Below are 57,059 nucleotides of genomic sequence, written 5' to 3'. Positions count from 1 at the left end.
ACGACGGTGGCCGAGGTCACGCCGCCCGCGTCCGGGACGTGCACGGTGACCGTCGCGCAGGGCGCGGCGCCCGCGGGCACGACGTTCGTCGTCACCGAGGGCTGGCGCTTCGGGACGTTCTTCGCGACGCTCGGCGGCACGATCGTGCTGTGGTTCGTCGCGATCGGCGGCGGGCTGCTGGGCGCGGGGCTGCTCGTCGGCGGGATCGTGTGGCGGGTGATCGCCCGCCGCCCGTGACCGGGACGGTGCCCTCCCGCGGCGGGCCCGAGTCCGCGAAGCGTCAGCCGTGGCCGGTACCGAGGTGCCGCGTCACGCCGTCCCACCCGCGCAGCAGCGGTGCGACGAGGTCGGGCAGCCCCTCGGGGAAGACCTCGATCTGGACGCCGCGCAGGTCGTCGAGCGTCCACCAGCGCATCTCGTCGACGACGTCGAGCTCGACGTCCGTCCACCCGGCGCGGCTCAGCCCGCCGTCGCGGTCCGCCCCGGTGACGCGCGCGAGGAACAGCACCTCGTCCTGGCGGCAGTGCTGCCGGTAGAAGTCGAAGATCGCGCTGCGCGTGTACACCGGGCCGACGAGCGCGCCCGGGTCGAGGCGCAGGCCCGTCTCCTCGTGGACCTCGCGCAGCGCGGCGTCGACGTCGCTCTCGCCCGGGTCCACTCCCCCGCCGATCGTGAACCACCACGAGCGCTCGGGCTGGTCGACGTCGTGCCCGCGCGCCAGGAGGATGCGATCGGCGTCGTCGAGGAGCAGCACGCGCGCGCCGCGCCGGAAGTACAGGCCGTCGTCCCCGAGCACCCAGTCGGGGCCCAGGGACGACGGCGCTCCGGCGGCCTCGGCCACGACGGCTCAGCCGTCCGTCGTCGGCACGACGACGGACGGCTGCGACGCGCGGCGGTCGGTCACCAGCCGCGCTCGGCCAGACGGTGCGGGACGGGGATGTCGTCGACGTTGATGCCGACCATCGCCTCGCCGAGACCGCGCGAGACCTTGGCGATCACGTCGGGGTCGTCGTAGAACGTCGTCGCCTTGACGATGGCGGCCGCGCGCTGGGCGGGGTTGCCGGACTTGAAGATGCCCGATCCCACGAACACGCCCTCGGCGCCGAGCTGCATCATCATCGCGGCGTCGGCCGGGGTCGCGATCCCGCCGGCGGTGAACATGACGACCGGGAGCTTGCCGGTCGCGGCGACCTCCTTGACGAGCTCGTACGGCGCCTGGAGCTCCTTCGCGGCGACGAACAGCTCGTCCTCGGGGAGCGACGTGAGGCGGCGGATCTCCCCGCGGATGGTGCGCATGTGCGTGGTCGCGTTGGAGACGTCGCCCGTGCCGGCCTCGCCCTTGGAGCGGATCATCGCGGCGCCCTCGGTGATGCGGCGCAGCGCCTCGCCGAGGTTGGTCGCCCCGCACACGAACGGGACGGTGAACTGCCACTTGTCGATGTGGTTGGCGTAGTCCGCGGGCGTGAGGACCTCGGACTCGTCGACGTAGTCCACGCCGAGCGACTGGAGCACCTGCGCCTCGACGAAGTGGCCGATGCGCGCCTTGGCCATCACGGGGATGGAGACGGCCTCGATGATCCCGTCGATCATGTCCGGGTCGGACATGCGCGAGACTCCGCCCTGCGCGCGGATGTCGGCGGGCACGCGCTCGAGCGCCATGACCGCCACGGCCCCGGCGTCCTCGGCGATCTTCGCCTGCTCGGGCGTGACGACGTCCATGATGACGCCGCCCTTGAGCATCTCCGCCATCCCCCGCTTGACCCTCGCGGTGCCGACCGCGCCGGCACCCTCCGCGGTCGCGGCGCCCGGGGCGCTCTCGGCAGGGACGTTCTGGTCGGCCACGTTGGTCACCGGTACCTCACACCTTCAGGTCAGGGGAACGTCGCGCGATCGCGCGCGGACGCCGTCGAACAGGCTCGACGGCACATGCTCCCACGCGCTCCCCATCCTAACGTCGGGCCGTCCACGGCCCCGGTCCCCGGACCGGCCGGGAGCGGGCCGCCGAGCCCGGTACGACCCGCGAGGGCCGACTCTCAGTCGGGCGTGGCCGCGGTGGCGACAGGGCGCACGAGCGCGTCGGGCGCGGCGTCGTCGAGCTCGACCGTGACGGGCATCGGCGCGTGGCCCGCGAGGTGGAACAGACGCACCCACCACTTGCTGCGCACGCGCAGCGCCTGGGCGACGGCCTCGTTGTGGAAGCGGCGCGCGAGCTGGGCGCGGTACCACGCGGCGGACAGCGTGGCGAGCAGCTCGTCGCCGGCGGGGACCGACCGCACCTCGGCGAGGTCGTCGGCGTCCTCCAGCGCGGAGCGCAGCGTCGCGGTGAGGTCGCTCTCCGCGAGGGCGCGCGACTCCGCCATGCCGCCCAGCAGGCGCCGGGGCCGCGGGCCGTCCGCCGGCACGAGGCCGGGCACCTGCTCGCGGAGCCGGCGCGCGTCGGCGTCGTCGTCGAGGACGGCGTGCGCCGCCTCGGCGACGAGGACGGAGCTCGCGGGGTCGAGCTCGCCGGACGCCGCGAGGTCCACGGCGGCCGACGCGCGGCGCACGAGCTGGGCGTCCAGCGCGAGCCTCGACGCCATGACCTTGCGGTGGAGGCGGTCGAGTCGCGACGCGGCGACCCACAGCAGCCACGCGGCCAGGGCCGCGACGACGAGGACGAGGACGGCGGTCTCGGACCAGGTCACGGGCGACCCACCTCCTCCTCGCGGGCGCGGCCCAGCAACCGCCCGCCGCGGCGCGAGCGCGGGTCCTCGTGCACGGGGATGACCGCCTCGGACGCCGCGAGCACCATGTCGTACACCGCGGAGACCTGGTCGGTCACCGCGGACCAGTCGAACCGCCGCACGAACTCGGCCGCACGCGCCCGGTGCGCGGCACGGGCCTCGGGGTCCGCGAGGACGTCGACCACCGCCCGGGCCAGCGCCTCGGGGTCGCCGACGGGGAACAGCACGCCCGCGGCGCCGTCGTCGAGCACGCGGCGGAACGCGCCGAGGTCGCTCGCGACGACGCACGCCCCGGCGCTCATCGCCTCCACGAGGACGATCCCGAAGCTCTCGCCCCCGGTCTGCGGGGCGATGTAGAGGTCCACCGACGCGAGCAGGCTCGCCTTGTCCTCGTCGCTCACACCACCGAGGAACTCGACGGAGGACGCGTGCGCGCCGAGCGCCTCGATCGCGGCGTCCCGACCGTCGTCGCCGCGCCCGGCGACGAGGAACCTCGCGCCGGGGAGCTGCTCGAGGATCCGCGGGATCGCGGCCGTCAGGACGGGCAGGCCCTTGCGCGGCTCGTCGAGGCGCCCGAGGAACGCGATCGTCGGCGCCTCGGGCGTGCCCTGCCAGGCCGGGCTCGGCACGGCGTCGGCGAACGTGTCGACGTACACGCCGTTGGGGATGACGACGGCGTCCCCGCCCAGGTGGTCCACCAGCGTGCGCCGCGCGTCCTCCGAGACCGCGATGCGCGCGTCGATCTTCTCCAGGCTCTGCCGCACGAGGGGGTAGGCGACCTGGAGCGCGCGCGAGCGCACGAGCGACGTGTGGAACGTCGCGACGATCGGGCCCTGCGCGATCCAGAGCGCGAGCATGCTCAGCGAGGGCGTCACGGGCTCGTGCAGGTGCAGCACGTCGAACCGTCCGGCGTCGAGCCACCGGCGCACGCGGCCCGCCGTGCGCGGGCCGAACGTGAGCCGCGCGACCGAGCCGTTGTAGCGCACCGGCACCGCACCGCCGGCGGAGGTGAGGTAGTCCGGGACGGGAGTGTCGTCGTCGGCCGGGGCGAGCACGGAGACCTCGTGGCCCCGCGCCATGAGCGCCTCGGCGAGGTCGCGCACGTGGAACTGCACGCCGCCGGGGGCGTCAAACGAGTAGGGGCACACGATGCCCACGCGCAGGCTCATGCGGCACGCTCCGCGTCCGGGGCCGGCTCGCCCGCCGCGGCGCGCGTGCGCGCGTAGCGCTCGGGGTCGAGGTCGTCGACGAACACCTTCTGGAGCATGTGCCAGTCCTGCGGGTGCTCCCGGATCGCGACGCTCAGCGCGTCGACCCAGGACTGCGTCGCCGCGGCCACCCGCTGGGCGCGCGGGAGGTCCGTCGCGATCTCGACGCGCGGGAAGAAGCGGATGACCAGGCCCCAGGGCGAGCCCGCGGCCCGCCGCCGCGCCCCGCGCAGCCGCTCGTAGAAGATGCCGGCCGGCACGAGCGGCGCGCCCGTGCTCACGGCAAGCGCCGCGGGCCCCGCCGCGACCCGCGCCCGCCGGCCGAAGAGGTCGACCTCGACGCCGCGGTGGGTGAGGTCGCGGTCGGCGAGCAACGGGATGATCTTCCCCGGCCGGCTCGCGCCGCGCACGAGGTCGCGGAAGACGTCGCCGTCGCCGAGCGCGAGGATCTCGAGCCCGAGCCCGGTGCGGAACGCGAGGAACTCCTCGAACAGCTCGTCGGGCTTCAGCCGCTCCGCGACCGTGAGCACGGGCGCGATGTGCGGGGTCGCGTACGCGCCCGCGAGGTCCCAGTTGCCCTGGTGGGACAGCGCGAGCACCGGGCTCCGGTCGCCTCCGAGGTGCTCGGCCAGGTTCTCGTACCCGACGAGCCGCACGCGCGCCTCGACCTGCTCCGGCGTCCAGGCGGGGAGCGTGAAGGCCTCCCGGTAGTACCGCATGTACGACCGCATGCCCGCGCGCGAGAGCCGGCGCAGGGCGCGCGGCGAGAGCCCGGGCCGGACGCGCGCGAGGTTGCGCTCGAGCTGGCGCACTCCCCCGCCGTGCAGGAGCCACGTCACGTCGGCGATCGCGTCGAACAGCCCGCGCAGCAGCGGGTCGGGCACCTTGCGCGCGTTGCGCCAGGCGAACGTGAACGCCTTGCCGGCGTCGAGGGCCATCAGCGACCGTCCTCCGTGTCGTCGGTCCGGGAGGCGCTCGCGGAGAGGGCGAGCGCCTGGCGGCGCACCGTCGCGACGCGCTGCACGACCGTGACCGCGCTCGCGAGCGCGAGCAGGCCGAGGACCGCGACGAGCACGACGGGTGGCAGGCCGAGGCCGACGAGCCCGGCGGCGACGAGGGCCGCGACGAGGCGGTCGGCACGCTCGGCGATCCCGACCTGCGCGGTCATGCCGACGCTCTCGGCGCGGGCCCGCGCGTACGGCACGACGGCGCCGAGCGCGAGGCACGCGAGCGCGACGACGGTCCCCCACGCGGCGAGGTCGGGCGTGAGGCGCGGGTCGTCGGCGCGGACGAACCACAGCGTGAGCCCGACGAACACGGCGGCGTCGGCGAGCCGGTCGAGCGTCGAGTCGAGGAACGCGCCCCAGGGGCCCGACCGGCCGGCGCGGCGCGCCATGACGCCGTCGAGCACGTCGGCGAAGGCGCAGACCATGACGACCATGACCCCGGCGAAGAGGTGGCCCGTGGGGAAGAGCCACAGCGCGCCGACGACGACGCCGAGCGTCCCGGTGACGGTCACCGCGTCCGGGCTCACCCCGACGCGCAGGAGGAACGCGGCGAGCGGCGTGAACAGGCGCGTGGTGAGCGCGCGCAGACGACCGAACATCAGGCGTCGTCCCCCTCGCCGGTGGTCGGCCACGCGTCCGCGAGCCGCGCCCGCGTGTCGGAGAGCAGCTCCGGCACGGCCTTCGTCTGCGCGACGATCGGCAGGAAGTTCGCGTCCCCCGCCCAGCGCGGCACGACGTGCTGGTGCAGGTGCGCGGCGATGCCCGCGCCCGCGACCGCGCCCTGGTTCATGCCGAGGTTGAAGCCGTCGGGCGCGGACACCGCGCGCACGACCCGCATGGCCGTCTGCGTGAGGTGCGCGACCTCGACCGTCTCGGCCTCCGTGAGGTCCGTGTAGTCGGAGACGTGCCGGTACGGCACGACCATGAGGTGGCCCGGGTTGTACGGGTAGAGGTTGAGCACGACGTACGCCGTCCGGCCGCGCGCGACGATCAGCCCGTCCTCGTCCGTGCGGTCCGGCACGCGGCAGAACGGGCACTCGCCGCGCGAGTCGTCAGCGGGCTTGTCCTGCCCGCCGATGTACACCATGCGGTGCGGCGTCCAGAGCCGGTCCAGGCCGTCGTCGAACCGGGGGTGCGCGTCCGGCGTCTCGACCGTCGCACCGGTCGCGGGGTCGGGTGCGGCGCCCGGCGCGGCCTCGTCGGCCGCGCCGGGCGTCCCCGTGCGCTCGTCGCTCACGCGCCGTCAGACCTGGACGCGGTCGCGCACGGCGGAGACGATCCGCTCGACGGCCTCGGCGACGGGCACGCCGTTGTCCTGGCGGCCGTCCCGGTAGCGGAACGACACGGCGCCCGCCTCGGCGTCCTCGCCGCCCGCGATGAGGACGAACGGGACCTTGCGCGTGCTGGCGTTGCGGATCTTCTTGCCGAACCGGTCGTCCGAGTAGTCGACCTCCGCGCGGATCCCCTGCGCCCTGAGCTGCGCGACGACGTCGGCCACGTAGTCGTTGAACGGCTCCGCGACGGGGACCGCCACGACCTGGACGGGCGCGAGCCACGCGGGGAACGCGCCGGCGTAGTGCTCGACGAGGATGCCGAAGAACCGCTCGATCGAGCCGAACAGCGCGCGGTGGATCATCACGGGACGCTGGCGCGTGCCGTCGGACGCCGTGTACTCGAGCTCGAACAGCTCCGGCTCGAAGAAGTCGAGCTGGATCGTCGAGAGCTGCCACGTGCGGCCGATCGCGTCCTTCGCCTGGACCGAGATCTTGGGGCCGTAGAACGCCGCGCCGCCCGGGTCGGCGACGAGCTCGAGGCCCGACTCCGTCGCGACCTGGCGCAGGACCTCGGTCGCCTCCTCCCACGTGGCGTCGTCGCCCACCGACTTCTCGGGGTCGCGCGTCGACAGCTCGAGGTAGAAGTCGTCGAGCCCGTAGTCGCGCAGGAGGTCCAGCACGAAGGAGAGCAGCGAGCCCAGCTCGTCGCGCATCTGCTCGCGCGTGGTGTAGATGTGCGCGTCGTCCTGCGTGAAGCCGCGCGCCCGCGTGAGCCCGTGCACGACGCCCGACTTCTCGTAGCGGTACACCGTGCCGAACTCGAACAGCCGCAGCGGCAGCTCGCGGTACGACCGCCCGCGCGAGCGGTACACGAGGTTGTGCATCGGGCAGTTCATCGGCTTGAGGTAGTAGTCCTGGCCCGCCCGCTTGACGTTGCCGTCGTCGTCGAGCTCCTCGTCCAGGTGCATCGGCGGGTACATGCCGTCGGCGTACCAGTCGAGGTGGCGCGACGTCTGGAACAGGTTCGCCTTGGTGATGTGCGGCGTGCTGACGAACGAGTAGCCGGCCTCGACGTGCCGCTTGCGCGAGTACTCCTCCATCTCCATGCGGATCGTCGCGCCGTTGGGGTGGAACACGGGCAGGCCCGAGCCGATCTCCTCCGGGAAGGAGAACAGGTCGAGCTCGTTGCCGAGCCGACGGTGGTCGCGCCGCTCCGCCTCCGCGAGCCGCTCGAGGTACGCCTTGAGCTCGTCCTTCGTCGGCCACGCCGTGCCGTAGATGCGCTGGAGCTGCGGGTTCTTCTCGCTGCCGCGCCAGTAGGCCGCGGCCGAGCGCATGAGCTGGTAGCCGTTGCCGATCAGGCGCGTGCTCGGCAGGTGCGGGCCACGGCACAGGTCCTTCCAGACCACCGTCTCGCTCTCGCGCCCGGCGCCGCGCACGTTGTCGTAGATCGTCAGCTCGCCGCCGCCGACCTCGACGTTCGCGCCCTCGGTGTCGTCCGCGGTGCCGGAGCCCTTGAGCCCGATGAGCTCGAGCTTGTACGGCTCGTGCGCGAGCTCGGCGCGCGCCTCGTCCTCGGTGACCACGCGGCGGCGGAAGGTCTGGCCCTCCTTGATGATGCGCGACATCGCCTTGTCGAGCGCCTTGAGGTCCTCGGGGGTGAACGGCGTCTCGACGTCGAAGTCGTAGTAGAACCCGTCCGTGATCGGCGGGCCGATGCCCAGCTTCGCGTCCGGGTTGACCTGCTGGACGGCCTGCGCGAGCACGTGCGCGGCCGAGTGCCGCAGCACCGCGAGGCCGTCGGGCGAGTCGATCGTCACGCCCTCGACCACGTCGCCGTCCGCGACGGGCGTGTCGAGGTCCTTGAGCTCCCCGTTCACGCGGATCACGACGACGTCGCGACGCGACGCGAACAGGTCCGTGCCCGTCGTGCCCGTCGTCACCGTGGTCTCCTCCGCGTCGAGGGTGATGGTGAGTGGTGACGAGACGACGTCAGACACGTCCGTGCTCCGTTCTGTGGCGGGAGGCGCGCGCAGCGCCCGGTCAGGTCCCCCGGCGCCGGGGCGTCCCCGACAGCACGAAGGGCGCCGTCGTGGACGGCGCCCCTCGATCGTACCGACCCGCAGGTCAGTCGTTGGCCTTCTTCGCCTTCTCGGCGAGGGTGTCGACGTGCCGGTCGACGGAGTCCGGGGCGACCGACTTGATCTTTCCCGCGACCTCGTCGATGCGCTCGTCGGTCATGAACTCCTTGGCCTTGTCGATGCGCTCCTCGGTCATGAACTCCTTGGCCTTGCCGAGGAGGTCGCCGAGTCCGCCCCGGTCCTTCGGTGTCTGCTCGCTCATACCGGCTCCCTCGGGGGTCGTGGTGCGCGCGTCCCGCGCCGGGCGGCGGCCGTCCCGCGCCCGCACGAAACGCTACCCGGCGGCACCACGTCGCGCGACGGGGCACAGGCAGGGGCCACGACCCGCGTGACCCGCCGACCCGGACCGGCGCACGCGCGGTCCGGGCCTGCCAGAATCGGCCCATGGACGACGACGTGGCACCCGGGGAGCGCACCGCGCGCGTCTTCCGGCACCGGCTCAACGAGCTCTTCGCGCGCGGCCGCGGCGGGCGTCCCGTGACCAACCGGGAGGCCGCCCACTGGATGACGGAGCGCGGCTACTCGATCAACGAGGCGTACCTCAGCGCCCTGCGCGGCGGGCACCGCTCGTCGCCCAGCCTGCGCGTCGTCGAGGGCATCGCCGCGTTCTTCGGGGTCAGCACCGGGAGCCTCGTCGACCCCGAGGAGAGCCCCGACGACCGCCTGCGCGCCGCGCTCGCCGACGAGGGCGTGGAGCAGTTCGCGCTGCGCGCCCAGGGGCTGTCGCCCGAGAACGTCCGCGCCATCATCGAGATCGTCGACCGCGTACGCAGCCTCGAGCACCTCCCTCCGGTGGCACCGCCCGGCACGCCGAACGGGCATCCTCCTGCATCGGGGGCCGACCGTGGATGACCTCCTGCGCGCCGCGGGCCTCGACCGCGCCCGCAGCATCGAGGAGGCGTGCCGCCTCGTCGCCGCGGCCCGCGGCAAGCCGCTCGAGGTCGTCGAGGGCGACCTCGGCCCCGGCGTCACCGGCCTCTGGCTCGCGTTCCCCGAGCGCGACCTCGTCCTCGTCGACGCCCGCCAGACGCTCCCCGGACCGCACCGCGACCACGTCGTCGCGCACGAGCTCGTGCACGTCCTCGACTCGATCCGCCCCGGCCCCGCTCCGGGCCCGGTCCCCGCCGGGTGCCGCGACGAGCACGACGACCCCGCCGAGCAGCGGGTCGAGCGCCTCGCGAGCGAGCTGATGATCTCTATCGCGTCGCACGGGAGCTCGGCCGCACGCCTCACGTCCCTCGAGCTCTACCGGTGAGCCCGGTGCTCGACCTCCTCGCCACGGCGCTGTTCGCCACCGCCGCGACGTGGACGGCGCTGCGTGCCCGCAGGGGCACCGACGCGGCTCTCCCGCTCGGCCTCGCATTCGTCGCCGTGGCGTCCGTGCTGCGGGTCCCGGCCGTGGCCGAGCTCCTCAAGACGCACGCCCCCGGCGGCACGCACGAGGTCGCCAAGCACGTCGCGCTCGTCGCCGGGTGCCTCTTCGTCGGCGTGTGGGCGTACAGCACGACGACCGGGCACGCGCCACGGACGCGGTACGTGGCCCTCGCGGCCGGTCTCGTCGGCGCAGTGATGGTCGCGCTCGCGGTCGCGAGCGGACCGTGGACGACGCTCGACCTCGACGCCCAGGCCTCCGGCCGGCCGCTCATGTGGGTGTACCGCGCGCTGTACTACGGCGCGTTCGTGGCGGCGACCGCGACGTTCGCCGTGTCGTGCGTCCGCACGCGCTCGCGCCGCCCCGTGCGGCTGCGGTGGGGCATGGACGTCGCGGCGGCCGGGGCGGTCGTCGCCATGGTGTGGGCCGTCGTCAGCTTCGTGGCCGCGCTGCTGCACGAGCCCGGCAGCGCCGAGCCGTACCTCGTCCTCGGCGTGCGCACCCGGTATCTCGTGCTCGCGGCGAGCGTCCTGCTGACGGTCGGCATCGTGGGCCAGCTCGCGTCGTCGGCGGCGTTCGCCCGCGAGCGCCGGCGCGATCTCGGGCACCTGCACGCCTTCGTGCTGGCGACCGTGGGCGGCGGGGGCATCCCCGGGTCCAGCGCGGCGGTGGACGAGTACCACCGCACCATCGAGATCTTCGACGGCCTCGCCGCGCTCGCGCTGCACTCGCGTCGGGACGACGTCGACCACGTGCGCGTCGCCGTCCCCGGCAGCCCGCGCGAGGTGATCCTCGCCTACCAGCTCCAGCTCGCGGCGACGCGGCGGGCCCGGGGTGACGCCCCGAGCGTCGACCCGGACGACTGGTCCGACCTGCTCGCGGACGACGACGCGCTGCGTCGGCTGGGCCGCGCGCTGCGCGACCGGACGAGCACGGAAGGGACGGCCCGCGTCCTCGCGGGCGTCTGAGCCCGCCGGGCCCGACGCCAAGCTCCCCCTGCGCGCTTGCCCCCGCGCCGGGCCTCGGCGGGCGGGCTCAACCTACAGACAGACGCACGGGGGCGCAACGTGCCTCACAGTTGAAATCTCAACGGTCCTGGGGTGTCCGTGGAGGACGGCTCGGGACGCCGACCGCTCGCGACGACACCGCCGAGGCGATGACGCCCGGGGCGGCGTCCACGACGACCGGCAACCCCTCCGTGCCCCCTGCGCACGGAGGAGGAGCGACGTCCGCACGACCCTCGAGGACCGGCAGGACGACCACCGGGACCGTCACGGCAACGCTGCGGCGGGTGTGCCCGGTGGCGCGGACCGCCTTCACCGGTCCTGCGAGCACTGTGCCCGGCAGCGGGGCACCGTGCAGGCTGGGCGCCCGTCCAGGATCTGTCGCGCGCCGCCCCCTCCCCCCGGGACGAGGGCGTCCGGGGGAGCACTTTGCCCCGTTTCGTCATGGACGATCCCCCCTGCACCGGGGTGCTCGCCGGTGCGGAGCGGCGTCAGATTTCACCCGCTCGACGTGCGCCGGATCCCGGGTGTCACGTGCGCCACGGTTCACTACCGTTCTTCCCATGACGGGAGCGGAACGCACCGAGCGGAAGGCGCTGCTCACCCAGGTTCTCGGGGGGCTCGCGCTCGCGGTCCTCGCCGGGTGCGCATCCGCCCAGCAGACCTGGGCGGAGACGATGGAGCAGGTCGACGGCGTCGCGTCGGTGGAGTACGAGTTCCGCGACAACCAGCTCGTCGGGCCCGACGACCACGAGGCGACCGTCCGGCTCGAGGACGACCTCGGCGCCGAGCAGGTGCGCCGCCTCGTCGAGACGAGCTGTGCGCGCGACGCGCCCCTCACGCGCCTCACGCTCACCACCGCGGCACCGGACACCGACGAGGCCGGGTCGGTGACCCTCCAGAACGCGGCGCCGTACGACAGCGCGTGCCTCGCCGAGGAGACGGTGGCCGGGTTCGCCGCCGCGAGCACCGCGATGGGTCGTCTGCTGCCGGGGTACGACGGCGACTTCTCCTCGCCGGGGTTCACCGCGGGAGCGGCGCCCTCCCCCGACGACCCCGACCGCGCGCTCGTCGTCGTGACGACGTCCGCCGAGCGCGCCCGCCTGCTCGACGCGCTCCGCGCGCTCCACGACGAGGGCACGGCGCTGCCGCTCCGTTACGTGGGGTGGTGGGACGAGGACCGCGACCCGGGCACCTCGGCGACGAGACCTCTGGTGGCAGAGCTCTCGCCCGACGCGGACATGGAGGTCCTGGCACCGTTGATCCGCGGCGCGTTCGAGCTCGGCGTGGACGACGTCGAGGTCACGGACCGCGCGATCACCGTCACCCCGCCGCCCGGCGCCGTCGCGGACGCCGCCGCGTGGCAGCACCTGGCCGACCAGGCCGCGGGAGCCGGCGTCGGGCTGGAGGTCGGGACGCCGAGCGAGCCGGACGCCACGACCGGCTGACTCCGGACGACCGCCGGCGCACCCGGGACACGAAAGAGGCCGCCTCCGCGGGTGCGGGGACGGCCTCTGCTCGGTGGGCGATACTGGGTTCGAACCAGTGACCTCTTCGGTGTGAACGAAGCGCGCTACCACTGCGCCAATCGCCCGAGTGCGTGGTCGATACTAGCCTGAAACGGACCGGATCGAAAAACCGGCCGCCGTCACGGGTCGAGACGCTCGCGACGACGCCGCTCGAACAGGTCCCGCGCCGCCACGGAGAGCTCCCCCGCGGCCACGTCCGCGCCGTCGAGCCAGGTCACCGGCTGGACGTTGCGCACGGAGCCGGTGAGCAGCAGCGCCGACTCCCCCGCGGTCACCTCGTCGAGCACGCCGAACGGGAGCTCGCCGGGACGCGCCTCGCGCGCGGGCAGACCGTCCTCGGCCGCCCACTCGAGCAGGAGCTCGCGCGTGATGCCCGCGAGGCAGCCCGAGGACAGGGGCGGGGTGACGAGCTCGCCCCCGCGCTCGACGAAGACGTTCGCCCCGGTGCCCTCGCACAGGTCGCCGGTCGTGTTCGCGAGGAGCGCCTCGTCGCCGCCCTTGCCCACGGCGTCGGCGAGCGCCACGACGTTCTCCGCGTACGACGTCGTCTTGAGCCCGGCGACGGCGGAGCGCTCGTTCCGGGTCCAGGGCGACCGCACCGCGCGGCCGGCGGGACGGATGACCGCGGGGCCGACCGCGACGACGACGGTCTGCTCGCCAGGGGTGCGCCCGGACCCGAGCGGCCCGACGCCGGCCGTCACCGTGATGCGCAGCCGGCCCACCGGCCCGGCGCCGGCACGCGTGCGCGCGTCCGCCTCGGCGAGCACCGCCTCGACGCCGTCGAGCACGCGGCGCTCGTCCGGCGCGTCGAGACCGAGCCCGGCGGCGGACCGCGCGAGCCGGCGCAGGTGGCGCGTGAGCGCGAAGGCGCGGCCGTCGAACACGGCGCACGTCTCGAACACGCCGTCCCCGACGGTCAGGCCGTGGTCGACCGCGCTGAGCGCGACCTTGCTAGGCGACACGAGGCGCCCGTCGGCCCAGATCACGAGGTTCTCGGTCGCGCTCGCGGACGTCGGTGTCGTGGCGGCAGGGGTGCTCATGGCTCCAGTGTGCCCGAGGCGAGGCCGACGAGGCGGCGCGCCTTGAGCTCGGTCTCCTCCCACTCGCGCGCGGGGTCGCTCCCCCAGGTGATCCCGGCGCCCGTGCCGAAGCGCAGGACGCCGTCGGACCACCAGAAGGTGCGGATCCCGACGGCGAGGACGGCCTCGTCGCCGTCGACCCAGCCGACGGCGCCGCAGTAGGGGCCGCGCGGCACGGGCTCCAGGGCGTCGATGATCCGCAGCGCGGACGACTTGGGCGCCCCGGACACCGATGCCGGCGGGAAGGTGGCCTCGAGCAGCGTGGGCCACAGCGCGGCCGACCCCGCGAGCCCGGCACGCAGGCGTCCTGTCACCGTGCTCACGAGATGCACGAGGCCCGGGTGCTGCTCGACCGCGAGCAGGTCCGTGACCTCGACGGTCCCCGGCTCGCACACGCGCTGGAGGTCGTTGCGCACGAGGTCGGTGATCATGACGTTCTCGGCCCGGTCCTTGGCCGTGAGCCCCGCGGGGGTGGGCGCGGTGCCCTTGATGGGTCCGGACGTCACCGTGCCCCCCGCGACCCGGAGGTACAGCTCGGGCGAGGCGCTGACGACCCACACCGGGTCGACGCCGGACCCCGCCGGCACGTGGAGCACGCCCCCGTAGGGAGCGGGGTTGCCCCGTGCGAGACGACGCGCGAGGGCCCGGGCGTCGGGCTCGCCGCCACCCGGGCCGACGAGCGGGGCCGCGAGCACGCGGCACACATTCGCCTGGTAGACCTCGCCCTCCCGGACCTCGTCGCGCACGTGCGCGACGGCGGCCTCGTAGCCGGCCCGGTCCAGGGAGCTGCGCCACGCGGACGGGTCGGGCCCGCGCCACGGGTCGGCCTCTGCTCCCGCGGGCGTGGCGCCGTCCAGGTCCGACGGGGCGAGCCGCTCGGCGAACCGCCACGCGCGCGCCCGGCCGCCGCGGGCAGGGCCGTCGAAGTCGGCGACCACGAACCACGGCCCGTCGTCGGCCAGACGCTCCGGCTCGCGCCGGAGGTCGACGCACTCGAGCACGCCGCTCGCGGCGCGCCCGGCGAAGCGAGCGAACCCCGGCGCGGGTGTTCTCCCAGGTCCTGGCACGGGACCACGCTACCCAGGGCGCACCTCCGCCCGGACCCCCGGCCCCCGAGCACCGACCGCGGGCTCGGCGGGGCCGGTTGGACGCCGGACGCGAACGTGGACTAATGTCTGGGACGCGCCGGAACGCCGGAGGGCCGGGGGAAACGCTCCCCGAAGCTCCAAGGTCCGGCCGCGCGGATGTGGCTCAGTTGGTAGAGCATCACCTTGCCAAGGTGAGGGTCGCGGGTTCGAGTCCCGTCATCCGCTCGGAGGCCCACCCTCCCGCCGCCCTCGTGGTGGCGGAGGGCAGGTCGCGGTGGAGTGGCCGAGAGGCGAGGCAGCGGCCTGCAAAGCCGTATACGTGGGTTCGAATCCCATCTCCACCTCGCAACAGCACCACCCCTCTGGGGCGATTGGCGCAGCGGTAGCGCGCTTCCCTGACACGGAAGAGGTCACTGGTTCGATCCCAGTATCGCCCACGAGCACGACGAGAGAGGCCGCCCCGGCACCGTCCGGAGCGGCCTCTCTCGCGCCGACCATCACCTGGACCGGATGCACGGGTCCGGGCGGAAGTCGGCTAGTATGTGCTTCGCGCCGATCACCACGGGGTTCGTGAGAGCCCCCGACGGACCGGCCGCGCGGATGTGGCTCAGTTGGTAGAGCATCACCTTGCCAAGGTGAGGGTCGCGGGTTCGAGTCCCGTCATCCGCTCGGAGGCCCACTCTCTGGCCCGCTCCCCCGGGAGCATGAGAGGACGCGTCTCAAGGTGGAGTGGCCGAGAGGCGAGGCAGCGGCCTGCAAAGCCGTATACGTGGGTTCGAATCCCATCTCCACCTCGTATGCAGCACCCGGGCGATTGGCGCAGCGGTAGCGCGCTTCCCTGACACGGAAGAGGTCACTGGTTCGATCCCAGTATCGCCCACCACTCGAAGGCCGTCCCGACGCCGGGGCGGCCTTCGTCGTCTACTCTCGGCGCATGCCCGACCAGCGCCCCGCCCACGACGTCCTGCCGCTCGGCGCGGCCCCGCGTCCCACGACCGCCCCCGAGCTGCTCGCACGCCTGCGGCCGGCCGCCCTCGACGCCCTGGGCCCCGAGGTCGAGGGCACGGCAGCCGTCCGGCTCGACGCCGACCTCGAGGGCGCGGACGTCTCTCGCCTCGACGTCGACCTCACGGGCGTCCGGGTCCGGGTGGGGGCGGACCGCCCCGCCTCCTCGTCCGGGCGCAGCACCTCCCCGACGGTCGACGTCGAGCACGTCCGCTCGCGCGAGGACGCGGTGGTGCGCCGGCTCCGGGTCGACGCGCACCCGCTCCTGGTCGACGACGTCCCCGTGGACGTCACGGCCGAGATCGAAGGGCTGCGCTTCCGCTGGGTCGAGGGCGCCGACGGGTCGCTCGCCGTCGAGGGCGTCGAGCCCGACGACGCCGCGCCCCTCGGCGGGCACGTCCGCGTCTCGGCCCCGCGCGAGGCGGTCCTCGCCACCGCCCGGAGGATCGTCGCCACCGAGCTGCAGAACATCGGCCTCACGCTGGCCTCGCTCGACGTCGACCTCGTCGCGACGGGGCCACGCACGGTGTCGCTCCAGGCGTTCGCCCGCGTGCGCAAGGGATTGCTCTCGGCGAGCGTGCGCGCGACCGGTACCGCCGAGGTCGACGCGCGCATGGTACTCACCGTCCGCGACCTCGAGCTGTCGAGCCGCAACCCCGTCGTCGCGGCGCTGCTCGTGGTGGCGCGCGGCGAGCTGGCGAAGGTCGAGGGGCGCCACGTCGACCTCGCAGCCGACCTGCCGCCGGGGGTGCGGGTGGCGGACGTGCGGGTGGAGGCGGGCGAGCAGCTCGCGGTGACGGCTCGCCTTTCCTGACCTCGGCCGCCCTTGTGGCGCTCCTCACACGCACGTAGCGTCGAGGCATGTGCCGGAACATCACGACCCTGCGGGGCCTCGAGCCGCCCGCGACCGACGAGGAGATCGAGGCGGCCGCGCGCCAGTTCGTCCGGAAGGTCACGGGCATCCAGCGCACGAGCGCCGCGACCGAGGAGCCGTTCGAGCGCGCGGTCGACGAGGTGACCGCGATCGTCGCGCGCCTGCTCGACGAGCTGCCCGAACGCCGCAACCCGCCGACGACGGTCCCGCCCCTGCGGCGCGAGGAGGTCCGGGCGCGCATCGCCGCCCGCGAGGCCGCAGTGCGCGAGCACGAGCGGGCGCACGAGCTCGGGATCGCGCACACCCACTGAAGGCCACGGCCAGGACGGGTGCGACGAGGTCCCGGCGGCGTCTAGGCTCGGAACCCGTGACCGACGCACCCGCCTCGCCCCCGCCCCAGGCCCACCGGCCCGAGCCTGTGAGCGCGACCATGCGCCGCGCCAAGGCGGACGCGCGGTCGGAGCACGTGACGATCGGGCAGGTCCGCGAGGACGCCGCCGGGCGCGTCACCATCGACTGCTCGTGCGGCATGCCGCTCACCAACGGTCCCGACTGGACCGTCGACGAGCACATCCGCCTGCACCGGGCCGAGGCGCGCTACCTCGCCCTCAGCGCCGTCGCCCCCGCGGGGATGCCACGGCTCATCGCGGTCGACGCCGACCGCCTGCCGCGCGTCGACTGAGGGGCCGGGCGCGAAGTTCCTAGAGCTCGTCCGGGTCGTCCCAGGACGTGCCCGACGACGCGCCGTCGATGGGCCGGCGCTCGTTCTCCGAGAGCGACTGCGGGGCCTTCGTCGCGTCTCCCCCGGTGAGCACGTCGCCGGACCCCTCTCCCTCGTCCTCGCGGCGCGGGGACAGCCGGGCGGACGCGATGTCGGACTGGTTGAGGTCGTCGCGGTGGTGTGCGTGGGTGCTCATGGCACGGGTCTACCAGGTCCGCCCGCACGATGCACGACCGTCCGCCTCCGGGCGGGTCGGTGCGCCGCACGGGCGGGGCGACCAGGAGGTCGACCGCCGCTTGGCACACTATTAATGTCCTGATCGCGGCGGGAGACCCCGGTCGAGATCGATCGCGTCACCGAGGGGTCTCCTGCGACGACAGCGAACAGGACCCCGTGACATCCTCAGGGACATGCAGACCTGGCCAGGCCACCCCTACCCCCTCGGCGCCACGTACGACGGCACGGGGACCAACTTCGCGCTGTTCTCCGAGATCGCCGAGCGCGTCGAGCTCTGCCTCTTCAACGACGACGGCACCGAGACCCGCGTCGACGTCCAGGAGATCGACGCGCACGTCTGGCACGTCTACCTCCCGGGCAAGGGACCCGGCACGCGCTACGGCTACCGCGTGCACGGCCCCTACGACCCCGCGAACGGCCACCGCTGCAACCCGGCGAAGCTCCTGCTCGACCCGTACGCGAAGGCGATCGAGGGGCAGATCGACGGCGACGAGTCGCTGTTCTCCTACCGCTTCGCCGACGCGGACGAGGTCGCGCAGGCGGACGAGCCCGCCGAGGGCGAGGAGGACGACGCGCCCCCGCCCGCTCCCCCGCTCAACGACGACGACTCGGCCGGGCACACGATGATGTCGGTCGTCATCAACCCGTTCTTCGACTGGGGCCACGACCGCCCGCCGAACCGGGACTACCACGACAGCGTCATCTACGAGGCGCACGTCAAGGGCATGACGATGCTCCACCCGGACGTGCCCGAGGAGCTGCGCGGCACCTACGCGGGGATGGCGCACCCGGCCGTCGTCGAGCACCTCGTGACGCTGGGCGTCACGGCGGTCGAGCTCATGCCCGTGCACCAGTTCGTCAACGACCCCACGCTCGTCGAGAAGGGGCTGTCGAACTACTGGGGCTACAACACCATCGGGTTCTTCGCGCCCCACAACGGCTACGCGGCCCACGGGACGCGCGGGCAGCAGGTCATGGAGTTCAAGACCATGGTCAAGGCGCTGCACGAGGCCGGCATCGAGGTCATCCTCGACGTGGTCTACAACCACACCGCGGAGGGCAACCACCTCGGCCCGACGCTGAGCTTCCGCGGCATCGACAACAAGGCCTACTACCGGCTCGTGGACGGCGACGAGGCGCACTACTTCGACACGACCGGCACGGGCAACTCGCTGCTCATGCGCTCGCCGCACGTGCTCCAGCTCATCATGGACTCGCTGCGGTACTGGGTGACCGAGATGCACGTGGACGGGTTCCGCTTCGACCTCGCGGCCACGCTCGCGCGCCAGTTCCACGAGGTCGACCGCCTCTCGGCGTTCTTCGACATCGTGCAGCAGGACCCGGTCATCTCCCAGGTCAAGCTCATCGCCGAGCCCTGGGACCTCGGCGACGGCGGCTACCAGGTGGGCGGCTTCCCGCCCCTGTGGACCGAGTGGAACGGGCGCTACCGCGACACGGTGCGCGACTTCTGGCGCGGCGAGCCCTCGACGCTGCCCGAGCTCGCGAGCCGCCTCACGGGCTCGTCCGACCTCTACGAGCACGGCGGGCGCAAGCCCATCGCCTCGATCAACTTCGTCACCGCGCACGACGGCTTCACGCTCAACGACCTCGTGTCGTACAACGAGAAGCACAACGAGGCGAACGGCGAGGACAACAACGACGGCGAGAGCCACAACCGGTCCTGGAACTGCGGGGTCGAGGGCCCGACGGACGACCCCGACGTGCGGTCGCTGCGGGCGCGCCAGCGCCGGAACTTCTTCGCCACGCTGCTGCTCTCACAGGGCGTGCCCATGCTCGCGCACGGCGACGAGATCGCGCGCACCCAGCGCGGCAACAACAACGGCTACTGCCAGGACAACGAGATCACCTGGATGGACTGGGGCGGCGAGGAGGGCCTCGACGACGAGCGGGCCGCGCTCCTCGACTTCGCGCGCCGGGTCGTGTGGCTGCGCCGCGACCACCCCGTGCTGCACCGGCGGCGCTTCTTCGTGGGCCGGCAGGACGGCGCGGAGCCGGGCATGCCCGAGGGTCCCGACGACCTCCCGGACATCGAGTGGCTCGACATCACCGGCTCGCGCATGGACCAGCAGGACTGGGACCACGCCTACGCGCGCACCGTCATGGTGTTCCTCAACGGCGACGCGATCCCCGAGCAGGACCGGCGCGGCGAGCCGATCGTCGACGACTCGTTCCTGCTGCTGCTCAACGCGCACTCCGAGGAGCTGGACTTCACCGTGCCGCCGGCGGCCTACGGGGAGAGCTGGGACGTCGTGCTGGACACCGACGGCACGGTCGACGTCGGCGAGGTGCTGCAGCCCGGGGAGACCGTGTCCGTGACGGGCCGCAGCGTCATCGTCCTGACCCGCCCGCCGCTGCGATGACCGCCGTCTCCCCCGCCGGCACGCCGGGCGCGCCGCTCCGCGTCCCGGTGTCGACGTACCGGCTCCAGCTCGGCCCCGACCTCACGTTCGACGACGCCGCGCGCCAGGTGCCGTACCTCGCGAGCCTCGGCGTCACGCACCTCTACCTCTCGCCGGTGCTCCAGGCGGCGCCCGGGTCGACCCACGGGTACGACGTCGTCGACCACACGCGGATCAGCGACGAGCTCGGCGGGCGCGAGGGCCTCGGCCGGCTCGCGGCCGCGGCCCGCGACGCGGGCCTGGGCATGGTGCTCGACGTCGTCCCGAACCACATGGCGGTCCCCACCCCCGCGTGGCACAACCGTGCGCTGTGGTCGGTCCTGGAGGAGGGCTCCGCCTCCCCGTACGCCCGGTGGTTCGACGTCGACTGGTCGGCGGGCGAGGGCGCGGTCCTCATGCCCGTCCTCGGCGCGCGCCTCGGCGACGTGCTCGCGGCGGGCGAGCTCGTGCTGGACGAGGTCGAGGTCCCGGGCACGCCCGGGCCCCGGCGCGTGCTGCGCTACTACGACCACGTGTTCCCCGTGCGCGCCGGGACGGAGGACCTGCCGCTCGCGGAGCTCGTCGAGCGCCAGCACTACCGGCTGGCCTACTGGCGCGTGGGCGACGAGGAGCTCAACTACCGCCGGTTCTTCGACGTCGGGTCGCTCGTCGCGGTCCGGGTCGAGGACGAGGAGGTGTTCGACGCGACGCACGCGCTCGTGCTCGACCTCGTCACGTCCGGGGTCGTCGACGGCCTGCGCATCGACCACCCCGACGGCCTCGCGGACCCGGCGCAGTACCTGCAGCGCCTCGCGGACCGCACCGACGGCGCGTGGGTCGTCGTCGAGAAGATCCTGGCGGGCGAGGAGCAGGTGCCGCCCGACTGGGCGACGGTCGGGACGACCGGCTACGACGTCGCGTGGCGCCTGCAGCAGCTCTTCGTCGACCCGGGCGGCCGGTCGGGCCTCGACGCGGTGATGACGCGCCTCACGGGCGCGCCGCCCGGCGGCCTCGGCGCGCTCGTCGAGGAGGCGAAGCGCGAGGTCGTCGCCGGGCCGCTCTACGCGGAGGTGCACCGGCTCACGGACCTGGCGGCCGCCGTCTGCCACGACGACCCGCGCCTGCGCGACCACACGTGGCGCGGCCTGCACCAGTGCCTGCGCGAGCTGCTCGTCGCGTTCGACCGCTACCGCGCGTACGTGGTGCCGGGCACCCCGCCGCGGCACGAGGCGGTCCGGGCCGTCGAGGAGGCGGCCGAGCGCGCCCGCGCGCACCTCGACCCGCAGCGCGCGGAGACGCTCGCCGTCGTCGTGGACCTCGTGCTCGGCCGCGAGGTCGGCAGCGCGGGGCGACGGCGCGAGGCGCGCCGCGACGAGCTCGTCGTGCGCTTCCAGCAGGTGTGCGGGGCCGTGACGGCGAAGGGCGTCGAGGACACGGCGTTCTACCGCTGGACCGAGCTCGTGAGCCTGTGCGAGGTCGGGGGCGAGCCGGACCGGTTCAGCCTCGGCGTGCACGACTGGCACGCGTTCGCGCAGCGGTTCGCCGCGCTCACCCCGCACGCCCTCACGGCCGGGTCGACGCACGACACCAAGCGCGGCGAGGACACGCGCGCGGCCCTCGGCGTGCTGTCCGAGGACGCGGGCGCGTGGTCGCGGCTCGTCGACGAGGTGCGCGCGGCGACCGCCCCCTACCGCGGGGTCCTCGTCGACGGTCTCGCCGAGAACCTGCTGTGGCAGACCGTGGCCGGGACCTGGCTCCCCGACGCGACCACGCCGGACGACGCGCCCGACGGCACGTCCGAGGCCGCGATCTCTCCCGACCGGCTCGTCGACTACCTGCGCAAGGCGCTGCGCGAGGCGAAGGTCGCGACGTCGTGGACGAGCCCGGACGAGGCGTACGAGGAGGCCGTGGCCGAGCTCGCCCGCCGCGCGCTCGCCGACCCCGCCGTGACCGGGGCGTTCGCCCGGTGGGCGCGCGAGCACCGCGAGGAGCTGCGCGCCGCGAGCCTCGGGATCACGCTCACGCGGCTCACGGCCCCGGGCGTCGCGGACGTCTACCAGGGCGCCGAATCGTACGCGCCCACGCTCGTCGACCCGGACAACCGCCGCCCCGTGGACGTCGACGACCTCACCGAGCGCCTCGCGCGGCTCGACGGTGGCGCGCCCGCGCGCACGCTCGCGGACGAGAAGCTGCTCGTCACCGCGCGCGCCCTGCGCGTGCGCCGCGCCCTCGCCGCCGCGTTCGTCGGCGACGGCGCCGGGTACGCGCCCGTCGCGTCGTCGACGCCGTGCGCGCTCGCGTTCGCGCGTACGGCCCCGGCCGGCACCCCCACCGGCGACCCCGCGACCGCCGACGCGTCCGGTGGCGACCGGCAAGACGACGCGGCCGTCGCGCACGTCGTCACGGTGGCGACCCGGCTCGCCGGGACGGTCGACCGCCTCGGCGGGTGGCGCGACCACGTCGTCGCGCTCCCCGCGGGCACGGGCACGTGGGTCGACGTGCTCACCGGGCGCGAGCACCCGGCCGGGAGCGTCCGCGTCGCGGACCTGCTCGCCGACCTGCCGGTCGCGCTGCTCGTCGCGCCGGGCTCCGCCGCGAGCGCCGCGGCGACGGGCGAGGGCGCCGCCGCGACGGGCGAGGGCGCACCGTGACGGCGGGCGCACCGGCCCCGCCCCCGCGCGTCCCCGCACCCCAGGCCACGCCCCTCCTCGCCGTGCCGGGGCCGCGGCCCGTGGTGTGGGCGCCGACGGCGCGCAGCGTCGAGCTCCTGCTGCCGGAGCAGGGCTCGGGCACGTTCGAGGGCGCCGAGCGCCTCCCGCTGCGCCTCGTGGGCGCGCACGTGCCGGGCTGGTGGGGGTACGACCACGAGCTGCCGTGGGGCACGGACTACGGGTACTCCGTCGACGGCGGTCCGGGCCGCCCGGACCCGCGCAGCCCGTGGCAGCCGTACGGGGTGCACGGGCCGAGCCGCACGTTCGACCCGGCGTTCGCCTGGACGGACGCCGCGTGGCCGGGCCGCGACGTGCGCGGCGAGGTTCTCTACGAGCTGCACGTCGGGACGTTCACGCCGCAGGGCACGCTCGACGCGGCGATCGACCGGCTCGACCACCTGGTCGCGCTGGGCGTCGGCGCGGTCGAGCTCCTGCCGGTCGCGGCGTTCGGGGGCGAGCGCGGCTGGGGCTACGACGGCGTGCACCTGTACGCGGTGCACGAGCCGTACGGCGGTCCGCGCGCGCTCCAGCGGTTCGTGGACGCCGCGCACGCCCGGGGGCTCGCGGTGGTGCTCGACGTCGTCTACAACCACCTCGGCCCGTCGGGGAACTACCTGCCGGAGTTCGGCCCGTACTTCACGGACGCGCACACGACCCCGTGGGGCTCGGCCGTGAACCTCGATCGCCCGGGCAGCCGGGAGGTGCGCGAGTGGGTGATCGACAACGCCGAGCGGTGGTTCGTCGAGTTCCACGTGGACGCGCTGCGGCTCGACGCGGTGCACGCCCTCGTCGACGACTCCCCGACGCACCTCCTCGCGGAGCTCGCGCGGCGCGTGGACCGCGTGGAGCAGGAGCTCGGGCGGCCGCTGACGCTCGTCGCCGAGTCGGACGAGAACGACCCCGCGACCGTGACGGGCGTGGAGCAGGGCGGGCGCGGGATGCGGGCCCAGTGGGCGGACGACGTCCACCACGCCGTGCACGCGCTGCTCACCGGGGAGCGCCAGGGCTACTACGTCGACTTCGGCTCGGTCGCGGTGCTGCGCAAGGCGCTCACGGGCGTGTTCGTGCACGACGGCACGTTCTCGACGTTCCGCGGGCGCGACTGGGGTCACCCGGTCCCCGCCGGGACCGACGGCCACGCGTTCGTCGTGAGCGCGCAGAACCACGACCAGGTGGGCAACCGCGCGCACGGCGACCGGCCGTCGGCGACGCTCGACGGCGGCGGTCTCGCGACGGCCGCGGCGCTCGTGCTCGTGTCGCCGTTCACGCCGATGCTGTTCATGGGCGAGGAGTGGGGCGCGTCCACGCCGTGGCAGTTCTTCACGGACCACGCGGAGCCGGAGCTCGCGGAGGCGGTCCGCGCGGGCCGGGCGGCCGAGTTCGCCGACCACGGGTGGGGCGGCGGCGACCCCGTGCCCGACCCGCAGGCCCGCTCGACGCGGGACGCGAGCGTCCTCGACTGGTCCGAGCGGGAGCGCGGCAAGCACGCGCGCCTGCTCGCCTGGTACCGGGACCTGGTGGCACTGCGGTCGCGGCCCGACGTGCGCTCGGGCGACCTCTCGCTCGTGCGCGTCCACGGCCCGGGCGGCCCGGACGACGACGCGTCGGGCGAGGAGCCGACGACGGGCGCCGCCCCGCACGGCGGGCCCGCGTTCGTCGTGGACCGGCGCACCGTCGCGGTCGCGGTGAACCTCGGGGACGCCCCGCGGCGCCTGCGGCTCGCGCTCGGCGGCACGCCGCGCGTGCTCGCCGCCTGGGACCCGGCGACCCGGGCGGGCCGGCACCACGTCGACCTGCCCGCGCGTTCGGTCGCCGTCCTGGCGCGCGGGTGACTACGCTCGCGCCCATGGCGACGACGACGAAGACGAAGGCCACGCACGGCGGCGGCGCGGAGGGCGCCTGGGAGGTCCCGCCGGAGCGGGCGCTGCGGGTGCCGGAGGGCTTCGACCTCGCGGCGTTCGACCGCGCGTCGACCCCGGGGTTCACGGGCGACAAGGCCGCCGGGAAGGCCCTCGTCGCGCAGCACGCGGACGAGCTGTCCGAGCTGCAGGAGCGCCTCTTCGCGGAGGGCCGCTCGGGCGGGTCGCGGTCGGTGCTCCTCGTGCTGCAGGGCATGGACACCGCGGGCAAGGGCGGGATCGTGCGGCACGTCGTCGGGCTCGTCGACCCGCAGGGCGTCGCGCACCGGTCGTTCGGGGTGCCCACGCCCGAGGAGCGGCGGCACGACTACCTGTGGCGGATCCGCCGCGCGCTGCCCGAGCCGGGGTACATCGGCGTCTTCGACCGGTCGCACTACGAGGACGTGCTCGTCGCGCGCGTCGACGCGCTCGTGCCGCCCGAGGTCTGGGAGTCGCGCTACGACGAGATCAACCGCTTCGAGGCCGAGGTCGCCGCGGCGGGGACGACGATCGTCAAGGTCGCCCTGCTCGTCTCCTACGAGGAGCAGCGCGCGCGGCTCATGGAGCGGCTCGAGCGCCCGGACAAGTTCTGGAAGTACAACCCGAACGACGTCGACTCGCGCCAGAAGTGGCCCGCGTACCAGGAGGCGTACCAGGCCGTCCTCGACCGGACGAGCACCGACGTCGCGCCGTGGCACGTGGTGCCGGCCGACCGGAAGTGGTTCGCGCGCCTCGCGGTGAGCGAGCTCCTGCTCGACGCGCTGCGCGGCCTCGACCTCGGGTGGCCCCCGGCCGACTTCGACGTCGCGGTCGAGAAGGCGCGCCTCGCCGCGACGTGACGCTCAGGCCGCGCCGCGCGCGACCGTGCGGCCGTCCTCCGCGAGCGCGCCGAGGCGCGAGAGCGCGCGGTAGTACTTCTTGCGGTACCCGCCGCGCAGCATCTCCTCGGTGAACAGGCTCCGCTCCCCCGTGTACGCGTCGGTCCCGGCGAGGAGCACGGGCACGTCGCGGTCGTAGAGGCGGTCGACGAGCACGACGAGGCGCAGCGCCGCGGACTGCTCGGTGACGGGATGCACGCCCGTGAGCGCGACGACCTCGACGCCGTCGAGCAGCGCCCGGTATCGGCTGGGGTGGACCTGCGACAGGTGCGCGAGCAGGTCGTCGAACACGTCGAGGGTCGCGCCGGGCCGGCCGGTGACGGCCGCCCGCACGTCGGCCTCGGGCAGCGGCGCGGAGTCCGTGACGACCGCGCGGTGCCGGTAGTCCTCGCCGTCGACGCGCAGCACCTCGAACCGGGCCGCGAGCGCCTGGATCTCGCGCAGGAAGTCCTCGGCGGCGAAGCGGCCCTCGCCGAGGGCCTCGGGGAGCGTGTTCGACGTCGCGGCCAGCGCCACGCCGCGGTCCGCGAGCTCGCGCAGGAGCCGGGACATGAGGACGGTGTCGCCCGGGTCGTCGAGCTCGAACTCGTCGATGCACACGAGCTTCTTCGTGGCGAGCGCGTCCACCGTGGCCCGGAACCCGAGCGCGCCGACGAGGTTCGTGTACTCGACGAACGTGCCGTACGCGCTGACGTCGAGGCCCACCGCGTGCGCGAGGGACGTGAGCAGGTGGGTCTTGCCGACCCCGAACCCGCCGTCCATGTACACCGCGGGCGCAGTCTGCTTCCGGGCGCCGAACAGCCCCTTGCGCGCGGGCTTCACGACGGCGGTCGCGACCTCCTCGAGCCGCGCGACGGTGCGCGCCTGGCTCGGGTAGGCGGCGTTGGCGCGGTACGTCGAGAACCGCGCGTCGGCGAAGTGCCGCGGCGGCACGAGGTCGGCGAGGAGCCGGGCGGGAGGTACCGAGGGCCGGACGTCGGCGAGGGCGCGGACGGGCCCGCCGGGGGTCGGCGAGGAGGCCGACGCGCGGGCGGTGCCGGGGAGGGCTGCCGGGGCCGAGGAACCACCGGAGGCGGGCGCAGTCACGAGGATCCAGCCTACGCCTGCGGCTAGCCTGGCCGCTGTGACCTCGACCACCACCCCGCCCGGCGGGCCGGTCGCGCCCGGCGGGCGCACCGACCTCCCCGCGCTCGACGTGCTCCTGCCCGCCGCGGAGCACCTCCCGCCCGACCCGCGCGAGGACCGGCTCGCCGCGCTCTACGCCTACGGTTCCCCGGTGCGCGGGGCGAGCGTCGTGCGCGCGAACATGGTCGCGAGCGTCGACGGGGCGGCGTGGGGCCCCGACCAGCGGTCGGGGTCGATCAACGACGACGCGGACTGGCGCGTGTTCCGCGTCCTGCGGGCGCTGGCGGACGTGGTGCTCGTCGGGGCGGGCACGGCACGCGCCGAGGGCTACACCCCGCTCGGCCGGCCGCGCGGGCTGCGGCACCTGCACGACGCCCCGCTCGAGCTCGCCGTCGTCAGCCGCAGCGGCCGCGTGCCCCCGGCGCTCGCCGGGACGGACCGCCCGCCGTTCGTGCTGACCGGCCCGGCCGGGGCCGCCACCGCCCGGGGCGACGTGCCCGCGGACCGGGTGCTCGTCGTCGGGCAGGACGCGACGGACGACGCGCGCGGGCCACGCGACGCGCTCGACCTCGCCGCGGGGCTCGCCGCGCTCGCCGGGCGCGGCCTCACGCGCGTGCTCACCGAGGGCGGCCCGTCGCTGCTGGCGGACCTCCTCGCCGCGGACCTCGTCGACGAGCTGTGCGTGACGACCACCCCGACGCTCGTGGGGCCCGGACCGGGCCGGATCGTCGGCGGCGCCCCGGCTCCCGGGACGACGACGGCGCTCCCCCGCGGGGCACGCCTCACCCACCTGCTGCACGCCCCCGAGGACCGGCCCGGGTCGCCCGCCGGTACGACCGCCGCGCGCTGGCTCCTCCCGCTAGGCTGACCCGCGTGACCGACACGATCCTCGTCCTGACCGAAGACACGCTCAACCCGGCCGACGTGCAACACATCCTGTCGCTGCACGAGGACGAGCAGCTCGCCTACCGGGTGCTGGTCCCGGCGGACACCGAGCGCAACGTCATCTCGGGAATCATCGACCACCTCAGCGTGGGCGAGCTCAAGGAGGCGTGGGACGAGGTCCTGGGCCGCGAGCCCTCGCCCACGGCGGCGAAGGCGGAGGCGAGCGAGCAGCTCGAGCGCAGCGTGGCCGAGCTCCGCGCGGCGGGCCGGGAGGCGGACGGCGTCGTCGTCGACGACGACCCGCTGCCGGCGCTGCGCACGGCCGTCGCGTCCGGCGGGGCGCGCGAGATCGTCGTCGTGACCTACCCGCACGCGGTCGAGGACACGTTCCACACCGACTGGGCCTCCCGCGCGCGCGAGGAGCTGCACGTCCCCGTGCTGCACCTCTACTCGGGCACGAGCGAGCTGGGCTGATCCTCCGCGCGTCCGGCCGACGAGCGCGCCGGCCGGCCCGGCGGTCGGCGGACCCGCGGGGTCACGCCCCGCGGACGCGGTGCCCGGCGCGGCGGATCGTCGCGCGGGCGAGCTGGTCGGTCGAGTCGAGGTAGAGCGGGTCGGCGAGGAGGTCGTGGTCGACGGCGACCACGGACAGCTCCGTGCAGCCCAGCACGATCACCTGGGCCCCGCGCTCGACGAGCCGCCCCGCGACGGCGCGGAACGTCTCGATGTCGACCGGCCGCCCCGCCTTCACCTGCTCGTAGATGATCTGCGACACGAGCGCCTGGTCGCCGTCGTCGGGCACGAGCGCCTCGACCCCGTGGCGCGCGAACGCGTCCTGGTACACGCCCGACGCCGCGGTCCCCGCCGTCGCGAGCAGGCCCACCGCCCGCAGGTCGTCGACCCGCGCCCGCGCCGCGTCGACCGTCGTGTCGATGATGGACACGAACGGGACGCTGATCGCGTCGAGCACCTGCTGCGTGAAGTAGTGCGCGGTGTTGCACGGCATGACGAGGAAGTCCGCGCCGAAGCGCTCGAGCCGCTCCGCGTCCCGCGCGAGCACCGGGCCCGGGTCCGCGTCCGACCGCCCGAGGATGAAGTCCGTGCGGTCGGGGATCGTCGCGTGGTTGAGCACGACGGCGTCCACGTGGTCCTGGTCGCGCTCGGCCTCCGTGAGCGCGACGAGGAGCTGCAGGAAGTAGGCCGTGGCGAGCGGCCCGACACCTCCGAGCACTCCGACGAGGGGCTGGGCGTGGTCCTGGTCCGGTCGCGACGTCACCCGTGGATCCTACGGCGCCCGCGTCCCGGGGAGCGGGCGGCGCGGACCGTAGGATGGCGGACGCCCGCCGACCCGACAGAGAAACGGACGACCCTCCGCGATGACGTACGGCAACGCCGAGTTCCTCCCCATCGTCCTGGGGACCAACCTCAACACCTACAACATCGCGAGGTCGTTGCACGAGGCGTACGGCGTCCGCACGCTGGCCCTGGGCCGCTTCCCCCTGCGCGAGACGGCGGACTCCCGCATCGTCGACGTGCGCACCTACCGCGACTTCGACGACCCCGAGCGCATCGTCGCCGTCCTGCGCGAGCTCGCCGAGGAGTTCCCGGGCCGCAAGCGCCTGCTCATCGCGAACATCGAGTTCTACACGAACGTCGTCATCGCCCACCGGGCCGAGCTCGAGGACCTCTACGTCATCCCGCTCGTCGGCGAGGACCTGGCCGCGCGCCTCATGAACAAGACGGACTTCGCGCGCACGTGCGCGGAGCTCGGCGTGCCGCACCCGGAGACGGTGATCGCCACGGCGGCCGACGTCGACGCCCCCGGCTTCGGCGAGGACCTGCCCTTCCCGTACCCGCTCATCCTCAAGCCGGCCGACACCGACACCTACCCGCGCCTGCGGTTCGAGGGCAAGAAGAAGGTGTACCTCGTCCAGGACGCGGCCGAGCTGCGCGACGTCGGCCGCCGCATCTACGCCGCCGGCTACACGGACGACCTCATCGTCCAGGAGTACCTCGCGGGCGACGAGTCGGTCATGCGCGTGGTCAACACGTACTCCGACCGCCACGGCCGCCTGCGGTTCCTGTCCGCGGCCCAGATCGTGCTCGGCGAGTACGACCCGAAGCTCGTCGGGAACTACAACGCCGTCGTGACGATGAAGGACGACCGGCTCACGGAGTCCGTCCGGCACCTGCTCGACAGCCTCGGCTACGTCGGCGCCGCGAACCTGGACGTCATGTACGACCGCCGCACCGGCACGAGCAAGATCCTCGAGGTCAACCTGCGCCAGGGCGCGGCGAGCTTCTACACGATGGCCGCCGGCGGCAACCTCGCGCGCTGCTACGTCGAGGACCTCGTGTACGGGCGCGAGCTGCCCGAGCAGGTCACGTCGGACGCGCGCCTGTGGGTCAACGTGCCCTACCCCGTCGTCCGGGCGCTCGTCCCGGTGTCGCTGCGCCACCGCGTGAAGAAGGCCCGCAAGCACGGCGTGTGGCACACCCTGCGGTACGCGCCCGACCGCAGCCTGCGCCGCCGCCTGGACGTGTGGCGCGTGGACCTGCGCCACACGCTCGACTACGTGAAGTTCGCGCGCTCGCGCCCGTCGGCGTAACCGCGGGAGGTCCGGCGCCGACCAGGTGATTCTGACCCGTCCGGTGGCGCGGACGCGCCGGGATCGCCTGGTCGGCCGTCACGGACCGCCTGGTCGTGGGGCTCAGGCGCCCAGGGCGGACCGGACGGCCTCGACGAGGCGGCGCGCCGTCGCGACGCCGACCGTGGTCGGCAGGTTGACGACGCGCGCGACGAGGTCCTCCGTCGTCGCGAGCGCGGGGTCGCCCGGGGTGTACCCGTAGACCGCGGGGTCGTCCGGGCCCGGGAACAGCGCCGGCCGGTACCACTTGCCGACGTAGTACCCGGCGGCCGTGAGCTCGGCGACCAGGCGGTCGGCGGTCGCGGCGTCGGGCGCGAACAACGGGAACCGCACGAGCGGCGCGCGCTCCCCGATCCCGGCCGGGACCTCGACGACGCCCGACAGCCCGCGCACGTACTCCGCGACCGTGTCGGCGCGGCGCGCCTCGGTGTCGCCGCTGGACCGCAGCGCGTCGACCATGCGGTCCACCACCCACGCGGACGGGCGCTGCGGCGGGTGCGCGAGCCCGCCCCGGTTCTCCACGGGAGCGATCGCAGGCTCGTACGCCCCGACGGCCGTGAGCGCACCGCGCACCTTGCCCGCCGCCGCGCCGGGCAGGCGGTTGAGCACGCGCACCTGGGTGCGGAAGCTGCGCGCGGCGAGGTCGAGCCGCGGCCCGACGACGGGCAGCGCGTCGAGCGCCGCCACCGTCGCGGCGCGCAGCGCCGGGTCGAGCGCGGGGCTCACCCACACCGCCCCGCCGAAACGCGTGGGCAGCAGCTTCTCGACGCCGAACGAGTGGAACGAGACGTCGGCGACGGGCGTGCCGTCGGCGTCGCGCGCGAGGCGCCCCACGCAGTGCGCGCTGTCCTCGACGAGCAGCGCCCCGACGGAGCGCGCGGCGTCGCGCAGGCGCCGCGCCGCCGCCTCGTCGACGATGCCGAACGTGTTCTGCAGCACGACCGCCCGCGTGTCCGGGCCGACGGCGAGCCGGTCGGGGTCGATCGCGACCGTCGCCGGGGACACCTCGGCGTAGACCGGCCGCAGCCCGGCCACGAGCACCGGGTCGACCGCCGTCGAGCACGTGAACACCTGCGTGACCACGTCGCCCGGGCCCCGGGCCTCGGCGAGCGCGCGGAACACGACCTCCATCCCGTAGCGGGCCTTGAAGACGAGGAACCAGTCGGCCGGGTCGGTGCCCGTCCGGTCGGCGAGCATCCTCGTCGCGGTCGCGTCCTGCGGGTGGCGGCTCATCGTTCTCCGTGTCGTCCGGCGTCAGGGGTCGGGGCCGACGCAGCGGCCCGCGCGCCTAGCCTGCCACGTCGGCGGGCCGCCCGGGCCGAGCCGCTCGTCACGCGCACGGGGACCGGCCGCGCGACGGGACGTGCGGGCGACAGGACGTGCGGGCCGGGACGCGCGACGGCGGCCGCCGCGCCGGAGCGCGACGACCGCCGTCGGGACGTCGGGGAAAACGTCAGGCGTCGGACTCGGTGCGGTCGCCCGACCACTCGGTGTGGAAGACACCCGGCTTGTCGACGCGGCGGTAGGTGTGCGCGCCGAAGAAGTCGCGCTGCGCCTGGATCAGCGCGGCGGGCAGGCGCTCGGCCCGCACGCCGTCGTAGTAGGCGAGCGACGACGAGAACGCGGGCGTCGGCACGCCGTTGAGGGCGGCCTGCGCCACCACGCGACGCCACGCCGCGAGGCCGTTGCCGACCGCGCCGGTGAAGTACTCGTCGGCGAGGAGCAGCGGGAGCTGCGCGTCGCGCTCGTACGCCTCGGTGATGCGGTTGAGGAAGCGCGCGCGGATGATGCAGCCGCCGCGCCAGATGCGGGCCATCGCGCCGCGGTCGATGTCCCAGCCGTACTCGGCCGACGCGGCCGCGATCTGGTCGAAGCCCTGGGAGTACGCGACGACCTTCGACGCGTAGAGCGCGAGGCGCACGTCCTCGACGAACGCGTCGCGGTCCTGCACGTCCCACGCCGCGGCGTCGGCGGGCAGCGCGGCGCGGCCGGCCTCGCGCTGCGGGACCGAGCCGGACAGCGCGCGCGCGAACGTCGCCTCGGCGATGCCCGTGATCGGCACGCCGAGGTCGAGGCCGTTCTGCACCGTCCAGCGGCCGGTGCCCTTCTGCTCCGCCTGGTCGAGCACGACGTCGACGAACGCCTTGCCGGTCTCCGCGTCGACGTGCTGGAGCACGTCCGCGGTGATCTCGATGAGGAACGACTCGAGGTCGCCCGTGTTCCACTGCGCGAAGATCTCGCCGATCTCCTGCGCGGACGCGCCGAGCCCCTGCTTGAGCAGGTCGTACGCCTCGGCGATGAGCTGCATGTCGGCGTACTCGATGCCGTTGTGCACCATCTTGACGAAGTGGCCGGCGCCGTCGGGCCCGACGTAGGTGCAGCACGGCACGCCGTCGACCTTCGCCGAGATGTCCTCGAGGATCGGGCCGAGGCTCTGGTACGACTCGCGCGTGCCGCCCGGCATGATCGACGGGCCGTTGAGCGCGCCCTCCTCGCCGCCCGAGACGCCGGTGCCCACGAAGTGCAGGCCCAGCGCCGCGAGCGCCTTCTCCCGGCGGATCGTGTCGGGGAAGTGCGCGTTGCCGGCGTCGACGACGATGTCGCCCTCCTCCAGCAGCGGCACGAGCTCGTCGATGACCGCGTCGGTCGCCGCGCCCGCCTTGACCATGACGACGACCTTGCGCGGGCGCTCGAGCGAGGCCACGAAGTCCGCCATCGACTCCGACGGCACGAAGTCGCCCTCGGTGCCCGCCTCGGCGATCAGGGACTCGGTCTTGGCGTACGAGCGGTTGTGCACCGCGACCGTGTAGCCGTGCCGGGCGAAGTTGCGGGCCAGGTTGCGACCCATGACGGCGAGTCCGGTCACACCGATCTGTGCGCGTGCTGACATCTGCTTCCCTGCTCCTCGAGGGTCGGTCCCGGCGCACGACGGCTGCGCGCGGGAAGGCGCGGAACCGGGCCGGGCGCGGGCGCGCGGCCGGGTGCACCGGGGATGGATACGCTGCCAGCCTAGTCCTCGGGCGCCGTCGCGCCCCGGCGGTGCCACGATCCGGTCACCCGCAGGGATCGTGACGAAGTCGGGGTCACGATTCGATGACACCCGCGCGGCGTGCGTCCGACCCGCCCCTCCCGCTCGTACTGTGCCGGGGTGACCACCCCTCACGGGACCGACGCTCCCCCGGAGTTCCGTGCCGTCCTCGACGCCCTCGGCGCGCGACGGCTGCGACCCGAGGTGACGCTGCGCGAAGTCCCCGCCCCGCGCCGGATCGCGCCGTGGTCGGTCGCGCTCACGGGCGAGGTCGAGGCGGCGCGCTCCGACGACCCCGAGCTCGCGTCGGGGCGCTTCATCGTCCTCTACGATCCGGCGGGCCAAGAGGCGTGGGAGGGCCGGTTCCGCGTCGTGACGCTCGTGCGCGCGACGCTGGAGCCGGAGATGGCGGCGGAGGACGTGCTCGCCGAGGTCGCGTGGACGTGGCTCGAGGACGCCCTGCACGACACGGGCGCCGTCGTGCGCGCGGAGGGCGGCACGGTCACGCGCGTGCTGTCGCAGAGCTTCGGGGCGCTGGCCGGCAAGCACAACGACGTCGAGCTCGAGATGCGCGCGTCGTGGACGCCCGTCGCGCCGGGCCCGGGCACGGCCGACCTCGGGGACCACCTCGCGGCGTGGGCGCAGCTCCTGTGCACGGCCGCCGGGCTGCCGCCGCTGCCCGAGGGCGTGACCCCCCTCGGTGCTCGACCCCCCGCGCGACGCAATACCGTGGGCTCATGAGCTCGACCGCAGCACCCGCTCCCCCTCCGCTCGACGCCGCACCCGGGGCGGAGCGCGCCCCGACCGTCGTCACCCCGCTGACGGAGCCGTCCGACGGCGTCGGCCCCGTCGTCGACACGCCCGCCGCGTTCGCTCGCGTCGTCGAGGCGTTCGCCGCCGCGAGCGGCCCCGTGGCCGCCGACGCCGAGCGCGCGTCCGGCTACCGGTACGGCCAGCGCACCTACCTCGTGCAGGTGCGCCGCGAGGGCGCGGGCACCGCGCTCGTCGACCCGGTCGCCGTGCCCGACCTGTCGCCGCTGCGCGAGGCGGTCGGGGACGCCGAGTGGGTCCTGCACGCCGCGTCCCAGGACCTGCCGGGGCTCGCGGAGCACGGGGTCGTCCCGGCGAGCGTGTTCGACACCGAGCTCGCCGCCCGCCTGCTGGGGATGGAGCGCGTCGGCCTCGCGGCGGTGGTCGCCGAGGTGCTCGGGCTCGGCCTCGCCAAGGAGCACTCGGCGGTGGACTGGTCGACGCGGCCCCTGCCCGAGGACTGGCTGCGGTACGCGGCGCTCGACGTCGAGGTGCTCGTCCCGCTGCGCCGCGCGCTCGGGGAGCGGCTCGACGAGGCGGGCAAGGCGGACTGGGCGGCGCAGGAGTTCGAGGCCGTCCGTACCGCGGGGCCGCCGGCCCCTCGACCCGAGCCGTGGCGCCGGACGTCCGGCACGCACACGCTGCGCGACCCGCGGCGCCTGGCCGTGGTCCGCAGCCTGTGGGAGGCCCGCGACGCGACGGCCCGGGCCCGCGACATCGCCCCGGGGCGGGTCCTGCCCGACCGCGCGATCGTCGCCGCGGCGGAGGCGCTGCCGCGCACGGCCGGCCAGCTCGTCGAGCTGCCGCCGTTCGCGGGCAAGGGCACGCGCCGTCGCGCGGCGTACTGGCAGCGGGCCGTCGACGCCGCGCTCGCGCTGCCCGCGAGCGCGCTGCCGACCACGCGCGGGCCGCGCACGGACGCCCCTCCCCCGCCGCGCGCGTGGGCGGACCGCGACCCGGGCGCCGCGGCACGGCTCGACGCGGCGCGCGGCGTCGTGCAGGAGCTCGCCGAGCGGTACGCGCTGCCCGTCGAGAACGTGCTCCAGCCCGACGCCCTGCGGCGCCTGTGCTGGACGCCGCCGGAGCCCGCCGACGCGGCAGGGATCGCCGCGTTCCTGCGCGGCCGCGGGGCGCGCGAGTGGCAGGTGGGGCTCGTCGCGGAGCCCCTCGCGGACGCGTTCGAGCGCGCCGGCGAGCGGTAGCGGGAGGGTAGGGTCGTCCGCGTGCACGACGCGAACCTGACGATCCGGACAGTCACCGACCGAGCCTCCTGGGACGCCCGGGTGAACGAGCTCGGCGGCCACCCCCTGCAGCTGTGGGGCTGGGGCGAGGTCAAGGCCACGGGCGCCTGGACCCCGCACCGCGTGGAGGCGGTGGACGGCGACGGCCGCGTCCGCGGCCTGGCGCAGGTTCTCGTGCGGTCCCTCCCGGCGCAGTTCAAGGCGCTGTGCCACGTGCCCCGTGGGCCCGTGATCGCGCCGGCGGGAGACGGCTGGGGCGCCGGCCCGGGCGTGGGCGACGACGCGACGCGCGACGCCGTGACCCGTGCGGTCGTCGCGTGGTGCAAGACGACGGTGGGCGGCGTCGGCGTCACTATCGAGCCCGACTGGCCGGTCGGGACGCACCTCGCGCTGCCCGACGCCCGCCCCGCGGCGAACCCGATCCTCTACCCGGTGACGCTGATTCTCGACCTCACCAAGTCCGAGGACGAGCTGACGAAGGCCATGGGCAAGTCGACGCGGTACGACATCCGCAAGGCGGCGCGCACCGGCCTCGAGGTGCGGCGCGTGACGGACGAGGCCGAGGTGCGCCAGGTGCTCGACGTCTACCACGAGACCGCCGAGCGAGCGGGCTTCGCGCTGCACGACGACGAGTACTACCTCGCGATCCACCGCGAGCTCGGCGAGCACTCGGTGCTCGTCGCCGCGTTCTCCGAGGGCGCCCCGGTGTCGTTCGTGTGGTGCGTGTCGTCGGCGACGACGTCGTTCGAGCTCTACGGCGGCATCAACGACGCGGGCCGCAAGCTCCGCGCGAACGCGCCGGTGAAGTGGCACGCGATCACCCTCGCGCAGCAGGCCGGTCTGGTCCGGTACGACATGAACGGTCTGCTCAACGACGGGATCAGCGAGTTCAAGCGCAGCTTCGCCCAGCACGACGACGAGCTCGTGCACAGCGTCGACGTGCCGTTCTCAATGTGGTACTCCGCGTGGAACAAGGGCCTGCCGACCGCGAAGAAGGTCGTGCGCAAGCTCCGCGGGAGCCGCTGAGGCGGACTCCCGGCCACCCCGAACCTCGAAGAGACCCGGTATCGCGCGATGCGATACCGGGTCTCTTCATGTCGTAGCATCGGTCTCGTGCTTTCCCGATACCCGCGGTAGCGTGTATCGCACGTACGACCCCCGAGCGGTGCCGCTCCGGACACCGCCGTCCCGACCATCTGCATCGGATGGAGATGCCATGACCGTGGCCAACGAGGCCCCCTCTCCCACCTCGGCACCCACCCAGGCGGCTACCCAGCGCTCGCGCCGACGCCCCGTGCGCGACGTCGTCTTCGTCGAGGGCGTCCGCAGCCCGTTCGGCAAGGCTCGCCCCGACGGGATCTACGCCGAGACCCGCGCGGACGACCTCGCCGTGAAGACGGTCCGCGAGCTCCTGCGCCGCCGCCCCGAGCTGCCCGTGGAGCGGATCGACGAGCTCGCGCTCGCCGCGACGACGCAGACCGGCGACCAGGGCCTCACCCTCGGCCGCAGCGTCGCCGTGCTGGCCGGGCTGCCCAAGTCGGTGCCCGGCTTCGCGATCGACCGCATGTGCGCGGGCGCGATGACCGCGGTCACGACCACCGCGGCGAACGTCGCCGTGGGCGCGCAGGACGTCGTCGTCGCGGGCGGCGTCGAGCACATGGGCCACCACCCCATGGGCGAGGGGTCGGACCCGAACCCGCGGTTCGTCGCCGAGCGCCTCGTCGACTCCTCCGCGCTCGTCATGGGCGCGACGGCCGAGAACCTGCACGACCGGTACCCGCACCTCACCAAGGAGCGTGCCGACGCGTACGCCGTCGCGAGCCAGGCCAAGTACGCCAAGGCCCTCGCGAACGGTGACATCTCCCCCGACCTCGTGCCGGTCGCGACCCGGTCGACCGAGCTCGGGTGGGGCCTGGCCACGGCCGACGAGCTCCCCCGCCCCGGCACCACGGTCGACTCGATCCGCGACCTCAAGACCCCGTTCCGCCCCGGCGGGAAGGTCACCGCGGGCAACGCCTCGCCGCTGACCGACGGCGCCACGGCGTGCCTGCTCGCCGCGGGCGACGTCGCCGACGAGCTCGGGCTCCCGGCGCGCATGCGCCTCGTCGCGTTCGCGTACGCGGGCGTCGACCCGGAGGTCATGGGCATCGGGCCGGTGCCCGCGACCGAGCGCGCGCTCGCGTCCGCGGGCCTGACGATCGACGACATCGGCCTGTTCGAGATCAACGAGGCGTTCGCGGTCCAGGTGCTCGCGTTCCTCGACCACTTCGGCATCGCGGACGACGACGAGCGCGTCAACCAGTACGGCGGCGCCATCGCCATGGGCCACCCGCTCGCGTCGTCGGGCGTGCGCCTCATGACGCAGCTCGCGCGCCAGTTCGAGCAGCACCCCGAGGTGCGCTACGGCCTGACGACCATGTGCGTCGGCCTCGGCATGGGCGGCACCGTCATCTGGGAGAACCCGCACCACGCCGACTACTCCGGCCACACCTTCGAGACCGCGGAGAACTGACGATGAGCGCACCGACCGACACCACGCCCACCACCTCCGCGGACGCGACGAAGGACGCCGCGCGCGGGGAGCGCGTCACGCACTCGCTCGTGCGCGACGTCGCGCTCCCCGGCGGGACGGGCACGCTCGCCCTCGTCACGCTCGACAACGGGCTCGACCACACCAAGCCGACGACGCTCGGCCCCGAGGGCCTCGCGGAGCTGCACGCGGCCCTCGAGACGCTGCGGCGCCGGGCCGCGGACGGCGAGATCGTCGCCGTCGCGATCACGGGCAAGCCGTACTTCCTCGCCGCCGGCGCGGACCTCACGCAGGCCGCGGCCGTCCAGGTGCGCGACGACGCGCTCGCCCTCGGGCGCGCCGGGCACGCCGCGTACACGCTGCTCCAGGACATGGGCGTGCCGACGTTCGCGTTCGTCAACGGCGTCGCGCTCGGCGGCGGCCTCGAGGTCGCGCTGAACTGCACGTACCGCACCGTCGCGTCCGACGCCGGTGCGCTCGCGCTGCCCGAGGTCGGCCTGGGCCTGGTCCCCGGCTGGGGCGGCGCCTACCTCGTGCCGCGCCTGCTCGGCGTCGAGAAGGCGATGGACGTCATCCTCGCCCGCCCGGCCGCGAACAAGCCGTTCAAGGCGAAGGAGGCGTACGAGATCGGGCTCGTCGACGCGCTCTTCGAGGCGCCGGACTTCCTCGAGTCCTCGCTGCGCTGGGCCGAGGCCGTGCTGCGCGGCGAGATCGTCGTCGAGCGGCGCGAGCTCGACCCGCAGCCCGTGTGGGACGCCGTCGTCGCCGGGACGCGTCAGCGCCTCGACGCCGTGGTCGCGGGCTCCCGCCCGGCCCCGTACCGCGCGCTCGACCTCGTCGCCGCCGCGCGCACCGCGTCGCGCGAGGAGGCGTTCGCCGCCGAGGACGACGCCCTCGCGGACCTCATCATGAGCGACGAGATGCGCGCGAGCGTCTACGCGTTCCAGCTCGTCTCGAAGGGCAAGCGGCCCCAGGGCGCGCCCGACGCGAAGCTCGCCCGCCCCGTCACCCGCGTCGGGATCGTGGGCGCGGGGCTCATGGCCGCGCAGATCGCGCTGCTGTTCGCGCAGCGCCTCCAGGTGCCGGTCGTCATGCGCGACCTCGACCAGGAGCGCGTCGACAAGGGCCTCGGCTACGTCCGCTCCACCGTCGAGAAGCTCGTACGCTCGGGCCGCATGTCCGCGGACACCGGCGCGCGCATCGTCGGCTCCGTGCACGGCACGACCGAGCTCGGCGACTTCGCGGGCTGCGACGTCGTGATCGAGGCAGTCACGGAGATCCTCGGGCTCAAGAAGAAGGTCTTCGCCGAGCTCGAGGGCGTCCTGTCGCCCGAGGCCGTGCTGCTGACCAACACGTCCGCGCTGTCGATCACCGAGATGGCGGCCGACCTGCAGCACCCCGAGCGCGTCGTCGGGATGCACTTCTTCAACCCCGTCGCCCAGATGCCGCTCGTCGAGATCATCCAGGCGGCGAAGACCGACGACGCGGCCCTCGCGACGGCGTTCGCCATGACGAAGAAGCTCCGCAAGACGGCCGTGCTCGTCGCCGACCGCCCCGGGTTCGTCGTCAACCGCCTGCTCATCCTGCTCATGGGCAAGATCGTCGAGGCGGTCGAGAACGGCACGTCGGTCGAGGTCGCGGACCGCGCCGTCGCACCGCTCGGCCTGCCGATGCCGCCGTTCGCGCTGTTCGACCTCGTCGGCCCGGCCGTCGGCCTGCACGTCCTCACGTCGCTGCGCGAGGACCTGGGCGACCGGTTCCCCGAGTCCCCCGGCCTGCAGCGCATCGTGGACGAGCAGATCCCCGTCGTCCTCGACGCGCCGAAGGGCCTGCCCAAGCCTGTCGACCCGGCGATCCAGCGGGTCTTCGGCACGGGTGCGGCGGGCGGCGACGGAGCACTGGACGAGGCGGGCGTCCTCGACTCCGTGCTCACGGCGCTCACGCAGGAGATCGGGCTCATGCTCGACGAGGGCGTGGTCGCGAGCCCGTCGCAGATCGACCTGTGCATGATCCTCGGCGCGGGGTGGGGCTTCCACCTGGGCGGCATCACGCCGTACCTCGACCGCACGGGCTACAGCGAGAAGGTCCTGGGCCGCCGCTTCCTGCCCGACGGCGTCGCCAACGTCCCGGCGACATCGCGCGTCTGACGAAACCCCTCCCCCTCCGCCGAGCAGGTGGTTGTGGCCCGTCCTGAGTACAGGACGGGCCACGACCGCCTGCTCGGCGGCCGCCGGAGGGGGTGGGTCAGTCCTCTCCGTTCATGAGCAGGAGCTCGAACGCCACGGCGTGCTCCACGCCCATCCGCTCGCCCGTCGGGGCGCTCATCGACGCGAGGAACGCCGCCGGGTCGAAGTCCTCCCAGTCGAGGCCGTCGAGGTAGGCGGCGTGCGCGCGCAGGGACGCCACGCCCGCGTCGAAGGTCGCGCTCACGTCCACGCCGTGCCGGGCGTCGGGCGACGCGGCGACCCACACCTGGCGCACGCCGCCCCACGGCTCGATCCCGTCCGACTCGACCTGCTCGCGGAACACCCACCGGTTCCCCGCGTCGCGCACGGCGTCCACGACGGCCCGCCCCGTCGCGACGTGGTCCGCCTGGTTGAGCATCCCGCCCGGGAACGTCTCGCGGTAGTTCCCGGTGATCACGACGTCGGGCCGGTGACGGCGGATCGCCCCCGCGATCGCGCGCCGCAGCGTGAGGCCGTACTCGAGCACGCCGTCGGGCAGCCCGAGGAACTCGACCTCGTCGACGCCGACGATGCGTGCGGACTCGACCTCCTCCGCCTCCCGCACGCGGCGCGCCTCGTCCGGGTCCATGCCGTCGATCCCCGCCTCGCCGCTCGTGACCATGCAGTACACGACCCGCTTGCCCTGCGCGGTCCACCGCGCGACGGCGGCGGCCGCGCCGAACTCCATGTCGTCCGGGTGCGCGACGACCGCGAGCGCCGTCGACCAGTCCTCTCGCAGCGGGGTGAGCGCGGGCAAGGTGTCGATCTCGGTCATGACGCCACGCTATGCCCCGTCCCGGTGCCGAGCGCGACGACGGCGCAGGCCCGGGCCGCGTCAGTGCTCGGCGGGCGCGTCCTCGGTCGCGTGACCGAGCGCGCCGGCGGGAGGGACCTCGTCGGTGGGCGCTCCCGCGACGGGCGCGTCCTCGACCGACGTCACGGCCGGGTCGACGAACAGCCGGGCGCGCTCGGCGTCGACCACCGCGCGCGCGAGCGACGCCTCGGACACGTCGACCGCGCCCGCGACCTCCTCGGCGAGCGCGCTGCGGCGCGCATAGGCGTCGAACAGCCGGGCCTTGGTGCCGAGAAGGCGCACGAGGTGCTCGTCGACGCTGTCGACGGTGAGCAGGCGGTGCACCTGGACGGTCTCGACCTGCCCCATGCGGTGGGCGCGCGCGACGGCCTGCGCCTCGGTCGTGGGCTTGGTCTGCGGCTCGCACAGGACCACGACGGACGCCGCCTGGAGGTTGAGACCCACTCCCCCGACGTCGATCTGGCTGACGAGCACGCGCGGGTCCTCGGCCGCGGTGAAGTCGTCGACGATCGTCTGTCGCGTGCGGGCGGGCACGGAGCCGGTGAGGGGCGGGAGCGCGAGGTCGCCGAGGGCGCGCACGACCACGTCCACGACGTCCCGGAAGTACGAGAACACCACGACCTTGCGCCCGTTCTCGGCCGCCTCGCGCGCGATCTCGACGAGCCGGCGCAGCTTCGCCGAGTCCTCGGGGTGCTCGACGGCGAACGCCGCCCGCCGCATGGCCATGAACGACCCCGCCGCGACCGCCTCCCGGTACGCGGCGCCGTCGACCGGGCCGAGCCGCTCCCACTCGTCGACCTGCACGAGCTCGGGCAGCTCCTCGAGCACGTCTTCGGCGTTGCGGCGCAGGTACGCGGGCGCGACAGCGTGCCGGAACGCGTCGGGGCCCGCGGCGCCGTGCGCGGCGTCGAGGCGTGCCGCGAGCTCGGGCTGGAGGTAGCCCAGCAGGGTGCGGAACTCCTCGACCCGGTTCTCCATGGGCGTGCCCGTGAGCAGCAGCACGTGCTCGGTCGTCCGCGCGAGGGCCGCGACGGCCACGGACCGCTTCGCGAGCGGGTTCTTCACGTAGTGCGCCTCGTCCACGACGAGCACGGCCGGCGCCGCCGCCGCGAACGCCTCGGTCCCCGCGCGCCGCAGGCCCGCGAAGGTCACGACGGCGACGCCGCCCGCAGCGCGCCACGCGGCGGCTGCCTCCTCCCGGTCCTCGCCATGGACGGCGTGCACCGGGAGGCTCGCGTGCGCGCGCAGCTCGCGCACCCAGTTCTCCAGCACGCTCGCCGGGCACACGACGAGCGCGTGGGTCGCGCCGCGGGCGACCAGGTGCGCGACGACGGCGACGGCCTGCACCGTCTTGCCCAGGCCCATCTCGTCGCCCAGGACGACGCGGCGCTGGGCGAGCGCGAAGCGGGCCCCGAACGCCTGGTACCCGCGAAGCGAGACGGTCAGCAGCGACTCGTCGAGCGCCTGCGTCTGCACGCGGTCGACCAGCTCGGCAGGCAGGTGCCCGGCCGCGGCGGCGACGTCGCGGCCCGTGGGGGCGACGCCGTCGAGCAGCGCGTAGTACCCCGCGGACCGGCGCCGGAAGTCCTCCCAGACGTCGTACGGGCGCGCGGGCTCGGCGAGCAGCCCGACGACGCGCCGCGCCTCCTCGGCGAGCCCGGTGACCCGGGCCCGCTCGACGACCGCGGCGAGCACCGTGACCGCCGCGGACGCCCGACGCCGCCGCTCGCCCCACGCGAGCAGGCGGCGCGCCCCGCTCGCGGCCACCAGCGCGTCGGCGCGCACGCGCTCGTGCTCCGCGAGCGCGGCCCGCACCTGGTCGCCGTACCGCGCGACGGCGGCGTCGGCCTGGTCGAGCGTGTGCAGCGCCTGGACGAGCGCGGTCGCGACCGGGTCCGTCGGCGTGAGGTCGATCCGGAAGCGCAGGCTCTCGCGCACGGCGCGCGCCACCTGCTCGGCGGCGGCGAGCAGGTGCGTCGCCGTCTGGGGGCCGATCTCGGGGAGCTTCTCCAGCCCGTCGCGCCCGAGCCGCGCGACCTCGCCGACCGTCCGCACGCCCGCGTCCGCGAGCGCCCCGAGCCGCAGGCGCTCGCGCGTGACGTCGCGCAGCGACGCGACGTCGACGGCGTCGAGGCGCGCCAGGACCTTCTCCTCGCGGCTGTCGCCGAACGCGGCGCGCACCTGCTCGCGGGCCGTCCCGGGCGCGGCGGAGAGGGTCGCGAGCAGCGCGGCGAGGGCGTCCGCGTCCGCGACGACCGCCCGCGCGGTGGCGACGTCGGGCAGCGCCGCGCGCGGCGCGGTCACGCGTGCCAACGAGCGAGGCACTCGGCGACGTACGTCACGTCGTGCGTCGAGCCGTCGGCGATCGACATCGTCAGCTCGTACACGTCGTCGTGGGGGGCACGCAGCGCGACACCGTTCATGCCGTAGAACACGACGACGGCGACGAGACCGAGCCGCTTGTTGCCGTCGACGAGCGCGTGGTTCTGGACGACGGAGAGCATCAGCGCGGCCGCCTTCAGGTCGAGCGACGGGTACGCCTCCTCACCGAACATCGAGGCGCGAGGACGATGCACGGCCGAGTCGAGCGCACCCCAGTCGCGGACGACCGGCTCCGCCCGGAGCAGCGCGCGCGCCGCCGCGAGCAGGTCCCCGACCTCGAGGTACTCGACCTCTCGCGACGCGACCACCTCAGGCGAGCTTGTCGAGCACGGGTCCGTACTCGCGGATCGCGTCCGCGATCAGTCGATCACGGAGGGCGTCGCGCTCCGCGCCGTACCGTCGTACGGCCTCACGGACGATCTCGTTCTGCGAGCGCCCCTCGCGCTCCGCGGCCGCCTCGAGGACTCGCTTCTCGTCCTCGGTGAACCGCACGACCATCTGGTTGCCGCTCATCCCGCACCTCCCGACGTGGTATCACCACAGTATCGCTCCCGGCCGCAGGCACGCTCCGGCGCCCTCACGACGACCTGCCGGCCTCCGCCGTCCAGCGCTCCATCCGGGACTGCGCCGCGTCGAGGAACGCCGTCTTGTCGCGCGTGTAGTCGTCGTAGTCGTCGGCGTCCGCGTGGCGCGCGGCGAGGTCGCGCTTCGTCGCCTCGTACGCCGCGGCCTCGGCGGGGACGGCACGCAGCCAGTCGCGGAACGCGACGACGTACGCCGCGAACGGCGAGTCGAGGCGCCGGACGTGCAGGATCACGGGCGGCTCGTCCCCGTCGCCGGGGCGGGTGAGCAGTCGCTTGGCGTAGAGCTCGGGGGCGGGGTCGGCGCCCGGACGCGGGACGTCCCGGTACACGCCGGGCGAGTCCGGACGCGCGCCGCGCTCGATCGAGAACCCGAGCGGCCCGAGCGCGGCGTCGAGCTCCGCCTCGGAGGGCAGCGGCGCGACGCGCACCTGGAGGTCGATGATCGGCTTCGCCGCGAGCCCGGGGACCGCCGTCGACCCGATGTGCTCGACCACGACCGGGCTCGTGCCGTCGGGGCTCGCGAGGTCGGCGAGCGCGCCGGCGGCGCGCTCGGTCCACCGCCTCCCGCATTCGGTCCATCGGGGGTCGTGGGCGTCGACGGTCGCTGCAGGCACCCGCGCACCCTACGGCCCGACCCCGACCCGGGGAGCGCGCACCCGCCGAGACGGGAGAAGTGGCCCCTGGAGCACGGCGGTCCGGGGCCACTTCTCCCGTCTCGGCGAGCGGGCGCTCGTCGGCGGGTCGGGTCAGTACGTCGTCAGGCCGTGGGCGCGGAACTGGTCGCGCACGCGCTCGGTGAGCTCGGCCGACGGCGCGGGCGTGTCGTCGAGCTCGTAGGTGCGCCCGAGCGCGTCCCACTTGTCGCGGCCCATCTGGTGGAAGGGCAGCACCTCGACGCGCGTCACCGTGCCGGGGCGGATCGCGTTGAGCGACGCCGCGTACGCGGCGACCTTCTCGACGTTGTCCGGGTCGTCGGTGAGGCCCGGGACGAGCACGAAGCGCACCCAGACCTCGGGCGCGTGGCCGGTGAGCCCGCGCTCGGCGATCCGTCGCCCGAACCGCAGGGTCGGCTCGAGGTCGCGGCTCGTGACCTTCGTGTAGGTCTCCGGGTCGCCGGACTTCACGTCGAGCAGCACGAGGTCGGTGTCGTCGAGCATCGCGTCGGTCGCGTTCGCGCCGAGGAAGCCGGACGTGTCGAGCGCGGTGTGCACGCCCATCGCCTTCGCACCGCGCAGGACGCGCGCCGCGAACGCGGGCTGCATGAGCACCTCGCCGCCCGAGAGCGTGAGCCCCCCGTGGGTGGCCCGGAAGACGGGCAGGTAGCGCCGGACGCGCCCGAGGAGCTCGTCCGCCGTGACGGGCCTGCCGTCCTTCATCGCGAACGTGTCGGGGTTGTGGCAGTACAGGCACCGCAGCGGGCACCCGTTGAGGAACACGGTGAGCCGGGTCCCCGGCCCGTCCACGGCGGTGACGAGCTCCCAGGAGTGGACCGAGCCGAGCTCGCCCGCGCGCATCGCCGCGAGCTTGTCGGCCCGGTCCACGTCCGCGACCGTCAGCCCGTCCAGGCCCGCGCCGGCCCGGCGCGCGTGGCCCACGGGCGTGCCCGACGCCGCGGGCTCGGCCGCGGAGGTCGGGACGCCCGGGACGTCGAGGCGCGTGGCGTCGTCGGGCAGGGTGCCCCCGGCGACGCCGCACCCGCGCGACGGGCGGACGGCGGGGCCGGGAAGGGTGACGGTCATGGCTGGCTCCTCAGCGCTCGTCAGAGCGCGCCGTGGAAGGTGCGCGACAGCACGTCCAGCTGCTGCTCGCGCGTGAGGCGGACGAAGTTCACCGCGTACCCGGACACGCGGATCGTCAGCTGCGGGTAGTTCTCCGGGTGGTCCATGGCGTCCAGGAGCGTCTCGCGGTTCAGCACGTTGACGTTCATGTGGTACCCCTCGGACCCGATGTAGGCGTCCAGGAGGCCGGCGAGGTTGGTGACCTGCTCCTCCTTGGTGCGCCCGAGGCCGCTCGGCACGACCGTGTTGGTCAGCGAGATGCCGTCCTGCGCCTCGTCGTACGGCAGCTTGGCCACCGACAGCGCCGAGGCGAGCATGCCGTGCGTGTCGCGCCCGTTCATCGGGTTGGCACCCGGGGCGAACGGCTCGCCGGCGCGGCGGCCGTCAGGCGTGTTGCCCGTCGCCTTCCCGTACACGACGTTCGACGTGATCGTCAGGACCGACTGCGTGGGCACCGCGTCACGGTACGTCGGGTGCGTGCGGACCTTCGCCATGAACCGCTCGACGAGGTCGACGGCGATCGCGTCGGCCCGGTCGTCGTCGTTGCCGAACGTCGGGTACTCGCCCTCGGTGACGTAGTCGACGACGAGGCCGCGCTCGTCGCGGACGACGGAGACCTTCGCGTGCTTGATCGCCGACAGCGAGTCCGCCGCGACGGACAGGCCCGCGATGCCGCACGCCATGGTCCGCAGCACGTCCTTGTCGTGCAGCGCCATCTCGATGCGCTCGTACGCGTACTTGTCGTGCGACCAGTGGATGCAGTTGAGCGCCTCGACGTACGTCGCGGCCAGCCAGTCCATCGTCGCGTCGAACTTCGCCATGACGTCGTCGAAGTCGAGCACGTCGCCCTCGACGGGCGCCGCCACGGGCGAGACCTGCTTGCCGGAGATCTCGTCGCGGCCGCCGTTGATCGCGTAGAGCAGCGTCTTGGCGAGGTTCACGCGAGCGCCGAAGAACTGCATCTGCTTGCCGACCCGCATCGGGGACACGCAGCACGCGATCGCCGCGTCGTCGCCCCAGTGCTGGCGGATGAGCTCGTCCGACTCGTACTGCACGGCCGAGGTGTCGATCGAGACCTGCGCGCAGTAGTCCTTGAAGCCCTGCGGCAGGTCCGGGCTCCAGAAGACCGTCATGTTCGGCTCGGGGGCCGGCCCGAGGTTGTAGAGCGTCTGGAGGAACCGGAACGAGTTCTTCGTGACGAGCGGGCGCCCGTCCTCGCCCATGCCGCCGATCGTCTCGGTGACCCACGTCGGGTCGCCGGAGAACAGGGCGTCGTACTCGGGTGTGCGCAGGAACCGCACGATGCGGAGCTTGATGACGAAGTCGTCGATGATCTCCTGCGCCTCGGACTCCGTGATGCGGCCGGCCTCGAGGTCGCGGTCGATGAACACGTCGAGGAACGTCGACGTGCGGCCGAGGGACATCGCGGCGCCGTTCTGCTCCTTCACCGCGGCGAGGTAGGCGAAGTAGAGCCACTGCACGGCCTCGCGGGCCGTCGTCGCCGGGCCGGAGATGTCGTAGCCGTACGAGGCCGCCATCTCCTTGAGCTCGCCCAGCGCGCGGATCTGCTCCGCGTGCTCCTCGCGCTCGCGCACGACCTTCTCGCTGAAGGGCTGCGTGTCGAGCCCGAGCTTGTCGAGCTTCTTCGCGGCGATCAGCGCGTCGACGCCGTAGAGCGCGACGCGGCGGTAGTCGCCGATGATCCGGCCGCGGCCGTAGGCGTCGGGCAGGCCCGTGATGATGTGCGAGCTGCGGGCCGCGCGCACGTTCGGCGGGTAGACGTCGAACACGCCCTGGTTGTGCGTCTTGCGGTACTCGGTGAAGACCTTCCGCAGGGTCTCGTCGACCTCGTAGCCGTACGTCTCCAGCGCGCCCTCGACCATGCGCCAGCCGCCGTTCGGCATGATCGCGCGCTTGAGCGGGGCGTCGGTCTGCAGACCGACGATCACCTCGTGCGCCTTGTCGATGTAGCCCGGCGCGTGCGCCGTGATGCCGGCGGGCGTGTGGGTGTCCACGTCGTAGATCCCCATCTCCCGCTCCTCCGGGAACATGGCGGACAGCGTGCTCCAGATGCCCGTCGTGCGCTCCGTGGGGCCGACGAGGAACGACGCGTCGCCCGTGTACGGGCGGTAGTTGCGCTGGATGAAGTCGCGCACGTCGACCGTGTCGCGCCACGGGCCGTCGGTGAAGCCCTCCCACGCAGGGACGTGCGCGGTGTCGCGCTGCGGGTCGACGGCGCCCGCCCCCGTCGCGCGGCCGCCGCTCGTCGTGCCGGTTGCCTCGGAAACGCTGGTCATCTGGACCTCCCTCGTGCCTGACGCGCGGGTCCGCGCGCCGGCCGGACCCGCCGGCCTCGCGAGGTCCCGGGTGGGGCCCTCGGCCGAGGTTCCGACGGGCTCCTTCGCCACCTCCAGGCTAGGTTCCCGGAGCCCGCCGCGGAGGCGTTCGGGACCGCCCGGGGACCTAGGTCCCGAGGCGGGCGGGACCCGGCAGGAACGGCCGGATTCCGCGGTTCCTCGCCCCCGCGGCACCCTTTCCGAGGGGGTCTTGTGATGACCTTCACAAGCCCTCCGGCCCTCCCCCTGGGGACCCCGCGCCGCCGTCGTGACGCACGACACGGGCGCGCGTCACACGCTCGCCGGACGTGCCGCGCGCATCCATGTGAGACTGCCCGGGTGAAACGCACCGTAGGGGTCGAGGAAGAGTTCCTGCTCGTCGGCGACGACGGGCAGCCCGTCGCCCGCGCGGCCGAGGCCCTCGAGGCCTCCGGCACCGACGACAAGGGCGGGGGCACCGGCTCGCTGGAGTCGGAGTTCATGGAGGAGCAGCTCGAGACGGCGACGCACCCGCGCCGCGAGATCGACGAGCTCGCGACCGAGATCCGCGAGGGCCGGCGTCGCGCCCAGGAGGCCGCGGACCGCGTCGGGGCCCGCGTCGCCGCGCTCTCGACGTCTCCCCTGCCGTTCGAGGGCACGACCGTGTCGCGCCTGCGCTACCTCGAGGCGCGCGCCGCGTTCGGCCTCACGGCGCGCGAGCAGCTGACGAGCGGCTGTCACGTGCACGTCGCCGTCGCGGACGACACCGAGGGCGTCGCTGTGCTCGACCGGATCGGGCCGTGGCTCGCGACGCTCCTCGCGCTGAGCACGAACTCGCCCTTCTGGCAGGGCCAGGACAGCGGGTACGCGAGCTTCCGGTCGCAGGTCTGGTCGCGCTGGCCCACCTCCGGCCCGACGCGCGCGTTCGGCTCGCCCGAGGCGTACCGCGCGGCGGTCGACGGCCTCGTCGCGACCGGGACGATCCTCGACGAGAACATGGTCTACTTCGATGCCCGCCTGTCGTCGCGCTACCCCACGGTCGAGATCCGCGTCGCGGACGTGTGCCTCGACCCGGACACCGCGACGCTGCTCGCGGCGCTCGCCCGCGGTCTCGTCGAGACGGCGGCCCGGGAGTCCGCCGACGGCGCGCCCGCGCCCGAGCTGCGGCCCGAGATCCTGCGCACCGCGTCCTGGCGCGCCGGCCGCTCGGGCCTCGAGGAGGACCTCGTCTCGCCCCTCACCTGGCGCCCGGCCCCCGCGCACGACGTCGTGGGCCAGCTCGTCGCGCACGTGCGCGACGCGCTCGTCGACGCCGGGGACCTGGACGCGGTGACCGAGCGGCTCGGGCGCCTGTGGTCCGGGGGCAACGGCGCCGCCCGGCAGCGCGCGTGGCACGCGGCGTCCGGCGGCGACCTGCGCGCCGTCGTCGAGCAGGCGGTCGAGGTCACCCACTCCTGACCGACGCGACGGCCCGCGGCGCACCTGCGCCGCGGGCCGTCCGCGTGTCCGGAGCCGCGCACCCGGGAGCCGGGTGCGCGGCAGGGGTCGTCAGCCGCGTGCGAGCGCCGCGAGCGCGTCCAGCACGTCGCGCGCGACGTCTGCCCCGGTGAGGCGGTACGCGGACACGACCTGATCGCGCGTGGCGTGGTCGAGGAACTGCGCCGGGAGGCCGATCGGGTGCACGGGCGTGCGCACGCCCGACTCCAGCGCCCGCTGGGCCAGCAGCGCGCCGACCCCGCCGTCCGCGACGCCGTCCTCCACCGTCACGACGAGGTCGTGCTCCCCGGCGAGCTTGACGAGCGCGCTCGGCATCGGGAGCACCCACGTGGGCGACGCGACCGTGACGTCGACGCCGTGCGCGGTGAGCGACTCCCCGGCGTCGAGCGCGACGCGGGCCATCGAGCCCAGGCCGACGAGCAGGACGCGGCGCGGACCACCCGGCGCCGCCGCGGCGGGAGCGGCCTCGTCGCCCGCGCCCGCAGGCACCGCGAGCAGGTCCACGCCGTCGACGGACTCGACGGCGGGCAGGGCGTCCGAGAGCGCGCCCTTCGGGTACCGCACGACCGTCGGGGCGTCGTCGACGTCCACGGCCTCGCGCAGCGCGGTCCGCAGGGTCTCCTCGTCGCGCGGCGCGGCCAGGCGCAGGCCCGGCACGATGCGCAGCATCGCCATGTCCCACATGCCGTTGTGGCTCGCGCCGTCGTCGCCCGTGATGCCCGCGCGGTCGAGCACGAACGTCACGCCGGCCTTGTGCAGCGCGACGTCCATGAGCACCTGGTCGAACGCGCGGTTGAGGAACGTCGCGTACACCGCGACCACCGGGTGCAGCCCGGCGAACGCCATGCCGGCCGCGGACGTCGCGGCGTGCTGCTCCGCGATCCCGACGTCGAACGTGCGCTCGGGGAACGCCTGCGAGAACGGCTTGAGACCGACCGGCTCGAGCATCGCCGCGGTGATCGCGACGACGTCGGACCGCCGCCGCCCGATCTGGACGATCTCGTCGGCGAAGACGCTCGTCCAGCCGAAGCGCGAGGGTGCGACCGGGAGCCCGGTCTCCGGGTGGATCTTGCCCACGGCGTGGAAGCGGTCGGCGACGTCCTGCTCGGCGGGCGTGTAGCCGCGGCCCTTCTCGGTGAGCGCGTGCACGATCACGGGCGCGCCGTACGCCTTCGCACGGCGCAGCGCGTGCTCCATGGCCTCGACGTCGTGGCCGTCGACCGGCCCGACGTACTTGATGCCGAGGTCCTCGAACATGCCCTGCGGCGCGACGACGTCCTTGAGGCCCTTCTTCAGGCCGTGCAGCCACTCGTAGGCGAACCGCCCGGGCGCGCCGGACCGGTTGAGGGTGCGCTTGCCCCACTGCAGGAAGCTCTCGTAGCCGTGCGTGGTGCGCAGCGTCGACAGGTGGTGCGCGAGGCCGCCGATCGTGGGCGAGTACGAGCGCCCGTTGTCGTTGACGACGACCACGAGCCGCCGGTCCTGGCTCTCCGCGATGTTGTTGAGCGCCTCCCAGGCCATGCCGCCGGTGAGCGCGCCGTCGCCGATGACCGCCACGACGTGCCGGTCGGTGAGACCGCGCACGACGTTCGCCTTGGCGATGCCGTCGCCCCACGAGAGCGCGGTGGACGCGTGCGAGTTCTCGACGACGTCGTGCTCGGACTCGGCGCGCGACGGGTACCCGGACAGCCCGCCCTGCTTGCGCAGCGCGGAGAAGTCCTGGCGCCCCGTGAGGAGCTTGTGCACGTAGGACTGGTGGCCCGTGTCGAACACGAAGGTGTCCGTGGGCGAGGAGAACACGCGGTGCATCGCGATGGTCAGCTCCACGACCCCGAGGTTCGGGCCGAGGTGGCCGCCCGTGCGGGAGACGGAGTCGACGAGGAACGCCCGGATCTCCGCGGCGAGCTCGCGCGCCTGCCCCGGGGTCAGCCGTTGCACGTCCTCGGGCGAGGTGATCGTGCCAAGCAGGCTCATGCAGATGCTCCGTTCCGTTCCCGTGCGACCAGCCCGACAACTCTAGGCCGTCCGGGCCGATGACCTGCGCCGCGGTGCGCCGGGCGACGGGACCTTCACGTCATTGACGCACACTCGCGCCGCGGACGCACGGACGCGACGTTCGTGGAATTCTCCTTCCGCACTGCGGACAACGGCGGGGTGCGACCTCGTAGGATGGAACCATGCGCTTCCTGCCCGGACAGTCCCCCGCGACCGACCTCACCTACGGCGACGTGTTCCTCGTCCCGTCGCGCTCCGAGGTCGCGTCGCGCTTCGACGTCGACCTCTCCTCCGCCGACGGCACGGGCACGACGATCCCCGTCGTCGTCGCCAACATGACGGCCGTCGCGGGGCGCCGCATGGCGGAGACCGTGTCGCGGCGCGGCGGCATCGCGATCATCCCGCAGGACGTCCCGACCGACGTCGTGGCGGACGTCGTCGCGGACGTGAAGTCCAAGGACCCCGTCATCGAGACGCCCGTCGTCGTCGGCCCGCACGACACCGTCCACACCGCCCTCACGCTCATCGGCAAGCGCGCGCACGGCGCCGCGGTCGTCGTGGACGGCGGGCGCCCGGTCGGCGTGGTCACGGAGGCCGACTGCGCCGACGTCGACCGCTTCACCCAGGTCCACCAGGTGATGACCGACCACCCCCTCGTCCTCGACGCCTCCGTGCTCGACGGCGGTCGGGCCGGGCTCGAGGCGGCCTACGAGCAGCTCCACACCGCGCGTCTCAAGGTCGCGCCCGTGACGCGCGACGGCGCGCTCGTCGGCGTCCTCACGCGCAAGGGCGCGCTGCGCTCGTCGGTCTACGCGCCCGCGCTCGACGACGCCGGCCGCCTGCGCGTCGGCGCCGCCGTCGGGATCAACGGCGACGTCGCGGCGAAGGCGAAGGAGCTCCTCGCGGCCGGGGTGGACGTGCTCGTCGTGGACACGGCGCACGGCCACCAGGCCAAGATGCTCCAGGCGCTCGACGCCGTGCGCTCGGTGGGCCCGGACGTCCCCGTCGTGGCGGGCAACGTCGTCACCGCCGACGGCGTGCGCGACCTCGTCGCCGCGGGCGCGGACATCGTCAAGGTGGGCGTGGGGCCGGGGGCCATGTGCACCACGCGCATGATGACGGCCGTCGGGCGCCCGCAGTTCTCCGCGGTGCTGGAGTGCGCCGCCGCGGCGCGCGAGCTCGGCAAGCACGTCTGGGCCGACGGCGGCGTGCGCCACCCGCGCGACGTCGCCCTCGCGCTCGCCGCGGGCGCCTCGCAGGTGATGATCGGCTCGTGGTTCGCGGGCACCTACGAGTCCCCGGGCGACCTGCACGACGACGGCACGGGCCGCCTCTACAAGGAAAGCTTCGGCATGGCGTCGGCGCGCGCCGTCGCCGCCCGCACCGCGGGGGGCTCGCCGTTCGACCGCGCGCGCAAGGCGCTGTACGAGGAGGGCATCAGCTCGAGCCGCATGTTCCTCGACCCGCAGCGGCCCGGCGTCGAGGACCTGCTCGACCAGATCACGTCCGGGCTGCGCAGCTCCGCGACCTACGCCGGGGCGTCGAGCCTCGCCGAGTTCGCGGACCGCGCCGTCGTGGGCGTGCAGTCGGCCGCGGGCTACGAGGAGGGCCGCCCGCTCCCGGTGAGCTGGTGACGACCCCGCCCGAGGCTGCGCGCGCGTCGGCGCGCGCGCAGCTCGCGACCCTCGCCCGGGACGGCGGTGCCTGGCCCGAGCCGTGGCGCCACGCCGTCGGCACGCTGCGCCCGGACGCGCGCGACGCCGCCGTGCTGCTGCTCTTCGGCGTCCTCGACGGGGTGCCCGCGGTGCACCCGGCCGCGGCCGTCCCCGCCGACCTCGACGTGCTCCTGCTCGCGCGCGCGACGACGCTCGGCCACCACCCGGGCCAGGTCGCGTTCCCGGGCGGCCGGCTCGAGCCCGACGACGACGGCCCGGTGGGCGGCGCGCTGCGCGAGGCCGAGGAGGAGACGGGCCTCGACCCGGGCGGCGTCGAGGTGCTCGGCACGCTCGGTCGGCTGCCCGTGCCGGTGAGCAACCACGTCGTCACGCCCGTGCTCGGGTGGTGGGCCCGGCCCACCCCGGTCCGCGCCGTCGACGCCGCCGAGTCGGCCCACGTGTTCCGGGTCCCCGTGGCCGACCTGCTCGACCCCGGCCGGCGCCGCACGGTGACGGTCCGCCGGGACCGCCGGGTGCACAAGAGCCCCGGCTTCCTCGTGGAGGCCGACGGGCGCGAGCACCTCGTCTGGGGCTTCACCGGCGGCATCCTCGACGCGCTGTTCGACCGGCTCGGCTGGACCGAGCCGTGGGACCGGACGCGCACCCTCGACGCCCCGCTCTGACGGCCCGCCCGCCCCTCGGTGCCCGTACCCCGCGTCAGCCGGGCGCGAGCGCGCGGGCGAGCAGGTCGACCAGCGCGCGGGCCGTCGTCGACCCGCCGTGGTCCGGGTTGAACTCGACCAGCGTGACCGCGACGAGGTCCGGGTCGGAGACGATCTCGCGCACGACGCGCTCCAGCTCGGCGGGGACGAGCCCGCGCCCGAAGACGGGCACGTCGGCGGCGGGCAGCGCGAAGAAGTCGAGGACGTCCACGTCCACGTGGAGCACGAACGGCCCGCTGCCCACGCCGTCCACGGCACGACGGGCCGCCGCCTCGGGACCTGCGGAGACCTCGGCGGCGGGGACCCGGGTCGCGGCGACGCGGCCGTCCTCGTCCTCCTCGGCGTCGGAGAAGCCGAGGAACGCGAGCCGTCGGGCGTCCAGGAGCGGTCGTCGCGCCCCGACGGCGCTCAGCTCCGGGCTCGCGCCCGGGAGGTCGAGGAGGTGGGCGACGCCCGTCGCGTCGGCGATGGGCTCCTCGGGGTGCGACGCCACCGTGAAGAGGTCCTGCCCTCCGTCGACGTAGACCAGGCCGCAGTCGTCGTGCACGTCCACGGCCGCGGCGACGACCCCGAGCGTCACGGTGCACTCGCCGCCGAGCACCAGGGGGACGTGGCCCCCTCGCAGCCCGTCGCGGACAGCCTCCCGGACCCGACCCGCGCCCGCGGCGACGCGCTCGACGTCGTTCAGGCGTCCGGGCACGTGGTGCGCGCGCCAGCGGGCCGGCTCGACGTCGCCCTGGTCGGTGACCACGAGCCCCCGCGCCCGGAGCGCGTCCACGAGCCCGGCCGCACGCAGCGCCGCGGGCGCCTTCTCGAGACCGGGGCCGTGGGCGGCCGCGCTCGACGGAACGCCCAGGACCGACCACGACCGCTGTGTCATGCGACCGACGCTACGCCGGACTCCCGACACCCGCGCAGGGCCTGGTGGAGAACGGCGACGGCGCGCCCGCCCCGGCCGGGGTGGACGCGCCGTCGGGACGCGCGTGCGTGTCAGGCGACGAGCGAGCGCAGCACGTACTGCAGGATGCCGCCGTTGCGGTAGTAGTCCGCCTCGCCCGGGGTGTCGATGCGCACGACGGCGTCGAACTCGACGCTCGTGCCGTCGGGCTTGGTGGCCGTGACCTTGACGGTCGACGGCGTGGTGCCGTCGTTGAGCGCGGTGATGCCCTCGATGTCGAAGGTCTCCGTGCCCGCGAGGCCGAGCGACTCGGCGCTCTCGCCCGCCGGGAACTGCAGCGGCAGGACGCCCATGCCGATGAGGTTCGAGCGGTGGATGCGCTCGAAGCTCTCCGTGATGACGGCCTTGACGCCCAGGAGCGCGGTGCCCTTGGCCGCCCAGTCGCGCGACGAGCCGGAGCCGTACTCCTTGCCGCCGAGGATGACGAGCGGGGTGCCCTGCGCGGCGTAGTCCTGCGCGGCGTCGTAGATCGTGTCCTGCGCGTCCTTCACGAAGTTGAAGGTGTAGCCGCCCTCGACGTTGTCGAGGAGCTGGTTGCGCAGGCGGATGTTCGCGAACGTGCCGCGGATCATGACCTCGTGGTTCCCGCGGCGCGAGCCGTAGGAGTTGAAGTCGCGGCGCGCGACGCCGTGCTCCGCGAGGTACTTGCCGGCCGGCGAGTCCACCTTGATGGCACCGGCGGGGCTGATGTGGTCGGTCGTCACCGAGTCGCCGAGCTTCGCGAGCACGCGCGCGCCGGAGATGTCCGTGACGGGCGACGGCTCCATGCCCATGCCGTCGAAGTACGGGGGCTTGCGCACGTAGGTCGACTCGGTGTCCCACGCGAACGTGTCGCCCTCGGGCGTCTCGAGCGCGCGCCAGCGGTCGTCACCCGTGAAGACGTCCGCGTAGTCCTTCGTGAACATGTCGCGGTCGATCGACGCGTCGATCGTCGCCTGGACCTCCTCCGGGGAGGGCCAGATGTCCTTGAGGAAGACCGGCTCGCCGTGCGGGTCGGTGCCCAGGGGCTCGCCGTCGAAGTCGAAGTCCATCGTGCCGGCCAGCGCGTAGGCGATGACGAGAGGCGGCGACGCGAGGTAGTTCATCTTCACGTCGGGATTGATGCGGCCCTCGAAGTTGCGGTTGCCCGAGAGGACCGAGACGACCGAGAGGTCGTGCTCGTTGACCGTCGCCGAGATCTCGTCGGCGAGCGGACCCGAGTTGCCGATGCACGTGGCGCAGCCGTAGCCGACCAGGTGGAAGCCGAGCTTCTCGAGGTACGGCCACAGGCCGGCCTTCTCGTAGTAGTTCGTCACGACCTGCGAGCCGGGCGCCATGGACGTCTTGACCCACGGCTTCGACGCGAGACCGCGGTCGACCGCCTTCTTCGCGAGCAGGGCCGCCGCGAGCATGACCGACGGGTTCGACGTGTTGGTGCACGACGTGATCGACGCGATGACGACGTGCCCGTGGTCGAGCTCGGTCGTCGTGCCGTCCTCGAGCGTGACCGGGACGACCTTGTGCGGGCGCTTCGCGCTGTCGGCGTGGCCCGGCGCGACCGGCTGGTCGGACGGGTCGTCGTGCGCGGCGGCGGCGATCGGGTCGGACGCCGGGAACGTCTCCTCGACGGACTCGTCGAGACCCGTGAACGGCGCCGCCTCCTGGGCGTCGACGTAGTCGAGGATCGCGGACGCGAACGACTCCTTCGCCTCGCCCAGCTCGATGCGGTCCTGCGGGCGCTTCGGGCCGGCGATCGACGGGACGACCGTCGAGAGGTCCAGCTCGAGGTACTCCGAGAAGACGGGCTCGACGTAGCCGTCGGCCTCGGGGTCGAGCCACAGGCCCTGCTCCTTGGCGTACGCCTCGACGAGCGCGAGCTGCTCGTCGCTGCGGCCCGTGAGGCGCAGGTAGTCGATCGTCACGCCGTCGATCGGGAAGATCGCGGCGGTCGAGCCGAACTCGGGGCTCATGTTGCCGATGGTCGCGCGGTTCGCGAGCGGCACCTGGGCCACGCCCGCGCCGTAGAACTCGACGAACTTCCCGACGACGCCGTGCTGGCGCAGCATCTGCGTGATGGTGAGCACGACGTCCGTCGCGGTCACGCCCGCCGGGATGGAGCCGTTGAGCTTGAAGCCCACGACGCGCGGGATGAGCATCGAGACGGGCTGGCCGAGCATGGCCGCCTCGGCCTCGATGCCGCCGACGCCCCAGCCGAGCACGCCGAGGCCGTTAACCATCGTCGTGTGCGAGTCGGTGCCGACGCACGTGTCCGGGTAGGCGCGGAGCACGCCGCCGACCTCACGGGTCATGACGGTGCGCGCGAGGTACTCGATGTTGACCTGGTGCACGATGCCGGTGCCCGGGGGGACGACCTTGAAGTCGTCGAAGGCCGTCTGGCCCCAGCGCAGGAACTGGTAGCGCTCGTGGTTGCGCTGGTACTCGAACTCGACGTTGCGCTCGAACGCGTCCGAGCGGCCCGCGACGTCGATCTGGACCGAGTGGTCGATGACCATCTCGGCCGGCGCCAGCGGGTTGATGCGCGACGGGTCACCGCCGAGCTCCGCGACGGCCTCGCGCATCGTCGCGAGGTCCACGACGCACGGCACACCGGTGAAGTCCTGCATGATCACGCGCGCCGGCGTGAACTGGATCTCGGTGTCCGGCTGCGCGTCCGGGTCCCAGGACGCGAGCGCGCGGACGTGGTCCGCGGTGATGTTGGCGCCGTCCTCCGTGCGCAGGA

49 protein-coding genes and 7 tRNA genes (2 of these 56 running past the window's edge) are annotated in these 57,059 nt (G+C 74.4%); 29 read left to right on the top strand and 27 right to left on the bottom strand.

Going from position 1 to position 57,059, the window contains the following annotated elements; genetic code table 11:
- On the top strand, window positions 1-237 hold the end of the coding sequence (locus ACI769_RS13605; RefSeq protein ID WP_043651854.1) for a hypothetical protein. It extends 435 nt beyond the left edge of the window; the window shows 237 of its 672 coding nt (coding positions 436-672); its start codon lies off the left edge, out of view; it ends in the stop codon at window positions 235-237.
- A gap of 43 nt (window positions 238-280) precedes the next feature.
- Here ACI769_RS13605 and ACI769_RS13600 read toward each other — a convergent pair whose 3' ends face one another.
- The 9 genes from ACI769_RS13600 to ACI769_RS13560 all read right to left on the bottom strand — a co-directional run bounded on the left by ACI769_RS13600 (window position 281) and on the right by ACI769_RS13560 (window position 8,555).
- Window positions 281-841 carry an NUDIX hydrolase gene (locus tag ACI769_RS13600; protein ID WP_043651851.1) on the bottom strand — a complete coding sequence of 187 codons (561 nt, stop codon included), beginning with the start codon at window positions 839-841 and terminating at the stop codon, window positions 281-283.
- Window positions 842-900: 59 nt separating this feature from the next.
- Window positions 901-1,842, bottom strand: a complete 942-nt coding sequence (gene pdxS, locus ACI769_RS13595) for a pyridoxal 5'-phosphate synthase lyase subunit PdxS (protein ID WP_076405046.1) — start codon at window positions 1,840-1,842, stop codon at window positions 901-903.
- 191 nt (window positions 1,843-2,033) lie between these two features.
- On the bottom strand, window positions 2,034-2,684 hold the full coding sequence (locus ACI769_RS13590) for a hypothetical protein (RefSeq protein WP_061267249.1): 651 nt from the start codon (window positions 2,682-2,684) through the stop codon (window positions 2,034-2,036).
- The gene (locus tag ACI769_RS13585; RefSeq protein WP_409141776.1) at window positions 2,681-3,886 is read right to left on the bottom strand and encodes a glycosyltransferase family 4 protein; all 1,206 of its coding nucleotides are present in this window, start codon (window positions 3,884-3,886) and stop codon (window positions 2,681-2,683) included. Before ACI769_RS13585 ends, ACI769_RS13590 begins: the two co-directional genes overlap by 4 nt.
- A gap of 2 nt (window positions 3,887-3,888) precedes the next feature.
- Entirely contained in the window at window positions 3,889-4,869 is a 981-nt protein-coding gene (locus ACI769_RS13580) for a phosphatidylinositol mannoside acyltransferase (protein WP_144723147.1), read from the bottom strand.
- Window positions 4,869-5,537, bottom strand: coding sequence for a phosphatidylinositol phosphate synthase (pgsA, locus tag ACI769_RS13575; protein ID WP_034652127.1), 669 nt, complete (start codon window positions 5,535-5,537; stop codon window positions 4,869-4,871). The genes ACI769_RS13580 and pgsA overlap by 1 nt, the downstream gene beginning before the upstream one ends.
- Complete coding sequence (locus ACI769_RS13570; RefSeq protein ID WP_409141742.1) at window positions 5,537-6,175, bottom strand: HIT family protein; 639 nt, start codon at window positions 6,173-6,175, stop codon at window positions 5,537-5,539. Before ACI769_RS13570 ends, pgsA begins: the two co-directional genes overlap by 1 nt.
- A 6-nt stretch (window positions 6,176-6,181) precedes the next feature.
- On the bottom strand, window positions 6,182-8,212 hold the full coding sequence (gene thrS, locus ACI769_RS13565) for a threonine--tRNA ligase (RefSeq protein WP_081599789.1): 2,031 nt from the start codon (window positions 8,210-8,212) through the stop codon (window positions 6,182-6,184).
- A gap of 127 nt (window positions 8,213-8,339) precedes the next feature.
- Window positions 8,340-8,555: a hypothetical protein gene (locus ACI769_RS13560; protein ID WP_031316353.1), complete on the bottom strand. Its 216-nt coding sequence runs from the start codon at window positions 8,553-8,555 to the stop codon at window positions 8,340-8,342.
- Between the two features lie 182 nt (window positions 8,556-8,737).
- Here ACI769_RS13560 and ACI769_RS13555 point away from each other — a divergent pair, with 182 nt between their 5' ends.
- From ACI769_RS13555 to ACI769_RS13540, 4 genes are all read left to right on the top strand, one after another.
- A complete protein-coding gene (locus tag ACI769_RS13555) occupies window positions 8,738-9,205 on the top strand; it encodes a hypothetical protein (RefSeq protein WP_051027585.1) in 468 nt (155 codons plus the stop codon).
- A complete protein-coding gene (locus ACI769_RS13550; RefSeq protein ID WP_061267244.1) occupies window positions 9,198-9,608 on the top strand; it encodes a hypothetical protein in 411 nt (136 codons plus the stop codon). The genes ACI769_RS13555 and ACI769_RS13550 overlap by 8 nt, the downstream gene beginning before the upstream one ends.
- Window positions 9,605-10,693 (top strand): hypothetical protein, encoded by a 1,089-nt coding sequence (locus ACI769_RS13545; RefSeq protein ID WP_137280446.1) that lies wholly within the window; start codon window positions 9,605-9,607, stop codon window positions 10,691-10,693. The genes ACI769_RS13550 and ACI769_RS13545 overlap by 4 nt, the downstream gene beginning before the upstream one ends.
- A gap of 599 nt (window positions 10,694-11,292) precedes the next feature.
- Window positions 11,293-12,177, top strand: coding sequence for a hypothetical protein (locus ACI769_RS13540; protein ID WP_409141741.1), 885 nt, complete (start codon window positions 11,293-11,295; stop codon window positions 12,175-12,177).
- Window positions 12,178-12,251: 74 nt separating this feature from the next.
- Here the strand turns inward: ACI769_RS13540 and ACI769_RS13535 are convergent.
- From ACI769_RS13535 to ACI769_RS13525, 3 genes are all read right to left on the bottom strand, one after another.
- Window positions 12,252-12,323, bottom strand: a tRNA-Val gene (locus ACI769_RS13535).
- 54 nt (window positions 12,324-12,377) lie between these two features.
- A complete protein-coding gene (locus tag ACI769_RS13530) occupies window positions 12,378-13,298 on the bottom strand; it encodes an aminotransferase class IV (RefSeq protein ID WP_409141740.1) in 921 nt (306 codons plus the stop codon).
- Window positions 13,295-14,404 (bottom strand): anthranilate synthase component I family protein, encoded by a 1,110-nt coding sequence (locus tag ACI769_RS13525; protein WP_085388013.1) that lies wholly within the window; start codon window positions 14,402-14,404, stop codon window positions 13,295-13,297. Before ACI769_RS13525 ends, ACI769_RS13530 begins: the two co-directional genes overlap by 4 nt.
- A gap of 173 nt (window positions 14,405-14,577) precedes the next feature.
- On the opposite strand from ACI769_RS13525, the gene ACI769_RS13520 reads away from it, so the two are divergent.
- The 9 genes from ACI769_RS13520 (at window position 14,578) to ACI769_RS13480 (ending at window position 16,986) form a co-directional block, all read left to right on the top strand.
- Window positions 14,578-14,650 (top strand) — tRNA-Gly (locus tag ACI769_RS13520).
- Between the two features lie 48 nt (window positions 14,651-14,698).
- Window positions 14,699-14,769, top strand: a tRNA-Cys gene (locus tag ACI769_RS13515).
- 21 nt (window positions 14,770-14,790) lie between these two features.
- A tRNA-Val gene (locus ACI769_RS13510) sits at window positions 14,791-14,862 on the top strand.
- 159 nt (window positions 14,863-15,021) lie between these two features.
- Window positions 15,022-15,094 (top strand) — tRNA-Gly (locus tag ACI769_RS13505).
- A gap of 54 nt (window positions 15,095-15,148) precedes the next feature.
- Window positions 15,149-15,219, top strand: a tRNA-Cys gene (locus ACI769_RS13500).
- Window positions 15,220-15,233: 14 nt separating this feature from the next.
- A tRNA-Val gene (locus ACI769_RS13495) sits at window positions 15,234-15,308 on the top strand.
- A gap of 51 nt (window positions 15,309-15,359) precedes the next feature.
- Window positions 15,360-16,244, top strand: coding sequence for a hypothetical protein (locus tag ACI769_RS13490; RefSeq protein WP_085388014.1), 885 nt, complete (start codon window positions 15,360-15,362; stop codon window positions 16,242-16,244).
- A 47-nt stretch (window positions 16,245-16,291) separates the two neighbouring features.
- Window positions 16,292-16,615, top strand: a complete 324-nt coding sequence (locus tag ACI769_RS13485; protein ID WP_409141739.1) for a DUF2277 domain-containing protein — start codon at window positions 16,292-16,294, stop codon at window positions 16,613-16,615.
- A gap of 56 nt (window positions 16,616-16,671) precedes the next feature.
- Window positions 16,672-16,986 carry a hypothetical protein gene (locus ACI769_RS13480; protein ID WP_306303318.1) on the top strand — a complete coding sequence of 105 codons (315 nt, stop codon included), beginning with the start codon at window positions 16,672-16,674 and terminating at the stop codon, window positions 16,984-16,986.
- Window positions 16,987-17,005: 19 nt separating this feature from the next.
- Here the strand turns inward: ACI769_RS13480 and ACI769_RS13475 are convergent, their stop codons facing one another.
- The gene (locus ACI769_RS13475) at window positions 17,006-17,221 is read right to left on the bottom strand and encodes a hypothetical protein (RefSeq protein ID WP_021482368.1); all 216 of its coding nucleotides are present in this window, start codon (window positions 17,219-17,221) and stop codon (window positions 17,006-17,008) included.
- A 214-nt stretch (window positions 17,222-17,435) separates the two neighbouring features.
- On the opposite strand from ACI769_RS13475, the gene glgX reads away from it, so the two are divergent.
- The 4 genes from glgX to ACI769_RS13455 all read left to right on the top strand — a co-directional run bounded on the left by glgX (window position 17,436) and on the right by ACI769_RS13455 (window position 25,109).
- Window positions 17,436-19,643 (top strand): glycogen debranching protein GlgX, encoded by a 2,208-nt coding sequence (glgX, locus tag ACI769_RS13470; RefSeq protein ID WP_085388016.1) that lies wholly within the window; start codon window positions 17,436-17,438, stop codon window positions 19,641-19,643.
- Window positions 19,640-22,312, top strand: a complete 2,673-nt coding sequence (treY, locus tag ACI769_RS13465; RefSeq protein ID WP_085388017.1) for a malto-oligosyltrehalose synthase — start codon at window positions 19,640-19,642, stop codon at window positions 22,310-22,312. Before glgX ends, treY begins: the two co-directional genes overlap by 4 nt.
- A 62-nt stretch (window positions 22,313-22,374) precedes the next feature.
- On the top strand, window positions 22,375-24,204 hold the full coding sequence (treZ, locus tag ACI769_RS13460) for a malto-oligosyltrehalose trehalohydrolase (RefSeq protein ID WP_085388777.1): 1,830 nt from the start codon (window positions 22,375-22,377) through the stop codon (window positions 24,202-24,204).
- Window positions 24,205-24,218: 14 nt separating this feature from the next.
- Window positions 24,219-25,109 (top strand): polyphosphate kinase 2 family protein, encoded by an 891-nt coding sequence (locus ACI769_RS13455; RefSeq protein ID WP_051028334.1) that lies wholly within the window; start codon window positions 24,219-24,221, stop codon window positions 25,107-25,109.
- 3 nt (window positions 25,110-25,112) lie between these two features.
- On the opposite strand, the gene zapE is transcribed toward ACI769_RS13455, so the two are convergent.
- Window positions 25,113-26,234 carry a cell division protein ZapE gene (zapE, locus tag ACI769_RS13450; RefSeq protein ID WP_043656975.1) on the bottom strand — a complete coding sequence of 374 codons (1,122 nt, stop codon included), beginning with the start codon at window positions 26,232-26,234 and terminating at the stop codon, window positions 25,113-25,115.
- Window positions 26,235-26,271: 37 nt separating this feature from the next.
- Between zapE and ACI769_RS13445 the strand changes: the two genes are divergently transcribed.
- Together ACI769_RS13445 and ACI769_RS13440 are read left to right on the top strand one after the other, a co-directional pair.
- Entirely contained in the window at window positions 26,272-27,141 is an 870-nt protein-coding gene (locus tag ACI769_RS13445; RefSeq protein ID WP_085388018.1) for a dihydrofolate reductase family protein, read from the top strand.
- A 5-nt stretch (window positions 27,142-27,146) separates the two neighbouring features.
- On the top strand, window positions 27,147-27,632 hold the full coding sequence (locus ACI769_RS13440; RefSeq protein ID WP_085388019.1) for a hypothetical protein: 486 nt from the start codon (window positions 27,147-27,149) through the stop codon (window positions 27,630-27,632).
- Window positions 27,633-27,693: 61 nt separating this feature from the next.
- On the opposite strand, the gene ACI769_RS13435 is transcribed toward ACI769_RS13440, so the two are convergent.
- Window positions 27,694-28,434 carry an aspartate/glutamate racemase family protein gene (locus ACI769_RS13435; RefSeq protein ID WP_051876965.1) on the bottom strand — a complete coding sequence of 247 codons (741 nt, stop codon included), beginning with the start codon at window positions 28,432-28,434 and terminating at the stop codon, window positions 27,694-27,696.
- A 100-nt stretch (window positions 28,435-28,534) separates the two neighbouring features.
- On the opposite strand from ACI769_RS13435, the gene ACI769_RS13430 reads away from it, so the two are divergent.
- Entirely contained in the window at window positions 28,535-29,767 is a 1,233-nt protein-coding gene (locus ACI769_RS13430; RefSeq protein ID WP_085388020.1) for an ATP-grasp domain-containing protein, read from the top strand.
- A 102-nt stretch (window positions 29,768-29,869) separates the two neighbouring features.
- Here ACI769_RS13430 and ACI769_RS13425 read toward each other — a convergent pair whose 3' ends face one another.
- Both ACI769_RS13425 and gndA read right to left on the bottom strand, forming a co-directional pair.
- Window positions 29,870-31,039 (bottom strand): DegT/DnrJ/EryC1/StrS family aminotransferase, encoded by a 1,170-nt coding sequence (locus tag ACI769_RS13425; protein WP_085388021.1) that lies wholly within the window; start codon window positions 31,037-31,039, stop codon window positions 29,870-29,872.
- Window positions 31,040-31,259: 220 nt separating this feature from the next.
- Window positions 31,260-32,696, bottom strand: coding sequence for an NADP-dependent phosphogluconate dehydrogenase (gene gndA / locus ACI769_RS13420; RefSeq protein WP_085388022.1), 1,437 nt, complete (start codon window positions 32,694-32,696; stop codon window positions 31,260-31,262).
- 258 nt (window positions 32,697-32,954) lie between these two features.
- On the opposite strand from gndA, the gene ACI769_RS13415 reads away from it, so the two are divergent.
- From ACI769_RS13415 to ACI769_RS13395, 5 genes are all read left to right on the top strand, one after another.
- On the top strand, window positions 32,955-33,575 hold the full coding sequence (locus ACI769_RS13415; protein WP_034655857.1) for a DUF3000 domain-containing protein: 621 nt from the start codon (window positions 32,955-32,957) through the stop codon (window positions 33,573-33,575).
- On the top strand, window positions 33,572-34,846 hold the full coding sequence (locus ACI769_RS13410) for an HRDC domain-containing protein (RefSeq protein ID WP_409141738.1): 1,275 nt from the start codon (window positions 33,572-33,574) through the stop codon (window positions 34,844-34,846). The genes ACI769_RS13415 and ACI769_RS13410 overlap by 4 nt, the downstream gene beginning before the upstream one ends.
- 21 nt (window positions 34,847-34,867) lie before the next feature.
- Window positions 34,868-35,911: a peptidoglycan bridge formation glycyltransferase FemA/FemB family protein gene (locus ACI769_RS13405; protein ID WP_228485323.1), complete on the top strand. Its 1,044-nt coding sequence runs from the start codon at window positions 34,868-34,870 to the stop codon at window positions 35,909-35,911.
- A 190-nt stretch (window positions 35,912-36,101) separates the two neighbouring features.
- Window positions 36,102-37,397 (top strand): thiolase family protein, encoded by a 1,296-nt coding sequence (locus ACI769_RS13400; RefSeq protein WP_085388024.1) that lies wholly within the window; start codon window positions 36,102-36,104, stop codon window positions 37,395-37,397.
- Between the two features lie 2 nt (window positions 37,398-37,399).
- Window positions 37,400-39,562, top strand: coding sequence for a 3-hydroxyacyl-CoA dehydrogenase NAD-binding domain-containing protein (locus ACI769_RS13395; RefSeq protein WP_085388025.1), 2,163 nt, complete (start codon window positions 37,400-37,402; stop codon window positions 39,560-39,562).
- A 97-nt stretch (window positions 39,563-39,659) separates the two neighbouring features.
- Here the strand turns inward: ACI769_RS13395 and ACI769_RS13390 are convergent, their stop codons facing one another.
- From ACI769_RS13390 to pflB, 7 genes are all read right to left on the bottom strand, one after another.
- Complete coding sequence (locus ACI769_RS13390; RefSeq protein ID WP_085388026.1) at window positions 39,660-40,415, bottom strand: PIG-L deacetylase family protein; 756 nt, start codon at window positions 40,413-40,415, stop codon at window positions 39,660-39,662.
- A gap of 60 nt (window positions 40,416-40,475) precedes the next feature.
- Entirely contained in the window at window positions 40,476-42,758 is a 2,283-nt protein-coding gene (locus ACI769_RS13385; protein ID WP_409141737.1) for a DEAD/DEAH box helicase, read from the bottom strand.
- A complete protein-coding gene (locus tag ACI769_RS13380) occupies window positions 42,755-43,144 on the bottom strand; it encodes a type II toxin-antitoxin system death-on-curing family toxin (protein ID WP_085388028.1) in 390 nt (129 codons plus the stop codon). The genes ACI769_RS13385 and ACI769_RS13380 overlap by 4 nt, the downstream gene beginning before the upstream one ends.
- A gap of 1 nt (window position 43,145) precedes the next feature.
- Window positions 43,146-43,349 carry a ribbon-helix-helix protein, CopG family gene (locus ACI769_RS13375; RefSeq protein ID WP_085388029.1) on the bottom strand — a complete coding sequence of 68 codons (204 nt, stop codon included), beginning with the start codon at window positions 43,347-43,349 and terminating at the stop codon, window positions 43,146-43,148.
- Between the two features lie 64 nt (window positions 43,350-43,413).
- Window positions 43,414-44,034 carry a GrpB family protein gene (locus ACI769_RS13370; protein WP_391515824.1) on the bottom strand — a complete coding sequence of 207 codons (621 nt, stop codon included), beginning with the start codon at window positions 44,032-44,034 and terminating at the stop codon, window positions 43,414-43,416.
- A 132-nt stretch (window positions 44,035-44,166) separates the two neighbouring features.
- A complete protein-coding gene (pflA, locus tag ACI769_RS13365; RefSeq protein ID WP_081895823.1) occupies window positions 44,167-45,159 on the bottom strand; it encodes a pyruvate formate-lyase-activating protein in 993 nt (330 codons plus the stop codon).
- Between the two features lie 20 nt (window positions 45,160-45,179).
- Window positions 45,180-47,495 (bottom strand): formate C-acetyltransferase, encoded by a 2,316-nt coding sequence (gene pflB / locus ACI769_RS13360; protein WP_137280430.1) that lies wholly within the window; start codon window positions 47,493-47,495, stop codon window positions 45,180-45,182.
- A 378-nt stretch (window positions 47,496-47,873) separates the two neighbouring features.
- Here pflB and ACI769_RS13355 point away from each other — a divergent pair, with 378 nt between their 5' ends.
- Entirely contained in the window at window positions 47,874-48,971 is a 1,098-nt protein-coding gene (locus ACI769_RS13355) for a glutamate--cysteine ligase (RefSeq protein ID WP_409141736.1), read from the top strand.
- A 90-nt stretch (window positions 48,972-49,061) separates the two neighbouring features.
- Here ACI769_RS13355 and dxs read toward each other — a convergent pair whose 3' ends face one another.
- The gene (gene dxs / locus ACI769_RS13350; RefSeq protein ID WP_085388033.1) at window positions 49,062-50,984 is read right to left on the bottom strand and encodes a 1-deoxy-D-xylulose-5-phosphate synthase; all 1,923 of its coding nucleotides are present in this window, start codon (window positions 50,982-50,984) and stop codon (window positions 49,062-49,064) included.
- 203 nt (window positions 50,985-51,187) lie between these two features.
- Here dxs and ACI769_RS13345 point away from each other — a divergent pair, with 203 nt between their 5' ends.
- Together ACI769_RS13345 and ACI769_RS13340 are read left to right on the top strand one after the other, a co-directional pair.
- Window positions 51,188-52,639 (top strand): GuaB1 family IMP dehydrogenase-related protein, encoded by a 1,452-nt coding sequence (locus tag ACI769_RS13345; protein WP_043654636.1) that lies wholly within the window; start codon window positions 51,188-51,190, stop codon window positions 52,637-52,639.
- The gene (locus ACI769_RS13340) at window positions 52,636-53,343 is read left to right on the top strand and encodes a CoA pyrophosphatase (RefSeq protein ID WP_137280428.1); all 708 of its coding nucleotides are present in this window, start codon (window positions 52,636-52,638) and stop codon (window positions 53,341-53,343) included. The genes ACI769_RS13345 and ACI769_RS13340 overlap by 4 nt, the downstream gene beginning before the upstream one ends.
- A gap of 34 nt (window positions 53,344-53,377) precedes the next feature.
- On the opposite strand, the gene ACI769_RS13335 is transcribed toward ACI769_RS13340, so the two are convergent.
- A complete protein-coding gene (locus ACI769_RS13335; protein WP_137280427.1) occupies window positions 53,378-54,262 on the bottom strand; it encodes an arginase family protein in 885 nt (294 codons plus the stop codon).
- Window positions 54,263-54,372: 110 nt separating this feature from the next.
- Window positions 54,373-57,059, bottom strand: partial view of an aconitate hydratase gene (locus tag ACI769_RS13330; protein ID WP_076404955.1) — the 3' portion only. The gene runs 133 nt beyond the window's last position; the window shows 2,687 of its 2,820 coding nt (coding positions 134-2,820); its start codon lies off the right edge, out of view; the stop codon is at window positions 54,373-54,375.

The sequence above is a fragment of the Cellulosimicrobium sp. RS genome (genome assembly GCF_046159675.1).
Taxonomy (GTDB): Bacteria; Actinomycetota; Actinomycetes; order Actinomycetales; family Cellulomonadaceae; genus Cellulosimicrobium; species Cellulosimicrobium funkei.
Note: the sequence above shows the minus strand (reverse complement) of the source record. Positions and strands in the feature narration are given on the sequence as shown.

Bases quoted from the DNA above. Each gene is read 5' to 3' on its own strand.
- ACI769_RS13580 (WP_144723147.1), bottom strand. From the start codon at position 4,869: ATGGCCCTCGACGCCGGCAAGGCGTTCACGTTCGCCTGGCGCAACGCG.
- pgsA (WP_034652127.1), bottom strand. From the start codon at position 5,537: ATGTTCGGTCGTCTGCGCGCGCTCACCACGCGCCTGTTCACGCCGCTC.
- ACI769_RS13560 (WP_031316353.1), bottom strand. From the start codon at position 8,555: ATGAGCGAGCAGACACCGAAGGACCGGGGCGGACTCGGCGACCTCCTC.
- ACI769_RS13555 (WP_051027585.1), top strand. From the start codon at position 8,738: ATGGACGACGACGTGGCACCCGGGGAGCGCACCGCGCGCGTCTTCCGG.
- ACI769_RS13540 (WP_409141741.1), top strand. From the start codon at position 11,293: ATGACGGGAGCGGAACGCACCGAGCGGAAGGCGCTGCTCACCCAGGTT.
- ACI769_RS13530 (WP_409141740.1), bottom strand. From the start codon at position 13,298: ATGAGCACCCCTGCCGCCACGACACCGACGTCCGCGAGCGCGACCGAG.
- ACI769_RS13490 (WP_085388014.1), top strand. From the start codon at position 15,360: ATGCCCGACCAGCGCCCCGCCCACGACGTCCTGCCGCTCGGCGCGGCC.
- ACI769_RS13485 (WP_409141739.1), top strand. From the start codon at position 16,292: ATGTGCCGGAACATCACGACCCTGCGGGGCCTCGAGCCGCCCGCGACC.
- ACI769_RS13475 (WP_021482368.1), bottom strand. From the start codon at position 17,221: ATGAGCACCCACGCACACCACCGCGACGACCTCAACCAGTCCGACATC.
- glgX (WP_085388016.1), top strand. From the start codon at position 17,436: ATGCAGACCTGGCCAGGCCACCCCTACCCCCTCGGCGCCACGTACGAC.
- treY (WP_085388017.1), top strand. From the start codon at position 19,640: ATGACCGCCGTCTCCCCCGCCGGCACGCCGGGCGCGCCGCTCCGCGTC.
- ACI769_RS13455 (WP_051028334.1), top strand. From the start codon at position 24,219: ATGGCGACGACGACGAAGACGAAGGCCACGCACGGCGGCGGCGCGGAG.
- ACI769_RS13430 (WP_085388020.1), top strand. From the start codon at position 28,535: ATGACGTACGGCAACGCCGAGTTCCTCCCCATCGTCCTGGGGACCAAC.
- ACI769_RS13425 (WP_085388021.1), bottom strand. From the start codon at position 31,039: ATGAGCCGCCACCCGCAGGACGCGACCGCGACGAGGATGCTCGCCGAC.
- gndA (WP_085388022.1), bottom strand. From the start codon at position 32,696: ATGTCAGCACGCGCACAGATCGGTGTGACCGGACTCGCCGTCATGGGT.
- ACI769_RS13410 (WP_409141738.1), top strand. From the start codon at position 33,572: ATGAGCTCGACCGCAGCACCCGCTCCCCCTCCGCTCGACGCCGCACCC.
- ACI769_RS13400 (WP_085388024.1), top strand. From the start codon at position 36,102: ATGACCGTGGCCAACGAGGCCCCCTCTCCCACCTCGGCACCCACCCAG.
- ACI769_RS13395 (WP_085388025.1), top strand. From the start codon at position 37,400: ATGAGCGCACCGACCGACACCACGCCCACCACCTCCGCGGACGCGACG.
- ACI769_RS13390 (WP_085388026.1), bottom strand. From the start codon at position 40,415: ATGACCGAGATCGACACCTTGCCCGCGCTCACCCCGCTGCGAGAGGAC.
- ACI769_RS13375 (WP_085388029.1), bottom strand. From the start codon at position 43,349: ATGAGCGGCAACCAGATGGTCGTGCGGTTCACCGAGGACGAGAAGCGA.
- pflA (WP_081895823.1), bottom strand. From the start codon at position 45,159: ATGACCGTCACCCTTCCCGGCCCCGCCGTCCGCCCGTCGCGCGGGTGC.
- pflB (WP_137280430.1), bottom strand. From the start codon at position 47,495: ATGACCAGCGTTTCCGAGGCAACCGGCACGACGAGCGGCGGCCGCGCG.
- dxs (WP_085388033.1), bottom strand. From the start codon at position 50,984: ATGAGCCTGCTTGGCACGATCACCTCGCCCGAGGACGTGCAACGGCTG.
- ACI769_RS13345 (WP_043654636.1), top strand. From the start codon at position 51,188: ATGCGCTTCCTGCCCGGACAGTCCCCCGCGACCGACCTCACCTACGGC.
- ACI769_RS13335 (WP_137280427.1), bottom strand. From the start codon at position 54,262: ATGACACAGCGGTCGTGGTCGGTCCTGGGCGTTCCGTCGAGCGCGGCC.